Annotated in this window: 61 protein-coding genes, 1 pseudogene and 1 riboswitch (2 of these 63 cut by a window edge); of the genes and pseudogenes, 14 read left to right on the top strand and 48 right to left on the bottom strand. The window is 35.6% G+C overall.

Annotation, left to right across the window (positions count from 1 at the left end):
- The 12 genes from ABH959_RS00625 to ABH959_RS00570 form a co-directional block, all read right to left on the bottom strand.
- A protein-coding gene (locus ABH959_RS00625; protein ID WP_113937053.1) for a heptaprenyl diphosphate synthase component 1 crosses the window boundary here: on the bottom strand, positions 1-219 show its start. It extends 534 nt beyond the left edge of the window; the window shows 219 of its 753 coding nt (coding positions 1-219); it begins with the start codon at positions 217-219; its stop codon lies off the left edge, out of view.
- A 271-nt stretch (positions 220-490) separates the two neighbouring features.
- On the bottom strand, positions 491-1,060 hold the full coding sequence (gene folE / locus ABH959_RS00620) for a GTP cyclohydrolase I FolE (protein WP_113937052.1): 570 nt from the start codon (positions 1,058-1,060) through the stop codon (positions 491-493).
- Between the two features lie 121 nt (positions 1,061-1,181).
- Complete coding sequence (locus ABH959_RS00615; RefSeq protein ID WP_001043860.1) at positions 1,182-1,454, bottom strand: HU family DNA-binding protein; 273 nt, start codon at positions 1,452-1,454, stop codon at positions 1,182-1,184.
- A 298-nt stretch (positions 1,455-1,752) separates the two neighbouring features.
- Positions 1,753-3,231 carry a stage IV sporulation protein A gene (gene spoIVA, locus ABH959_RS00610; protein ID WP_000416521.1) on the bottom strand — a complete coding sequence of 493 codons (1,479 nt, stop codon included), beginning with the start codon at positions 3,229-3,231 and terminating at the stop codon, positions 1,753-1,755.
- A 242-nt stretch (positions 3,232-3,473) separates the two neighbouring features.
- On the bottom strand, positions 3,474-4,187 hold the full coding sequence (locus tag ABH959_RS00605; RefSeq protein WP_113937051.1) for a hypothetical protein: 714 nt from the start codon (positions 4,185-4,187) through the stop codon (positions 3,474-3,476).
- Positions 4,188-4,252: 65 nt separating this feature from the next.
- Positions 4,253-4,456 carry a DUF2768 domain-containing protein gene (locus tag ABH959_RS00600; protein ID WP_002011815.1) on the bottom strand — a complete coding sequence of 68 codons (204 nt, stop codon included), beginning with the start codon at positions 4,454-4,456 and terminating at the stop codon, positions 4,253-4,255.
- 227 nt (positions 4,457-4,683) lie between these two features.
- Complete coding sequence (locus ABH959_RS00595; RefSeq protein ID WP_000369753.1) at positions 4,684-4,935, bottom strand: stage VI sporulation protein F; 252 nt, start codon at positions 4,933-4,935, stop codon at positions 4,684-4,686.
- Positions 4,936-5,051: 116 nt separating this feature from the next.
- Positions 5,052-6,074 carry an NAD(P)H-dependent glycerol-3-phosphate dehydrogenase gene (locus ABH959_RS00590; protein ID WP_113937050.1) on the bottom strand — a complete coding sequence of 341 codons (1,023 nt, stop codon included), beginning with the start codon at positions 6,072-6,074 and terminating at the stop codon, positions 5,052-5,054.
- 18 nt (positions 6,075-6,092) lie between these two features.
- Complete coding sequence (der, locus tag ABH959_RS00585) at positions 6,093-7,403, bottom strand: ribosome biogenesis GTPase Der (RefSeq protein WP_002011811.1); 1,311 nt, start codon at positions 7,401-7,403, stop codon at positions 6,093-6,095.
- Positions 7,404-7,527: 124 nt separating this feature from the next.
- Positions 7,528-7,713 (bottom strand): capping complex subunit for YIEGIA, encoded by a 186-nt coding sequence (locus ABH959_RS00580; protein WP_002086624.1) that lies wholly within the window; start codon positions 7,711-7,713, stop codon positions 7,528-7,530.
- Complete coding sequence (locus tag ABH959_RS00575; protein ID WP_113937049.1) at positions 7,710-8,603, bottom strand: YIEGIA family protein; 894 nt, start codon at positions 8,601-8,603, stop codon at positions 7,710-7,712. The genes ABH959_RS00580 and ABH959_RS00575 overlap by 4 nt, the downstream gene beginning before the upstream one ends.
- On the bottom strand, positions 8,596-9,207 hold the full coding sequence (locus tag ABH959_RS00570) for a YphA family membrane protein (protein ID WP_002086626.1): 612 nt from the start codon (positions 9,205-9,207) through the stop codon (positions 8,596-8,598). The genes ABH959_RS00575 and ABH959_RS00570 overlap by 8 nt, the downstream gene beginning before the upstream one ends.
- 117 nt (positions 9,208-9,324) lie before the next feature.
- Here ABH959_RS00570 and ABH959_RS00565 point away from each other — a divergent pair, with 117 nt between their 5' ends.
- Positions 9,325-9,459, top strand: coding sequence for a YpzI family protein (locus ABH959_RS00565; RefSeq protein WP_113937048.1), 135 nt, complete (start codon positions 9,325-9,327; stop codon positions 9,457-9,459).
- A gap of 141 nt (positions 9,460-9,600) precedes the next feature.
- On the opposite strand, the gene ABH959_RS00560 is transcribed toward ABH959_RS00565, so the two are convergent.
- From ABH959_RS00560 to ABH959_RS00535, 6 genes are all read right to left on the bottom strand, one after another.
- On the bottom strand, positions 9,601-10,011 hold the full coding sequence (locus tag ABH959_RS00560) for a hypothetical protein (protein WP_113937047.1): 411 nt from the start codon (positions 10,009-10,011) through the stop codon (positions 9,601-9,603).
- A 48-nt stretch (positions 10,012-10,059) separates the two neighbouring features.
- The gene (locus ABH959_RS00555) at positions 10,060-10,389 is read right to left on the bottom strand and encodes a hypothetical protein (protein ID WP_113937046.1); all 330 of its coding nucleotides are present in this window, start codon (positions 10,387-10,389) and stop codon (positions 10,060-10,062) included.
- A gap of 249 nt (positions 10,390-10,638) precedes the next feature.
- Positions 10,639-11,688 (bottom strand): type 2 isopentenyl-diphosphate Delta-isomerase, encoded by a 1,050-nt coding sequence (fni, locus tag ABH959_RS00550; protein WP_113937045.1) that lies wholly within the window; start codon positions 11,686-11,688, stop codon positions 10,639-10,641.
- Positions 11,689-11,700: 12 nt separating this feature from the next.
- A complete protein-coding gene (gene rpsA, locus ABH959_RS00545; protein WP_002030757.1) occupies positions 11,701-12,849 on the bottom strand; it encodes a 30S ribosomal protein S1 in 1,149 nt (382 codons plus the stop codon).
- A gap of 328 nt (positions 12,850-13,177) precedes the next feature.
- Positions 13,178-13,855 (bottom strand): (d)CMP kinase, encoded by a 678-nt coding sequence (gene cmk, locus ABH959_RS00540; protein WP_002086629.1) that lies wholly within the window; start codon positions 13,853-13,855, stop codon positions 13,178-13,180.
- A 130-nt stretch (positions 13,856-13,985) separates the two neighbouring features.
- Entirely contained in the window at positions 13,986-14,159 is a 174-nt protein-coding gene (locus ABH959_RS00535) for a DUF5359 family protein (protein WP_002135263.1), read from the bottom strand.
- Between the two features lie 212 nt (positions 14,160-14,371).
- On the opposite strand from ABH959_RS00535, the gene ansA reads away from it, so the two are divergent.
- The gene (ansA, locus tag ABH959_RS00530) at positions 14,372-15,346 is read left to right on the top strand and encodes an asparaginase (protein WP_002030754.1); all 975 of its coding nucleotides are present in this window, start codon (positions 14,372-14,374) and stop codon (positions 15,344-15,346) included.
- Between the two features lie 34 nt (positions 15,347-15,380).
- On the opposite strand, the gene ABH959_RS00525 is transcribed toward ansA, so the two are convergent.
- From ABH959_RS00525 to ABH959_RS00470, 12 genes and pseudogenes are all read right to left on the bottom strand, one after another.
- Positions 15,381-16,361, bottom strand: coding sequence for a YpdA family putative bacillithiol disulfide reductase (locus ABH959_RS00525; RefSeq protein WP_113937043.1), 981 nt, complete (start codon positions 16,359-16,361; stop codon positions 15,381-15,383).
- Between the two features lie 109 nt (positions 16,362-16,470).
- Positions 16,471-17,001 (bottom strand): peptidoglycan recognition protein family protein, encoded by a 531-nt coding sequence (locus ABH959_RS00520; protein ID WP_002011791.1) that lies wholly within the window; start codon positions 16,999-17,001, stop codon positions 16,471-16,473.
- A gap of 79 nt (positions 17,002-17,080) precedes the next feature.
- Positions 17,081-17,317, bottom strand: a complete 237-nt coding sequence (locus ABH959_RS00515) for a DUF3961 domain-containing protein (protein WP_002011789.1) — start codon at positions 17,315-17,317, stop codon at positions 17,081-17,083.
- A 94-nt stretch (positions 17,318-17,411) separates the two neighbouring features.
- A pseudogene (locus ABH959_RS00510) lies at positions 17,412-17,607 on the bottom strand (hypothetical protein).
- A gap of 80 nt (positions 17,608-17,687) precedes the next feature.
- Positions 17,688-18,974 (bottom strand): NAD-specific glutamate dehydrogenase, encoded by a 1,287-nt coding sequence (gene gudB / locus ABH959_RS00505; protein ID WP_113937042.1) that lies wholly within the window; start codon positions 18,972-18,974, stop codon positions 17,688-17,690.
- A gap of 348 nt (positions 18,975-19,322) precedes the next feature.
- Complete coding sequence (locus ABH959_RS00500) at positions 19,323-19,931, bottom strand: genetic competence negative regulator (protein ID WP_002011786.1); 609 nt, start codon at positions 19,929-19,931, stop codon at positions 19,323-19,325.
- A 77-nt stretch (positions 19,932-20,008) separates the two neighbouring features.
- On the bottom strand, positions 20,009-20,884 hold the full coding sequence (locus ABH959_RS00495) for a MerR family transcriptional regulator (RefSeq protein WP_113937041.1): 876 nt from the start codon (positions 20,882-20,884) through the stop codon (positions 20,009-20,011).
- Entirely contained in the window at positions 20,884-21,660 is a 777-nt protein-coding gene (locus ABH959_RS00490) for a metallophosphoesterase (protein ID WP_404492159.1), read from the bottom strand. Before ABH959_RS00490 ends, ABH959_RS00495 begins: the two co-directional genes overlap by 1 nt.
- 71 nt (positions 21,661-21,731) lie before the next feature.
- Entirely contained in the window at positions 21,732-22,211 is a 480-nt protein-coding gene (locus tag ABH959_RS00485) for a LysM peptidoglycan-binding domain-containing protein (protein WP_002030746.1), read from the bottom strand.
- Positions 22,212-22,233: 22 nt separating this feature from the next.
- Positions 22,234-22,797, bottom strand: coding sequence for a CPBP family intramembrane glutamic endopeptidase (locus tag ABH959_RS00480; protein ID WP_002064506.1), 564 nt, complete (start codon positions 22,795-22,797; stop codon positions 22,234-22,236).
- Positions 22,797-24,326 carry a RecQ family ATP-dependent DNA helicase gene (locus tag ABH959_RS00475; protein WP_219301818.1) on the bottom strand — a complete coding sequence of 510 codons (1,530 nt, stop codon included), beginning with the start codon at positions 24,324-24,326 and terminating at the stop codon, positions 22,797-22,799. The genes ABH959_RS00480 and ABH959_RS00475 overlap by 1 nt, the downstream gene beginning before the upstream one ends.
- Complete coding sequence (locus ABH959_RS00470) at positions 24,316-25,377, bottom strand: YpbB family protein (protein WP_002086645.1); 1,062 nt, start codon at positions 25,375-25,377, stop codon at positions 24,316-24,318. The genes ABH959_RS00475 and ABH959_RS00470 overlap by 11 nt, the downstream gene beginning before the upstream one ends.
- 297 nt (positions 25,378-25,674) lie before the next feature.
- Here ABH959_RS00470 and ABH959_RS00465 point away from each other — a divergent pair, with 297 nt between their 5' ends.
- A complete protein-coding gene (locus ABH959_RS00465) occupies positions 25,675-25,923 on the top strand; it encodes a ferredoxin (protein WP_001151994.1) in 249 nt (82 codons plus the stop codon).
- 117 nt (positions 25,924-26,040) lie between these two features.
- Here ABH959_RS00465 and ABH959_RS00460 read toward each other — a convergent pair whose 3' ends face one another.
- Positions 26,041-26,619, bottom strand: coding sequence for an ECF transporter S component (locus ABH959_RS00460; RefSeq protein WP_002011769.1), 579 nt, complete (start codon positions 26,617-26,619; stop codon positions 26,041-26,043).
- A 162-nt stretch (positions 26,620-26,781) separates the two neighbouring features.
- Positions 26,782-26,921, bottom strand: a riboswitch (FMN riboswitch).
- 248 nt (positions 26,922-27,169) lie between these two features.
- Here ABH959_RS00460 and ABH959_RS00455 point away from each other — a divergent pair.
- On the top strand, positions 27,170-27,856 hold the full coding sequence (locus ABH959_RS00455) for a hypothetical protein (RefSeq protein WP_002011767.1): 687 nt from the start codon (positions 27,170-27,172) through the stop codon (positions 27,854-27,856).
- A 184-nt stretch (positions 27,857-28,040) separates the two neighbouring features.
- Here the strand turns inward: ABH959_RS00455 and ABH959_RS00450 are convergent, their stop codons facing one another.
- The 14 genes from ABH959_RS00450 to ABH959_RS00385 form a co-directional block, all read right to left on the bottom strand.
- The gene (locus ABH959_RS00450; protein ID WP_113937037.1) at positions 28,041-28,655 is read right to left on the bottom strand and encodes a peptidoglycan DD-metalloendopeptidase family protein; all 615 of its coding nucleotides are present in this window, start codon (positions 28,653-28,655) and stop codon (positions 28,041-28,043) included.
- An 85-nt stretch (positions 28,656-28,740) separates the two neighbouring features.
- Complete coding sequence (locus tag ABH959_RS00445) at positions 28,741-29,322, bottom strand: cob(I)yrinic acid a,c-diamide adenosyltransferase (RefSeq protein WP_016092975.1); 582 nt, start codon at positions 29,320-29,322, stop codon at positions 28,741-28,743.
- Positions 29,323-29,463: 141 nt separating this feature from the next.
- A complete protein-coding gene (gene resE / locus ABH959_RS00440; protein WP_142675681.1) occupies positions 29,464-31,239 on the bottom strand; it encodes a sensor histidine kinase ResE in 1,776 nt (591 codons plus the stop codon).
- Positions 31,239-31,955: a DNA-binding response regulator ResD gene (gene resD, locus ABH959_RS00435; RefSeq protein ID WP_002064500.1), complete on the bottom strand. Its 717-nt coding sequence runs from the start codon at positions 31,953-31,955 to the stop codon at positions 31,239-31,241. The genes resE and resD overlap by 1 nt, the downstream gene beginning before the upstream one ends.
- Before the next feature lie 301 nt (positions 31,956-32,256).
- Positions 32,257-33,414 carry a cytochrome c biogenesis protein ResC gene (resC, locus tag ABH959_RS00430; protein WP_002135243.1) on the bottom strand — a complete coding sequence of 386 codons (1,158 nt, stop codon included), beginning with the start codon at positions 33,412-33,414 and terminating at the stop codon, positions 32,257-32,259.
- A gap of 18 nt (positions 33,415-33,432) precedes the next feature.
- Positions 33,433-35,049: a cytochrome c biogenesis protein ResB gene (resB, locus tag ABH959_RS00425; protein ID WP_113937036.1), complete on the bottom strand. Its 1,617-nt coding sequence runs from the start codon at positions 35,047-35,049 to the stop codon at positions 33,433-33,435.
- Between the two features lie 124 nt (positions 35,050-35,173).
- On the bottom strand, positions 35,174-35,695 hold the full coding sequence (gene resA / locus ABH959_RS00420; protein WP_002064495.1) for a thiol-disulfide oxidoreductase ResA: 522 nt from the start codon (positions 35,693-35,695) through the stop codon (positions 35,174-35,176).
- 94 nt (positions 35,696-35,789) lie between these two features.
- Positions 35,790-36,518, bottom strand: coding sequence for a 23S rRNA pseudouridine(2605) synthase RluB (gene rluB / locus ABH959_RS00415; RefSeq protein WP_002064494.1), 729 nt, complete (start codon positions 36,516-36,518; stop codon positions 35,790-35,792).
- Positions 36,519-36,807: 289 nt separating this feature from the next.
- Positions 36,808-37,338, bottom strand: a complete 531-nt coding sequence (gene spmB / locus ABH959_RS00410; RefSeq protein WP_002086660.1) for a spore maturation protein SpmB — start codon at positions 37,336-37,338, stop codon at positions 36,808-36,810.
- Complete coding sequence (spmA, locus tag ABH959_RS00405) at positions 37,335-37,931, bottom strand: spore maturation protein SpmA (RefSeq protein WP_002086662.1); 597 nt, start codon at positions 37,929-37,931, stop codon at positions 37,335-37,337. The genes spmB and spmA overlap by 4 nt, the downstream gene beginning before the upstream one ends.
- Positions 37,924-39,048 carry a D-alanyl-D-alanine carboxypeptidase family protein gene (locus ABH959_RS00400; RefSeq protein ID WP_113937035.1) on the bottom strand — a complete coding sequence of 375 codons (1,125 nt, stop codon included), beginning with the start codon at positions 39,046-39,048 and terminating at the stop codon, positions 37,924-37,926. Before ABH959_RS00400 ends, spmA begins: the two co-directional genes overlap by 8 nt.
- A gap of 112 nt (positions 39,049-39,160) precedes the next feature.
- Positions 39,161-40,075, bottom strand: coding sequence for a superoxide dismutase (locus ABH959_RS00395; protein ID WP_002030730.1), 915 nt, complete (start codon positions 40,073-40,075; stop codon positions 39,161-39,163).
- Positions 40,076-40,181: 106 nt separating this feature from the next.
- On the bottom strand, positions 40,182-40,673 hold the full coding sequence (locus tag ABH959_RS00390) for a YpuI family protein (RefSeq protein WP_002086668.1): 492 nt from the start codon (positions 40,671-40,673) through the stop codon (positions 40,182-40,184).
- A 22-nt stretch (positions 40,674-40,695) separates the two neighbouring features.
- Positions 40,696-41,085: a hypothetical protein gene (locus ABH959_RS00385; RefSeq protein ID WP_002135238.1), complete on the bottom strand. Its 390-nt coding sequence runs from the start codon at positions 41,083-41,085 to the stop codon at positions 40,696-40,698.
- 186 nt (positions 41,086-41,271) lie between these two features.
- Here ABH959_RS00385 and mprF point away from each other — a divergent pair, with 186 nt between their 5' ends.
- A complete protein-coding gene (gene mprF / locus ABH959_RS00380) occupies positions 41,272-43,860 on the top strand; it encodes a bifunctional lysylphosphatidylglycerol flippase/synthetase MprF (protein ID WP_016092977.1) in 2,589 nt (862 codons plus the stop codon).
- Between the two features lie 4 nt (positions 43,861-43,864).
- On the opposite strand, the gene ABH959_RS00375 is transcribed toward mprF, so the two are convergent.
- Entirely contained in the window at positions 43,865-44,659 is a 795-nt protein-coding gene (locus tag ABH959_RS00375) for a hypothetical protein (protein ID WP_113937034.1), read from the bottom strand.
- 173 nt (positions 44,660-44,832) lie between these two features.
- Here ABH959_RS00375 and deoD point away from each other — a divergent pair, with 173 nt between their 5' ends.
- The 4 genes from deoD (at position 44,833) to ABH959_RS00355 (ending at position 48,506) form a co-directional block, all read left to right on the top strand.
- On the top strand, positions 44,833-45,540 hold the full coding sequence (gene deoD, locus ABH959_RS00370) for a purine-nucleoside phosphorylase (RefSeq protein WP_000110707.1): 708 nt from the start codon (positions 44,833-44,835) through the stop codon (positions 45,538-45,540).
- Positions 45,541-45,741: 201 nt separating this feature from the next.
- A complete protein-coding gene (locus ABH959_RS00365; protein ID WP_113937033.1) occupies positions 45,742-47,553 on the top strand; it encodes a sensor histidine kinase in 1,812 nt (603 codons plus the stop codon).
- 107 nt (positions 47,554-47,660) lie between these two features.
- The gene (locus ABH959_RS00360) at positions 47,661-48,191 is read left to right on the top strand and encodes a tyrosine-type recombinase/integrase (RefSeq protein ID WP_000806230.1); all 531 of its coding nucleotides are present in this window, start codon (positions 47,661-47,663) and stop codon (positions 48,189-48,191) included.
- A 120-nt stretch (positions 48,192-48,311) separates the two neighbouring features.
- Entirely contained in the window at positions 48,312-48,506 is a 195-nt protein-coding gene (locus ABH959_RS00355) for a DUF3924 family protein (protein ID WP_002011737.1), read from the top strand.
- A 368-nt stretch (positions 48,507-48,874) separates the two neighbouring features.
- On the opposite strand, the gene ABH959_RS00350 is transcribed toward ABH959_RS00355, so the two are convergent.
- Positions 48,875-49,720 (bottom strand): DUF72 domain-containing protein, encoded by an 846-nt coding sequence (locus ABH959_RS00350; protein WP_404492158.1) that lies wholly within the window; start codon positions 49,718-49,720, stop codon positions 48,875-48,877.
- A 160-nt stretch (positions 49,721-49,880) separates the two neighbouring features.
- On the opposite strand from ABH959_RS00350, the gene ABH959_RS00345 reads away from it, so the two are divergent.
- The 3 genes from ABH959_RS00345 to ABH959_RS00335 all read left to right on the top strand — a co-directional run bounded on the left by ABH959_RS00345 (position 49,881) and on the right by ABH959_RS00335 (position 54,205).
- Entirely contained in the window at positions 49,881-51,146 is a 1,266-nt protein-coding gene (locus tag ABH959_RS00345) for an ATP-binding protein (protein ID WP_002126365.1), read from the top strand.
- A 257-nt stretch (positions 51,147-51,403) separates the two neighbouring features.
- Positions 51,404-53,548: a Gly-Xaa-Xaa repeat protein gene (locus ABH959_RS00340; RefSeq protein ID WP_404492157.1), complete on the top strand. Its 2,145-nt coding sequence runs from the start codon at positions 51,404-51,406 to the stop codon at positions 53,546-53,548.
- 219 nt (positions 53,549-53,767) lie between these two features.
- Complete coding sequence (locus ABH959_RS00335; RefSeq protein ID WP_113937030.1) at positions 53,768-54,205, top strand: hypothetical protein; 438 nt, start codon at positions 53,768-53,770, stop codon at positions 54,203-54,205.
- Positions 54,206-54,370: 165 nt separating this feature from the next.
- Here ABH959_RS00335 and ABH959_RS00330 read toward each other — a convergent pair whose 3' ends face one another.
- Positions 54,371-56,410 carry a transglycosylase domain-containing protein gene (locus tag ABH959_RS00330; protein WP_113937029.1) on the bottom strand — a complete coding sequence of 680 codons (2,040 nt, stop codon included), beginning with the start codon at positions 56,408-56,410 and terminating at the stop codon, positions 54,371-54,373.
- 311 nt (positions 56,411-56,721) lie between these two features.
- On the opposite strand from ABH959_RS00330, the gene ABH959_RS00325 reads away from it, so the two are divergent.
- The gene (locus tag ABH959_RS00325; RefSeq protein ID WP_000231445.1) at positions 56,722-57,342 is read left to right on the top strand and encodes a DUF47 domain-containing protein; all 621 of its coding nucleotides are present in this window, start codon (positions 56,722-56,724) and stop codon (positions 57,340-57,342) included.
- Positions 57,343-57,353: 11 nt separating this feature from the next.
- Positions 57,354-57,671 carry the 5' portion of an inorganic phosphate transporter gene (locus ABH959_RS00320; RefSeq protein WP_002030715.1) on the top strand. 681 nt of this gene lie beyond the right edge of the window, so the window shows 318 of its 999 coding nt (coding positions 1-318); its start codon is at positions 57,354-57,356; its stop codon lies off the right edge, out of view.

The following is a 57,671-nucleotide window of genomic DNA, read 5'->3' as shown; positions in this document are numbered from 1 at the left end:
TTCATGTGTATCAAGAGCAATTTGTACAAGCATAATCGTTACGACATAATGATCAATTTGTTCTTTATGTATATTTGCACTTTTTAATGCACCGTATAACAGCGCTATTTTTTCTTCATCAATAAATGGTTCTTCAATATAGTTTATAAAATAAGGATGGCGTAATTTCTCCATCAATTTCTCTTTAATACCCGCATACCCTCCGTAGATGTCACACACAAAAAATCACCCTTGTTTTCTAATTCATAAAATTTATTATAACACATACATTCTATTTTCTATAATCAAAACTTGGCTACTACTGCCAAACTGCCACCGAATAAAGCCTCAACTTTTATTCATACAAGTTATCTTCGTCTCTAACAACTACAAACATTCATTTACACAAAAGGCAGAAGTAATTTTCAACCTTTATATTCTTGCTCTTTAACATTAAAACTATATCATTTTTTTGTATATAAAAAAAAGAAAAGCAGTTTCCCGCTCTTCTTTAATTCGTCTTAATAAACGATAAAATTTCACTACGTGCTGCTGCATCATTTTCTAACACGCCGCGCACCGCAGTCGTTACTGTTTTCGCACCAGGCTTTTTCACACCACGCATCGTCATACACATATGCTCTGCTTCTACTATTACCATTACACCATGCGGCTCTAGTACTTCCATAATAGAGTTAGCTACTGTTGATGTAATTCGTTCCTGTAGTTGTGGACGACGCGCAATCGTGTCTACAGTACGAGCTAATTTACTTAGTCCTGTTACTTTTCCACCTTGCGGAATATATGCAACGTGAGCAACTCCATAAAACGGAACAAGATGATGCTCACACATCGAATAGAATGGTATATCTTTTACTAGCACAAGCTCTTCGTGGTCTTCTCCGAATACTTTGTGTAAATGCTCTTTCGGATCCTCATGCATTCCTGAGAATACTTCTGCGTACATTTTCGCAACACGTTTCGGTGTATCAAGTACTCCCTCGCGATTTGGGTCATCTCCGATTGCCTCTAAAATAAGACGTACTGCATGTTCAATTTGTTCTAAATTAACTTTTGCCATCCGCTAGCCCTCCCGAAAAACCTAAAAGTGATACGAACACATTCTAGCATATTTATGTTTTTAAAAGCAAAAAGAAGAGTTTCCAAAAAGGAAACTCTTCTTCCCTGTTAATATGTAAGGATTATTTAACCGCATCTTTTAACGCTTTACCAGGTTTGAATGCAGGTACTTTACTTGCAGCGATTTCAATCTCCTCACCTGTTTGTGGGTTACGACCTTTACGAGCCGCACGCTCACGAACTTCGAAGTTACCGAATCCGATTAGTTGTACTTTATCACCTTGTTTTAAAGCTTCTAAGATAGAATCAAAAACAGCGTCCACTGCTTTTGTTGCGTCCTTTTTAGAAAGGGAACTTGCTTCTGCAACAGCATTGATTAAATCTGTCTTGTTCATGCCATTCACCTCCTCCCAAAGATAAGACTGTATAATGATCATAAAATGAGTCTTACTTTCATTTGTAGGCAATTTTTACAAATTCTATACTACAAAGATGTAGATAAATCATTATCAACGCCTATATTATACGATTCTCCTTTATAATTCAATATTTTTAAGGAAATTGTTACTCTAAAAATGTGAAATTCTGATGAAACTTGACAATTTGCAACAAAATATTAGATAATGACTGTTTATTTTTCTATTACATACTGAAAAAGAAAAAAATCCCTCTGCAATTAGAGGGATTTTTTTCTTATAATATAATCGCAATTAATCCGCCAGATCCTTCGTTAATAATTCTTTCTAGCGTTTCTTTTAATTTATAACGAGCGTTTTCTGGCATTAGAGATAACTTCGCTTGAATTCCTTCTCTAACAATAGAGCTAAGAGAGCGCCCAAATATATCAGAATTCCAAATTGATAGCGGGTCATCTTCAAAATCTTGCATCAAGTAACGAACTAGTTCTTCACTTTGTTTTTCAGTACCGATAATTGGTTCAAATGTTGATTCTACATCCACTTTAATCATATGAATAGACGGCGCAACCGCTTTTAATTTAACACCGAACCTTGAGCCGTGACGAATAATTTCCGGTTCATCTAAGCTCATATCAGCTAATGCAGGCGCTGCTACTCCATATCCGGTTTGTTTTACCATCCGCAGGGCATCCGCCACTTGGTCATACTCTGTTTTCGCATGAGATAAATCGAGCATAAGCTTTAATAAATGATCTTTCCCTCGAATCTCTACTCCTACTACTTCTTTTAAAATTTGATCATACAATTCATCTGGCGCATATAAATCAATCTCTGCCACACCTTGCCCCATATCGATGCCAGCTAGACTTGCTCGATCAATAAATTCATATTGACTAAACTGCCAAACGACACGGTCCACATCACGAAGACGTTTTATATCCTTTACAGTCTCTTGAACCGCTTCCTGATAACTTTGGCGTAACCAATGCCCTTCATTTAGCACCATTACCCAGCTCGGAAGGTTTACATTCACTTCTAAAACCGGGAACTCGAATAACGCTTCTCGCAGTACGTTATACACATCTGTTTCTCTTAAACTCTCTACACTCATCGCAATTACTGGGATATCATATTCTTCTGATAAACTTTGACGTAGCTGCTCCGTATCTGGATGGTATGGCTGTACAGTATTGATAATCATAATGAAAGGCTTTCCTACTTCTTTTAACTCATTTACAACGCGTTCTTCTGCCTCTATATAATCTCTTCTTGGAATTTCACCAATTGTTCCATCTGTTGTAATAACGACACCAATTGTTGAATGCTCTTGAATTACTTTACGTGTTCCTATTTCTGCAGCTTCATGGAATGGAATAGGCTCTTCATACCAAGGAGTATTAATCATGCGCGGACCATTCTCATCTTCATAGCCTTTTGCTCCTGGAACCGTATATCCAACACAATCTACTAATCGAATATTCACTTCAAGACCTTCATCTACTTCGATAGAAACCGCTTGGTTTGGAACAAACTTCGGTTCCGTCGTCATTATTGTACGACCAGCAGCACTTTGAGGCAGTTCATCCTGCGCTCTTTGACGGTCTGACTCATTTTCAATATTGGGAATAACAACAAGTTCCATAAACTTTTTAATAAATGTTGATTTCCCTGTTCGAACAGCTCCTACAACTCCAAAATAAATATCACCGCCTGTGCGTTCCGCAATATCTTTAAAAATATCTACCTTTTCCAAGTGATTCCCTCCCTCAATATTTTTGGGAATAATTCCACGTTTATAGTCAACTAATACCTTCTCTAACGTTGCCTATAATATCTGATATAATATAATGGTATTCTAGAAGTTCGGACAATATATCATATAATTTTGTCCAATTTCATATGACTATTTAAAAATACCTTTTGTTTGCATCACAAGTTGTATAACATAAAAAACCTTTCTTCTAGAACTTATTCACTAAAAGAAAGGTTCATGACTTATGATTTTAAAAAAATTGGTTCTCCATTTTTTACTGTATACGGCAAAGAGTATGCAGGAACAAACGGGGAATCCTTCGATAGTATACTCCGGATATCTTCACCTTCTTTAAATTGTCCTTCATTTTTTTTCAACGCTTCATATAAGTCGATTCTATAATCAACAAACAATTCTCCTTTTTCATTAATTACAAGAGGGAGACCCTTTCCTGAGTACGGACTTGTCACTTGTGGTACATCTTTATATCCTAGTTTTTTGAAGTCTAATTCATAAACACCATCTGTGATCACTTTTTTAAAAGGTGGATATTGATGTTCATCACGATACATCCTTAGCTTCAATGCCACTTCTTGAATTTGTTCCGCCATTCTCACATCAATTAACTTTACTGTCGGATTTTTTTCAACATCTATTAATACATATTGATATACTCCACCACTTTCATACGCATTCCCTGGTGCCTCTTGTATGTACCTTGGAGCAATTTTTTGAAAATCAATTGGATACTTCTGATAAATCGGCGTACTCATATCACGCGTCTTAATTGGTAATAAACCATCCGTTTGCTCCTTATATGTATTAATGGCTTTTTGTACAACTTGCAACTGGTCTTCATAAGGAATAGCACTTTGTTTCATATTTTCTCTTGGATACATACACCCTGTTAAAATGCTCATGCAACAAAATATTAAAATAATATAGATTTTTTTCACTGACAATCACCTTTTCATGCTAGTATGGACTGTTGCTTTTGTAACATTTACCGACTACACATCCTTTATTGCTCAATAGGGCCACTAAATACAACAAGGAAGATAACAATTCCCGATACAATCATGAGGGTGTACGCTACTAAAGCTGTAATCCCTTTCAAAAATTTATTCTTCATTTTATGCCTACTCAATAAAATAAAACTTACTGCAAGAAACATAAATCCAATTGCCCCTAAAGCAAACCACATTTTCATAAGCCCTTCCGACATATATACACCCCTTTACTTTCAATCTATTTTTATACTATTTTAACAAATTAAAATCTTTAAACAAATAAAAATCATCATTTTTCCGTGAATTGATGATTTTTATTTAAAATAATAAAACCGAAGCACGAAATGATGCGCTTCGGTTGACCAAATATGCCCTTAACAGCTCTATTCCCATTCTTTCATAACTATCATATGCATTCTCTAAACTCTTTGTTTCTCATAATTTATTTTTTAAACATTTTACTTAACGAACCAAAATCCGCCGGCATATTATTGTTAATAATCGCTTTTACAATTTGATCCTCTTGCTCTTTCGGCACTTCGCGTCCTGCCATTAGAGCAACTTGATGAATCAATTGGCGAAGCACTGTCTCATCACGTAAGTTCGCATTTTGAACAGACGACGCTAATTTAAAAATATCTTCTTTGTTCACTTTCGCTTCTTTTTCAATGTTATTAAAAATGTTGTTATCCATTCTTTTCACCCTCTCCTCAAGTTACTCTTCATCCTATGCAGAGATGAAAAATTGGTGAAAAGACCCATAAAAAATAAAAAACGGTAGAAGTACGAAATGTACTTCTACCGCTTTCTTTATAACAAATCAGGTATCGCTTCAACTTCATGTTTTCGAACACGTCCCATCAATGAGCCTACTGCATCTTTCACATTATTCTCATTGAACAGCACGTCATATAAAGCAGCTGTAATCGGCATTTCAACTTCCATTTTCTCTGCCAATTCATGAGCAGCTTTCGTTGTTCTTACACCTTCTACAACCATACCCATACTTTCTAGCACTTCTTCTAAAGAGTGCCCTTTTCCAAGCATATTTCCAGCGCGCCAATTTCGGCTATGCACACTTGTACAAGTTACAATTAAGTCTCCCATACCAGTTAGACCAGCAAACGTTAACGGATTTCCGCCCATTTTTCTTCCTAAACGAGCAATCTCTGTTAAACCACGTGTCATTAATGCCGCTTTCGCATTATCACCTAATCCAAGCCCGTCAGATATCCCCGCAGCTAGTGCAATAATATTTTTTAAAGCACCACCAAGTTCAACTCCAACGATATCTGGGTTTGTATATACACGGAAATAGCTATTCATAAACAAATCTTGTACTCCCTCAGCCGCTTCCATACGCTTTGCTGCAGACGTAACAGTTGTCGCTTGACGCAATCCAACTTCTTCAGCGTGACTCGGCCCAGATAGTACAACAACATCCTTAATCAAGCTCTCTGGAATTTCTTCCTCAATCACTTCCGAAATACGTTTTGACGTACCTGGTTCGATTCCTTTACTTGCATGAATCCAAGTAATTGGCTCTGTAACAATTTCTTTCATCTCTTGCAATACGTCTCTGTACGCTTTCGTCGGTACTACTAGCAGTACTGTATTTACATCTACTAATGCTTCTTCTAAAGAAGAGTAGGCTACGATTGTGCTTGGCAATGTAATCCCTGGAAGATATCTACTGTTCTCACGCTTCGTATTAATTTCATTCATGAGTTCAGGACGGTTTCCCCAAATACGTACATCATGCCCATTGTCAGCTAATACCATCGCTAACGCTGTTCCCCAGCTACCTGCTCCTATTACTGTGATTTTTGTCATAAAATCACATCCTCTCCATTAGTCTCTTGCTCTAGCGATAATGTGAATCGGCGTTCCTACAAAACCGAACGCTTCACGTAAACGGTTCTTTAAGAAGCGCTCATATGAAAAGTGCATTAATTCTGTATCGTTTACAAATATAACAAATGTTGGTGGTTTTACCGCAACCTGTGTCGCATAGAATATTTTCAGACGGCTACCATTATGAGTCGGCGTTGGATTCATCGCTACCGCATCCATAATTACATCATTTAATACATTCGTTTGTACGCGGATGCTATGGCTTTCATTTACTTCATTAATAACTGGTAATAATGTTTGTGTACGTTTTTTCGTTTTCGCAGATAAGAATACAATCGGCGCATACTCTAAAAATTGGAAATGAGCGCGAATGTTTTCTTCAAATGCTTTCATTGTTTTTTCATCTTTTTTCACTGCATCCCATTTGTTTACGACGATAATAACAGCACGTCCTGAATCATGAGCATATCCAGCGATTTTTTTATCCTGTTCAATAATTCCTTCTTCTCCGTCTAAAACGACTAAAACAACGTCAGAACGTTCAATCGCTCTAAGTGCACGAAGTACACTATATTTTTCTGTACTTTCGTATACTTTCCCTTTTTTACGCATACCAGCTGTATCGATGATTACATAATCTTGATCATCTTTACTATATGGTGTATCAACAGCATCACGTGTCGTTCCCGCTATATTACTTACAATTACACGTTCTTGACCAAGAAGTGCATTTACAAGTGATGATTTCCCTACATTTGGACGTCCAATTAAAGAGAAACGGATTGTTTCATCGTCATACGCTTCTTCTTCAATCTTTGGAAAATGATTTGCAGCTTCATCTAACAAATCACCAAGTCCTAAACCGTGTGTACCTGAAATCGGGAATGGCTCGCCAAATCCTAATGCATAAAAATCATAAATATCACTACGCATGTCCGGATTATCAACCTTATTTACTGCAAGTACAATTGGTTTTTTAGAACGGTATAAAATTTTAGCAACTTCTTCATCTGCTGCAGTTACACCATCGCGACCATTCGTCATAAAAATGATAACATCTGCTTCATCAATCGCTACTTCCGCCTGTTGACGAATTTGTGTCAAGAACGGCTCGTCTCCAATATCAATTCCACCTGTATCAATGATGTTAAACTCATGATTTAACCATTCTCCCGCACTATAAATACGGTCTCGCGTTATACCTGGTATATCTTCTACGATTGAAACTCTTTCTCCAACAATTCTATTGAAAATAGTAGATTTCCCCACGTTCGGGCGGCCTACTATTGCTATTACTGGTTTCGGCATATACTTTCATCCTTTCAACTTGCTTCTGTTTATTATGTAAAAAACCCTTCTTTGTGCAAGAAGGGATTTGCATTCCAGAATATTTCTCAACGTATCAAAACACCTCACATTATACCACACGTTACTAATGTTTCACAATAATATATACATTATCTTGTAAGCGATGTGCAATACCATCTAAAATAGCCTCTAAATTATTTGCAACAAATTCCAGTTCCTCTGTCGACTCGCAAATAAATAAAGGAGCACCACCTGCAAATTTCTCTGGCGTTGTTGTAATGACTGCGAGAATAACACTTTCTAACATCATCTCTTATCTCCCCTTCCTTTCGGAGCTTCTGATGACATATGAACAGCACTCTCTAATGTTGGTACATTTCCGATTACCCCTATCGCTTTTTCTGCATCTTGATCTTGCGGCAGAACAAAAATCCCAACTCTCCCATCCTCTAAATCACGCTTCGCTAACGGTACAAGTGCCGGCGTTCCAGAATCTCTATATATTCCTAAAGCAACCGAAACATCATGTAAAATAGCTTGCCGTTGTCCTAAGTTTGAGATTGTAACCATCGCATCTATCGATTTCGGTTTTAAAATAAATCCCATTCCATATTTCATAATTTCTTCTTGCCTTGCTGGCAATCCAATATTCATAATGTAAATATTATCAATATAAAGTCCCGCTCCTTCAAAACGAAGTGGAACGTGCTCTATTTCTACAAGGTCATGAAGTCTTTTACCTGACATTAATTTTTTCGCAATGAAAAAACTTACTACACCAGTAATTACCCCAGCAATCCATGAATCGAATCCTATATACGCAAACGTTGTTACAAACGACGTTAACATCGCCAAGTAGTTACGACTTTCAAATACTAATGCAATTCCTTCAATATATGTATTACCACGTGGTACGAGCTCATATCCATCTAATTGTTGAAGCGTATTTCTTTCCATATTGCGCACATCACGAAATTGCGTCGCTGCTAACGTAAGAAATGTAATTGCAGAGAAATCTTTTTTCAAAACAGACGGAATCGCAATTGCTCCTAAGGCAGCCGCAATTAATCCCATCGCGATATGAATAATTTTCCCGTGAAGCCTCGTCGGATATTGCCTCGTATCGGTACGAAGCATTAACAACCTAGTTATTGTACCTGCAATTACGCCACATAAAATAGCTGGTGTATATTCAGTCATGTATTACCCTCGCCTTTCTTTTACGTGTTTTCCTCTTAAATTGTTCCATATATACCGATGCCTTTGTAATCCAAAGTAAAATCGCCATAAATAAAGTAGAAACAGCAGCAACATCTAAAAAAGCTAAACTGCCGTATTCATAAGGAAAATGTAATTTACGAAAAATAAGCGTCACCAATAATTCTCCTTGTAACATCCCTATATACAAGGAGCATAATCGTAATATGCGATCCCCGTGCAATAAAACCGATGCATACACAAGTGCACCACTTAACAGCAACAACCTATCAACCACAATCCAAATTGGATCATATACTTCTAACAAATGAAAGCTTGTATATAACATTGCAATAATAAGTGCCGAAAGTAAGGTATATAATTTTTTCCAAATAGAATATAACGCGATACCTACAAAAGAAATAATACAAAGCAAAAGGGCATTTACCGATATCGTGAAAGAAGCAATCGTCACATTTAACGGAGAACAAATAATAAAAATTAATATACAAGCACTTATCTTCCAACGAATAGATTCCTTTTTCATAAAAAAGGTCACGACAATCCACCCTATCCAAGCAACAAAATAAAAAGTACTCCCATCCATCATTTCACCTCCTATGATTTCCATTATGGGAACTTTTTATGAAAGTTAATCCTCCTTTTCTTTGTGCATAGTTTTTCTCATAACAGCAAAACTTTTAATAAGGAGGTGTAACTCACAATGGGTAAAGATCGCCAAGAACGAAAGCTAAGAGAATCACGCCGCGTTGAATCTGATCGCGACCGATCGCTTCAATATCCCGGTGCAACAAGTCTTGATACACCGGAGCAAGCTCGAAAGCAAAATCAGCATTAAATAAAGTGAAACTTCAGTGGGGGTATCCATCCCCACTGATTATTAGCCCACACCAATCGAGCTGCCCTCAAATAGGCAATACAAAAAGACGGTTTCGATATTGTACGAAACCGTCTTTTTACACAATTATTTTATTTATTTCTACTCGTAATATAATTCTTTTGTTTTCGCATTATAAACCCTATCACTCAACGAGGCATCAATCGTAACTACACCTGCTGGTTTTTTAGAATATGTAATAACATAATACGTATGTAGAGAAGGATCTTTACTCTTTACCTCTACACGTACATAATCCGTCTCTCCTATCTCATTTGACTTTCGCTCAACCTCTTTTTTCACACCTACAATATCTTCTTTTTCTCCTTTAATTTCCCTACTCACAATGGTATTTCCTTGATCAGAAAGTAATACTACTTCAGCATTACTTAAACTCACTTCATTTGATATATTAAAATAATAAATTGCATACGAATCTTCCGATGGATTTTTGTCTTCTCCTAATTGTCTTGGCCAAATTAGTGCTTCTATTCCACTTCCTGCATTCACCATTGGATTCCTATACAATTTATTCCCGGCTGCGATTGCAATATTCGCCGTTTAAATTGCTAATTGTGCTGTTGTTGAACTAGAATCTCCTTCTCTTACATTTGAAGTTAATGAAATTTCAACCTTTTTATTATATCCAGAAACCGCTGTATCTTCTCTTATATTTCGTGCATGGATGTTAACATCTTCACTATTATATGTAATGCGTCCTATTGTATTTTTACTATTTGAAAATACATTATCTCCTTTTTTATTAACACCCTCATCCCCTAAATTATCGTAAATTTTTTCTTGTTTCTTTTGACTCTTAAATAGCAATCTCTTATCTTGTTTTATCGCTAACCAGCTATATAGAGAGGAATACTTTCTTACTTTTGCCATGTTTCTCTCCACAAACATGGCAAAAGTAAGATTCCTCCAATAATTCAGCAGCACATTTTCTACATTTCTTCATTTTTATAACCCTTTTTTCAATTTTAGCTTTCCTGCACGATATTTATATATACTTTTATTTTAATATAAATTCTCTCTTTTTTCCATTTATAGAATTATATAGAATGATAATTTCTCGCCCTCCCTCTTCATTTTACGAAAATAAAACGCAAAAAAATCAACCGGATGGTTGATTTTTTATCGCCTACTATAATGTGCAGTTTCAATCCCTCGCTGCGCTAACCAATGGTACGTTTCACCTTTTACAACAAGAGGTACAGATTGTAACTCTTCTATCGTCTTCACGCCAAGAGCTGTCATAATAAATTTTAAATCTGTATGTAAAAGATCAATTTCATCCACTAAATTCTCAACACCATCTTGCATTAAAATACGTAAAAAGTATCCAGCAAACGCAGTTGTATTCGCCCCTAATGCGATTGCCTTCGCCACGTCAAGTGCTGTTTGTATACCCCCAGATGCAATAAAAGAGAGGTTATTATTTGTAGAGGTTGCTTCAATAATCGAGGTAGCTGTTTGTATGCCCCAGTTATTAAAATAAGAAAGCATTCGCTGTCTTCTTTCATTTTCAACAGCAGCAAAATTCGTACCACCTTGTCCGCCAATATCAATTGCTGTTATACCTATATTCGCTAACTGTTGTACTGTTTCCTTACTCATTCCAAAACCGACTTCTTTTACGATGACAGGTACTTTACTTTTTAAAACTATTTTCTCAATCCGCTGAAGTACACCAGTAAAATCACGGTCTCCTTCTGGCATCGTTAACTCCTGTATGACATTTAAATGAATTTGCAGTGCATTCGCTTCAATCATATCAACGGCACGCTCTGCCTGTTCGACAGTTGCCTCACTTCCTAAGTTTGCGAAAAAAATCCCATTCGGATTTACTTTCCTAACAACTTTATACGAAGCCGATTCACTTTCATCTTTTAAAGCTGCCATTTGCGAGCCTACAGCCATAGCAAGGTTATGATGTTTCGCTACATATGCTAATTGCTCATTAATATGTAATGTTTGCTCTCCTCCACCACCAGTCATCGCATTGATAAAAATCGGCGAACTTAGTGAAAGTTCGCCGATTTTTGTTTCACATGTTATAGTGTCATAACTTGAATTTGGCAAGCTTTGATGCACAAAATCAATATCATGAAAGCCATGCGTACGAGACTGACCAGTAGAAAGAGCATATTCAATATGATCTAATTTACGTTTTGCCCTTACCACTTGTACCCCTCTTTATTTCTTTAATTTTTTCAGTTGTTCACCAATAATATCACTTAACTGGAAAGTAGCCGAATCAGCATTTGGCTCATATTGGCTATAATCTTCTGTTACATTATTTTCTTCAAGCGTTTCTTTTATGCTTAAAGAAATACGTTTTTCTGCTACATGGACTTCAAGTACTTTCACTTTTACTTCTTGTCCCATTTCCAATACTTCATTTGGATTTTTCACATGACGATTTGCAATTTGAGATACATGTACAAGCCCTTCAACACCAGGTAAAATTTCAACAAACGCACCGAATGTAACAAGGCGTTTTACTACTCCCTCACGAATATCTCCAGCTTTTATTTCACCAGCAACATTTTCCCAAGGTCCTGGCTGAGCTGCTTTAATTGATAAAGAAATACGTTGCGTATCAGCATCAACAGATAACACTTTTACCTTTACCTTTTGACCTTGCTCTAATACCTCAGAAGGTTGCTCTACACGTTCGTGTGAAATTTGTGAAATGTGAACTAAACCGTCCACACCACCAACGTTAACGAAAGCACCAAAATCCGTTAATCGTTGTACTGTTCCTTCAACAATATCCCCTTCTTTTAACGAAGAGATTGCTTCTTTTTTCTTAGAATCTAGTTCTAGTTCTACTACCGCTTTATGTGAAAGAATAACACGATTTTTTTCACGGTCTAATTCAACAATTTTCACCGCTAATGTTTTTCCTTTATAGTCAGCAAAGTCTTCTACATAATGTACCTCTACAAGTGAAGCTGGGATAAATCCACGAACACCAAGGTCCACAACTAACCCACCATTCACGATATCTTTTACAGTAACATCAAATACATGACCAGAATTAAATTTTTCTTGTAATTCTACCCACGCTTTTTCTGCGTCAACAGCTCTCTTAGATAAAACAAGATCATCATCTTCTAATTTAATAATTTTCAATTCAAGTGTTTGATCTAATTCTACAACATCGCTTGCTTTTTCAATATGAACGTTAGCTAATTCACTAATCGGAATTACGCCATCTGTTTTGTATCCAACATTTACAAGAACTTGTTTCTCTTCAACTTTCGTTACAGAACCTGTAACAACGTCACCAACTTGTAATTCTTTTGAATTCATAACTTCTTCATTCATTTTCTCTACCATGGAAATACCTCCCTACAGAATTGACAAAGCATTTGTATGTATATACGAAATGAAAACAAATGTTTTCATTTGCATGTTTAAGAATTTATCATCACATATTCTGTTTCAATACAGTTCACAAGAAGCTATATTAAATCTATATAAATAGTATACAGCAAAATCATCTTGAAGAAAGTATGATTTGAAATATAATAGCGAATATATTCTGACAGTTTTTTTCCTCTGTAACTAACTTCTTACAAATTAGCCCATTTGTCAAGAAAAGAGACTTATAATTAACTTATCCTTTACATTTCAAAAAAAAAAGAAAGAGGATAGTCCTCTTTCTTTATTTCGCAAATACTCCTGAAACAATACCCATAATTTTTTGGACAACTTCTTCAATTGATAAAGAAGTTGTATCTAATTCCAATGCATCATCAGCTTTTTTCAAAGGAGAAACTTCGCGTTCTGAATCTAATTTATCACGCCTAGCAATTTCTTCTTTTAACTGCTCTAAATTAGAATCGAAACCTTTATTCATATTTTCTAAATGTCTTCTTTCCGCTCTTTCTTCTACAGAAGCAAGCATAAAGATTTTCACTTCAGCATCTGGTAGTACATGTGTACCAATATCACGGCCATCCATTACTACGCCGCCTTTTTTAGCTAATCCTTGTTGACGACGTACCATTTCTTCACGAACAAGACGATGCTTTGCTACAATAGATACGCGATTCGTCACATCTGGCGTACGAATCACCTCAGAAACATCTTGTCCATTTAAAAATACAAGTTGTGTATTTTCCCCTTGCTGAAATTCAATATTTACATTTTTTACGACTTCCATTAACTTTTCTTCATTTTCAATATCCACTTTTTGTTCAAGGGCTGCATATGTAATAGTACGGTACATTGCGCCTGTATCAATGTAAACATATGAAAGTTTTTTTGCAACAACTTTTGCAACTGTACTTTTCCCAGCAGCCGCTGGACCATCTATAGCAATCGAAATTCGTTTATCCATTGTAACACCTCATTTTTCACTTATAAAACAAAACGAAAAGCAGGTATTCTCCCCCTGCTTCTTCTCATTTGCCTCACGTCATTAAATCCTCAATAATTGTAGCATAATCCATCATAGAAGAAAATGAAAACTACTTATTCACCTGTAAGATTTCCGCCTTATTTTTCGTGACGACACCTTCGTAATAAACAATTTTCGATAAATATTTCACTGAAGATTTATGTATAAAAAGCAGTTGGACGACAGAAAGAAAAATAAATTGAATCAGTAATATACGAATTATAATTTTCTCCACTTTTTTCAAAAAACTCACTCCTTCCCTCTCTACACTTACACATCTACTCTCATAAATTTCCATAAACAAAACCTAACCTAATAACCACTTACCGGAGCACACTTAAAGTAATTTATTTTATTGTCATTTTCTAAGCATACTTTTATACATTTTCATTGTCGAATTTACTCAAAACATGTTATGTTCTAAATGTATTTTTCAACTTGAAAGGGGTATAAGCATTGAAAAGAATCCTAGTTTTACACACAGGTGGAACAATTGCAATGGAGGAAGATAAAGAAACTGGGGTCGTACAACCAGGTAAAAAGAATCCTCTTTTAAAATTTATTCCTGATTTAGAAGGCGATGTTGATTTAATTGTCGAAGATGTGTTCCATCTTCCATCTCCTCACATGACTCCTAGCGAAATGCTACAATTGCAAGTCATCATTGACGAAAGAGTAAAACAAGACGATATTCACGGCGTAGTCATCACGCATGGTACCGATACATTAGAAGAGACAGCTTATTTTCTTGATTTAACAGTTCAAGCAACTATCCCAATCGTTGTGACAGGGGCAATGCGTTCTAGTAATGAATTAGGTGCCGATGGTCTATATAATTTCTTATCAGCTGTAAAAGTTGCTAGTAGTAATGAAGCTGCTGAAAAAGGCGTTCTAGTCGTATTAAATGACGAAATACATTGTGCTACAAATGTAACAAAAACGCACACAAGTAATGTCGCGACCTTCCAAAGTCCACAGTACGGACCAATTGGCATGGTAACAAAACGTGGTGTTGTTTTCCATCATGCTTTAGTGCATCACGAAACATGCACAGTACGACAGATTTCTAAAAACGTTGTCGTTCTAAAAGCATACGCAGGTATGGATGATACATTATTATCAGCAATCGAAACACTACCAGTAGACGGAATTGTTATTGAAGCACTTGGACAAGGTAATTTACCTCCAAGAACACTTCCTAGTCTAGGGCGATTAATAGAAAAAGGCATTCCGATTGTATTAGTTTCACGCTGCTTTAACGGTATCGTTCAAGACGTATACTCTTATGAAGGTGGCGGAAAACAATTAAAAGATATGGGCATTGTTTTCACCTACGGTTTAAACGCTCAAAAGGCGCGAATTAAATTACTAGTCGCACTAGAAAACACAAACTCTCACGAAACAATCCAACATATGTTTATGCACGATTAAAAAAGAAGCTGTCGAAGATTTCGACAGCTTCTTTTTATTCTTCTCTTGATGCAATGGTTTGCGCAATCGCATCTCCATGGAATCTACCGTTCTCGATAAATATTTCATTTGCGTTATTCCCCGCAGCAATTACACCTGCAATAAAAATATTTTCAGCGTTTGTTTCCATACTACCCTCTATATAAATCGGGCGCCCTGTTTCTTCATCAATCCGAACTCCCATTTTTGTTAAGAAGCTGTGGTCTGGATGGTAACCCGTCATAGCAAATACAAAATCGTTTTGAATTGTATTTGCCTCACCATCTACTGTATACGTCAACGTATGCTCAGTAATTTCTTTTACATGCGCATGGAAATGCATTTGAATTGTCCCATTTCGTACTAACGCCTCAAATTCCGGCAAAATCCACGGCTTAATACTTGGCGAGTATTCCCCACCACGGTATAGAACTGTTACACGTACACCCGATTTAACAAGCTCTAACGCTGCATCTATACTTGAATTTTTACCACCTATTACAACGACATCTCGATCAAAATAAGGGTGTCCTTCTTTGAAATAATGAGCTACTTTCTCAAGTTTCTCACCAGGTACATTCATATAATTCGGATTATCATAATATCCAGTTGCGACAACAATGTATTTCGCAACATATATTTCTTTGTTTCCGTCACGCTTCGTCGTTTCAACTTTAAAAACATCACCATCTTTTTGAACTTGTTCCACTCGTTCAAATGCATTTACACGTATAGATTTACGCTTTACTACTTCACGATAATACGCAAGCGCCTGATTACGAAATGGCTTACGATTTTCTGTAATAAAAGCAACTTCACCAATTTCTAATTTTTCACTAGAGGAGAAAAATGTTTGATGAGTTGGATAATTATAAATTGCATTTACAATGTTTCCTTTTTCGATTACTAACGGATTTAACCCCACTTTTTGCAACGAAATCGCCGCTGCTAATCCGCATGGACCGCCTCCGATAATAATAACTGTTTCTTTTTGCATACTTAGTTCACTCCTAGTCTTCTACCTCTGCTCTATTTATATAAACAAGAAAAAACCTACTTACAGCAGTAGGCATCTATCTTTATTGTATTCATTTTTCATATATTTGTCATCTAAACGAAACATACATCCGATAGACATCTGCTAAAAACTGCTGAAATTTAATTCCTTGTTGCCCTAATACATTCTCAGGATCGATTTTCCGAGTAGGATCCAACGTTTTGTGTGACACAATAGCCTTTTTAGGATTTAAACCGAAATTTTGACATAAATAAGCGTGATACCACGTAAAACGAGTATACGCCTCCCAAAAGTTTACGTCGCCACCATAGCAAAGTTCAACCCCAATTGCAGCCTTATTCGCATCATAACCGAATAACTCATTATCCGTTGGCACATTGTATCGAACATGGTACGCAACTTCATTTATAGGGACAATTTCTAATATTGTTTTATCATCAATAAATGTATGCGCTGAAGCTTTCGGTTGTATTTCATTAAAGTAATCCCGATTTCCTATCGCATTGCTACCAGGGTTCCCCGTGTCATGACTTACAATAAATCTTACTTTTGAAAGAGGAATTCCTGGTCGTGAATTTCCATACCCAATATAGTTACGCTCTATAGGGAACATCGCCATTACTACCAACTCCCGCCCTAAAAAATTACCTTACTTCCTTATATATGTATTCGGTGGCAATGTCCTTATGGCATATTTCTTATGCGAAGAGAACATCGAAAATATTTGATGTGAATACCATAAATAATACAATACTTACAGCCACTCCATAAAAACCGTAAAACCAAATACAATCTTCTTTCGTATCTAAACCGAAAAATTTATTTACCGATTGTAATAATGTGCCACGCTTGCTTTGTTTGTTTCGTAATACTTCCACTCGTTCTACAACATCGGCTGGCATCATAAATCTTTGGTCTACTGTCATTTTCATCATTTATCTCTCCTTAAAATCATTTCCGTTTTGCTTATCTAAGGAAAGTATAGCACGTTTGTTCGTGTAGAACAAGCGTTCTTTTTTATTTTTTATTCTATTTTTCACCAAACCAAGTAATAATTGTGAATATAAACGCGATAATTGTTCCAACTACAACTGCACCAAATATTAAAAACAATAATCCTTCGCCGAACACCCTAACGACACTTGTTTTTCGGGCTCTCTTAGCTCTTGCAAGTTCACCCTCTAACACCTAATTGGTCTACTCGTTCCATTATTTCATTCCCCATATACAACACCTCATTTAATACTTCAACAAAAAAACGCGATTCCCTCGAAAGGAAATCACGTTTTCTCAAAACATTATATATTATACCCAACCTCTGAAGCGACTAGCCTCAGCCATTTTACGAACACCAATCATGTATGCAGCTAAGCGCATGTTCACTTTACGAACTTGTGATGTTTCATAAATTGAATCGAATGATTTTACCATTACTTTTTCTAAACGTTGTTCTACTTCTTCCTCAGTCCAGTAGTAACCTTGGTTATTTTGTACCCACTCAAAGTAAGATACCGTAACGCCACCAGCACTTGCTAATACGTCTGGAACAAGTAAGATACCACGATCTGTTAAGATTTTTGTTGCTTCTAATGTAGTTGGACCATTTGCAGCTTCAACCACAATTTTCGCTTTAATCTTATCAGCATTTTCTCCTGTAATTTGGTTCTCAATTGCAGCAGGAACTAAAATGTCGCAATCAAGTTCTAACAGTTCTGTATTTGAAATTGTATTATTAAATAGTTTTGTTACAGTACCGAAGCTATCGCGACGATCTAGTAAGTAGTCAATATCTAATCCATTCGGATCATGTAGTGCACCGTAAGCATCTGAAATTGCAATTACTTTCGCGCCTGCATCATGCATAAATTTAGCTAAGAAGCTACCCGCATTACCAAATCCTTGAACAACAACGCGTGCACCTTTAATATCAATGTCACGTTTTTTCGCAGCTTCACGAATACAAATTGTTACACCTTTTGCAGTCGCTGTTTCACGTCCGTGTGATCCACCTAATACAAGTGGTTTACCTGTAATAAATCCTGGTGAATTAAATTCATCGATACGGCTATACTCATCCATCATCCATGCCATAATTTGTGAGTTTGTAAATACATCTGGAGCCGGAATATCTTTTGTCGGACCAACAATTTGGCTAATTGCTCGTACATAACCGCGGCTTAATCTTTCTAATTCACGGAAAGACATCTCACGTGGGTCACAAATGATTCCACCTTTACCTCCACCATATGGTAAATCAACAATACCACATTTTAAACTCATCCAAATAGAAAGTGCTTTCACTTCATTTTCTGTTACGTTTGGATGGAAGCGAATTCCACCTTTCGTTGGACCAACAGCATCATTATGTTGTGCACGATATCCTGTAAATATTTTAACAGTCCCGTCATCCATACGAACTGGAATTTTCACTGTCATCATACGAATTGGTTCTTTCAATAATTCATATACTTCGTTTGGATAACCCAATTTTTCTAATGCTTCATTAATTACAATTTGTGTTGAATTTAACAATTCAAAATGTTGTTCCCCTTGTTGTTGTGTTTTCGTTTGAGTTCCCTTTTCGGCTACCATAGTAAGTAAACCCCCTGTAATTTCACTTGTTTAGTAAACCTTCATTGCCTAGTATACACCGTTAAATTTGGAATGCAATAGAAAACGCTAACAAATATATACAAACTATTTTGTATTGCAAGCGTTTTCACTATTATTATAGTCCTTTTATTGCTTTTAGAAAAGTAAAATACTTAAATATTTAAATATTTTTTATTTTCATCAAAATACATTCGATAAAACAATTATTTCATCAAGAAATACTGATTACATTTTAACATACAGATCGGCTAGTCTTGTTACCTACACTTCGTTTTATAGATTTTAGATTTTCAGCTGAATAAAAATAAAACCTCAAGCTACGTTACATTAGCTGAGGTTTTGTTTTTTCACAAAGTAATTGTATATTTGTTCAATTGCTTGAGAATCCATTAATTCTTTACCATATTCCATTACGCGGTAAATTGTTGCTGTTGACGGATTACCGTACTCCGCTAAAATAGCTATAAAATCCGCCTTCAATAATTGAAATTGCTCTTCTTCTTCTATCCAAAGATAAAAACGATCATCCCACGTATACAACTTCCCATCAGTTACACCAAGGTTATATAAGCGATTTGACAAATTGATTACATCATCTAATGTAGCAAACTCGTAAAGTATATGTTCACTTTCATCAAGAGTCACTTGCATTTCAATAAACTCGTCACGGAACTCATCTTCTGTGTCCACTTCGTGATTTTCTTTTGTTACAATTACAACCATACCTTGAGCTTGTAGAGAAAATACTTCAACAGCAATCGGTCCATCCGCTTCAAACCCTAATTCTGTATTTGCTTCTTGCATCATATCACGGAATAGTTGCTGTACTTTCGGTGCATTTCTCCACAAATCTTCTTTCGTTAATCCTCGTTCAGATAAATCATCAAATGTTAGGAAAATTTTAATCTTATTATAATTTAAACGTTCCAGTCTCATCTCATACCCTCCCTACGTAACCATTGCATCTAATTTTTATTATATGAAATAGAAAATAGATGGTTCTTTTCGAACGACTATTCCGACATCTTTAACCATCCATCCCATTCTTCTTTCGTGTTACCAATTAGGATATTTTGAAGATTTAATTGATCTCCAATATCTTTTCTTCCTATAAAACCACCAGAGATGTTTTCATTTTTTTCTTGTAACAAGTCAATAAATTCTACTGCCTCTTCAAGTTCTCGTTCATCATCAAAAGATATAAACAAATATTTAGGTTGTAATTGTTCAATAGCTAGTAAAATACCTTCTTCATCTAAACTTGTCCCCATATACATTGTTTGATATCCTTTTAGTCGTAAATACGTCGCGAAAATAAATCCTTTTAATATATTATTTTCTAAGACGAAAACTTTGTTAACGGAAGAATACACCGACGCATTATGATAGATCATTCCTAAACGTGTTTGTAAGAATGATACAACATATTTGAATTGCGACATTGTAATCTCATTATTACTTTTTAAAGTTAACAACTTGTTTGCCACTTGAAGAATGATGCTTGCAACAACCTTTTCCGTTGAATATATACTAAAAACCTCGTTTAATAATGCAGAAATTGTAATTTCATCAAATTCTAACAAAGCTTGTAGTATATCGTCCACTAAAACAACTTCTGTATCAGTAATTTTTTCTTTTTGAACGTTGTTCTGCAACCGATTCCCTTCTAATAACTGAACTGCTTGTCCAATCATCATCCCCTCAGAAACTTTGTTCATTAACCATTTCAAAATATGAATATGCTCTTCTGTATATAAACGATGCCCCGCACGATTTCTCTTTGGGGCAATAATATGATAGCGTCTTTCCCATGCGCGAAGTGTACTCGGTTGAATTCCGAGTATATTTGAGACAGCTTTTATATTATATTTTCCATTTGAATTCGGCATTATTTCCCTCCGCATAACGTAATGATATGTGTTTGGGAAGGTGCCCGAAAACGAAGAGGGAACAATGTTGTTCCATACCCATTACTAACAAAGAGAGTCGTATTAGAATGCTTATATACGCCACCCTTTAAATACTTTTCAGATGGAAGCAACCGAATCTGGCCTCCATGTGTATGTCCACTTAATACGAGCGAAATTTGTTCATTACCAGACATTTTCTTTATTATATCTGGGTTGTGACTAATTAAAATGCGAAAACCTTCTTCTTTACAATCAGACAACGCTAAATCTAAACGATCTCGTTCTAATCCAACATCATCGATACCGAGTAAGCAAATTTTCTCTCCTAATTCAGACTCAAATACAACTCTTGTATTATCTAATACCTTCACATTATTTTCTATTAATAAAGCATCTAATTCGTGATATTCAATTTCATAGTCATTATTTCCCCATACAAAATATACAGGGGCTATTTCTCTTAACTTTTGAATATTTAAAGAGATTCGCGATAAAGGTACTCCTTTTTCAGCTAAATCACCGCCAATAATTACGATATCTGCTTTTCCTTTCACTCGTTCAATTAGCGAGCTAGAAATGATCCTTCTATGAATATCCGAAATAAAAAAAACTTTAACTTTTTGAAAACTTTCCGGAAATTCTTCGAATACTAAAGTATGTTCCAACACTGTATTACGCATCGCTTCTTTATACATTCCAAGAAGACATACAAAACCAATGCATATGAGAGTACATAATAATATAATCCATGACATATATTTTTTACTCTCCCTCCTCGTAAAGTATAGTCCTTAATTTTATGTGGAGCTATATATCACTCATTTAGCTAGCTCTCATACTTCGTGGACTTATCTTTTATAGGAATTTTCAATTCTTGTCCTACCTTCACTTCGTCTTCTTGTAAATCATTATACTTTTTTATTATTTCTATCCCATCTTCATCTGAGAAATATTGCTTCGCTATACTTTCTAAAGTTTCTCCATCTTTCACAACATGAGTTGCTACTTTCTCAGACTGCTTCTTTGATTCAGTCTTAGCGGAATCAAAGAAAATTACTTCAAACGCACTTTTCTCAGCATTATTACTATCACTTTTTACCTGTATATATTTATCCGTATACCATAGGATACTAATAGGTAACAATATGAACAAAAATGTTAACACTCGGACGAAAATGTGATTCATTTTAAACTTTGGTTTGTTCTCTTTATTTCTATGAATTTCACTACGCGGCGGTAAACTTTCATCTTCTTCCACTTGCTCAACTTCTAACTCCTCTTCAAAATCAGGAATTCGTTTTCTCATGTTGTTCACCACCACCTTCCATTTATTTTCTTAATTGGAGCCCCATTATAAAATCAACAAGAAAGTGTGCAAAGATTGTTATAAACAAATTTCCTGTCCACTCGAATACATAACCAAAAACAAAACTAATAAAGCAGACGAAACAAAACAAAAAAGGCTTCGTTATATACCGAATATGTAACACAGCAAAAATTAAACTCGCTATTACAATTCCGAAATGAGTCTGCACTACACCTCTAAATAAAAACTCTTCCGCAAAACCAATAATAAACGTGATAACGAGTAAATGCATGACAGAAATCCCTTGAAACATTCTATCGTTAATGCCACCATCATCAAACCAAGATTCTGGAAACACTCGCATTGCAACATAATCTAATAACACAATACAAATCGCTAACAAGCTACCTATTAAAAGTATAGAAACCGGTTCCCATTTCCATAAACTATAAACTTCTCTTTTATCTTGAAATAATATATATGCTAGTAAACAACCGATACCAATAATGATTAGTTGTGTTATGTAGAGATTCAGTCTTATTTCTCTCGGACTCATATCTTCAACATTATGCCTTTGAATGTTCATCATTCCTCCATCTTTCCTAGGCCGAAAAGCTTTTGTAACTCTGTTTCCCAATTATAGTCGAAAACTAACTGTTGCGCTCGTCTTTTTTTATAATCCGTTTTTGTAATACCACAGTAATCACAACAGTTTTCTATCTCTTTTTCTTTTCTATAACCGAATTGTTGTAATAAATATTCACGTCTACATCCTTGAACTTGTATCCATGACTTCATATTTTCTAGCTCACTATATTTATTACGTATTCTCACTTCCACTTCCGCTATTAATCTGTGCATTATTTCATCTGACAAGCTCTCTAGCATGAGATTTCGCTGTTGTATGATTCCAAGATGTTCGAGATGATAACGTGTAAAGCGCCAATACTGTTCATTAAATCTTGCTGCATTATAACAAATTTCTTCTACATCTTCTAATGGTAATACTTTCGTTTGAAACATTCTTTCTTGTAGTAACGAAAATAAAAATTGTATTTGCGATTTACTTGGTAATTCATCTTCAATGATTGAAATTGGCAAATCGTGATCCAATGGACTACATAATAAAATGGCTATACTCAATTCTCCATCTCTTCCCGCTCTTCCAATTTCTTGTAAATAGGAAGCTACATTTGTCGGATATTGAAAATGAATAATATATCTTGTATTCGCCTTATTTACCCCCATCCCAAAAGCACTTGTACATATTACAATTTGCAACTGGTCATTCATAAACTGCTGTTGAATTAACATACGCTCTTCATGTTCCATACCACCATGATAAAAAGCTACACCTGTAATTCCTTTTCCTCTTAAATACTCGGTTAAACGCTCTGTCCAGGCCCTACTTGAACAATAAACAATACCAGGCCCTTGCAAATACATTACATGCTCAAAAAGCGCCTCTTTTTTTTCTTCTATTGTTTCCACAAATTGCACTTCCATCGCAATATTTGGACGATCAATTGAGTACACATGCTCAGCAATATTTTTTAGATTTAAACTTTCCGCTATATCTCGCAGTACATCCTTTGTCGCAGTTGCTGTTAATGCTAGTACCGTCGGAGATCCGATACTCTCAATTACTTTATCTAATTTTTTATAATCTGGCCGAAAATCATAGCCCCATTGTGAAATACAATGCGCTTCATCTACGACAAATAATGAAATATGAATTTTTTTCAATTCTCTTATTAGAAGTTCCGACTGCAACATCTCTGGTGATACGAAAACAAATTTATAAAAAGATAGCTTTTTCATTGCTTCTCTTTTTTCAATTAACGTCCGAAAACTATTCAATGCAATAACTCGATTTTTCACGACATACTTTAATTGCGTAACTTGGTCTTCCATTAAAGATAATAATGGTGATACAACAAGCACCGTACCCTCTTGCAGAAGCCCCGGAAGTTGATAACACATTGACTTTCCCCTTCCAGTCGGAAGCATTGCTACAACATCTTTTCCTTCCAATAAGTCCGTAATAACTCCTTTTTGCCCCGGACGAAATTCAGAATATCCAAACCACTTATATAAATATTCCTCAAGCTTCATTTATACCCTCCATCCGTGCCAATACAAGACGTACTTCAAAATAAGAGATTTCCTCTCCAACCGCTTGCTTCAACACACGCAATTTACGTGTTTGTAATGCTTCAATTACTTTTGTTACTTTTTCCATTTTTTCTTTTTCCATAAACATTTCAATAGAAAATTCTTTTTCTCGTAAAGCAATTTCTACAAAATGGTCTTCTATCGTGGCAACCTTCAAATTCCGAATTGTTGCTATTTCTTCTAAAGAGCGTCCTTGTCTCCAAAGATTATATGTTTTTTTCGTTGATAAACTAAATAAATCAGCTTTCTCATTTGGATACGATATAATTTCAGCTAATAATGGAAACTCGTTTTCTTTATTGCGAACTTCTTGAATAAGGAAATGAATTGTACCCCAAAATAAAAAATACACTCGAAATATATCTTGTTTCGTAATTTCCGCTAATTGTTGTAAAGTACACCCAATACGTTTATACCCAGTTAACCGATATATTACGATTGTCGCCTCTACTGGATTATTTTTTTGTAAAAGAGTATGCATTTCCTTCCATAATCTTTTAGCCAATTCACTTCTCATATACGGTATTCCAGTGAGAAAACGTTTCACCCACATCATTATTTCTGTATCCTGTTGAATTGGAATAAATTTCGTATTCGCCTGTTGTAAATTCGAAATGGTTTGAACGATCAATGATAATCTCTTCCAAAACGTTTCACCTATTTCCCCATAGTGTAAACCATTTAAATATGTCGGAAAGGCAAAGTCACCTTCCCATTTGTTTAATTGCACGTTACCAGCAGTCGTTAACACATATGTATTATCATGTATACCTTGAACTAAATCCGTTTGTAACAACTTTGCAACTTCTTGATCATAATCAGCTCTATTTAATGACTTATAAATCCCAAACAAAAAAGAAATTTGAAACATATTCCCATCTTGTAATGTTTGCGACGATCTCTTTCCTTTTAGTAAATAATAAATTGAAGAAACGGTTCTTTCACCATTCAATTGTTTTAAACAATATAATAAAGTATATTGTAGCTGCATTACCGCTTCCACCTCTCAGTCTAACTTCATTCTTTTTTCAATATGATTGCACATTAACTGCTATTCATTCAACTTATCATATTCACACTACATGCTTTTATATATTCTATTGTATCAAACGAAATAACATTTAAGTATTTTGAAAATCTTATGAAATAATTCAAAAATAAGTTGACACTCTAATTGATAAGCATTATCATTATAATTTTATGTTGAAAAGTTTTAAAAACCGTTTTACAATAAGATTATAATTTTTTGGCGAACTTTTCACATACATATTATCAGGAGGGAAAAAATATGGCAAAATATACAATCGTTGACAAAGATACTTGTATTGCATGCGGTGCTTGTGGTGCTGCTGCACCAGACATTTATGACTATGATGATGAAGGCATTGCATTTGTAACATTAGACGATAACCAAGGTATCGTTGAAATTCCAGATGTATTAATTGAAGATATGATGGATGCATTCGAAGGTTGTCCAACTGACTCAATTAAAGTTGCTGACGAATCATTTGATGGCGACTCTTTAAAATTCGAATAGTCTTTTATTAACTTCAAAAAATCCCCCTCATAAGTATGAGGGGGATTTTTTGCACTCTTTTTCATTCTCACTAACAAAAAAACCATTAGCAGTTACGCTGCCAATGGTTTAATATTTTTAAGCATTTTTCATTTTTGCAAATACCCATACTTTCAAGCGTGAAAATAATGCTACAAATACAATTGTTACAACAATTCCTTTAATTACATTAAACGGTAATATCGCCGTTACAATAGTTTGTCGCATAATATCACTAGACATAGCTGGTGAATTTAAAAACCAAGTGTACGCTGGTAAAATAATAAAGTAGTTTAACACACTCATAATAACTGTCATAGTAATTGTACCTAACATTAATCCTGTCGTTAAACTTTTTACTGTGCGATACTTTCGGAATAAGAATGCTGCTGGACCAATAAATAAACATCCCGCTATAAAGTTTGCTACTTCTCCTACTGGTACTCCCGTTAAACTTCCTTGAATTCCGTAATGCAAAATATTTTTTATCGCTTCTACAATTACACCTGCAATTGGACTAAAAATTATTGCCGCAATTAAAGCTGGCACATCACTAAAATCAATTTTTAAAAATGGCGGAAGCCCTGGGAATGGAAAATCCAACATCATTAGTAAATACGCAATACTACTTAGCATCGCTACACTCACCATCTGCACTACACTGTTTTTTTGTTTCATCTTTCTCTCTCCTTTTCCATCGATCTTCTCATGGAAAGTGGAAAGGTTCTGCTATGCCTATTTTTCATAGAACGAAAAAACCCTTTGTGATTTACACAAAGGGAGAATTTTAAGGCACATCAAACAGACGTTCAAATACTTATCTTTTTTGAACGCTTGAACCTCCATCTTCTCCCATCCAGACTGTACTGTCGGCTTTGGAATCACACCAAATCCTGCCTTAACGGCTCGCGGGCTTAGAACGAAATTATTAACTGTTCATCACCGCCGGTCGGGATTTTCACCCTGCCCCGAAGATAGACCGATATTCTATTTTCCACTTCATTATACAACAACATGATCGTATTGTGAACAAAAAAAGTGTAACTTACTAAAAATAAGTTATTAATTTTATATCATTAAAGAAACGATCACTATATTTTACAATACAACCCATATTTTTTATAATTCGGTATTTCTCCTATGAATCCCCCTAGTCATATGTCGTCAAAAGTGATAAGATGTTGAATTGTTAAGATAAGAACATTTTCTGAGTTATGGAGGAAATGTCATGAAGAAAGATAAAAGACACTCTATTCGAGAAGCAATGAAAAAGAACTTAAGAAAAGAATACTTTTATTTGAAAAAAGAATTACTTTTCTACTGTCCAATTGATCTAGGCACATTCTCAAGAGAGACATACTACGCTACTTTTGACCAAGATGGCATAAGTATTTATCAGTATGATAAAAAAACAGAAAGTAAATTAAAATTGTGTGAGCGTCATCCATGGAAGAGTTGGAATAAGGTAAAAGTTGATCACTATTTAACAACTTCTCAATTTATTTTCCAAGGTGAGCGAAACTGGATTTTATCCCTTTTCCAAAAAGGAAAAGAAGCTCAAAAAATAATTGAAGAACATACATCTTTACAAACGGAAGTTGTTTCCCGTCCGTTTTCCAAGAAACTTCCTGGTTTCCGTTCTGATACACCATTGAATAAATACATCGGTAGCATTTGTTACACTGCACTTATTGCATTTTTATTAAAATGGATGATTCCATTTCAAGCACCACAAATCGCCCTGTATTCTCTTTCAATTGGCTTTATGCTTCTTGGTTTACTTTGTCTTACAATTGGTCTAATCGAACCAACTATCGTACTATTTCGGACAAAAGAAAAAACAAGAACAAAAGTCTTTTACTTATATAGCTACTTAGCTATTACTGGATTTATATGTGTCTTTATTTTTTGGTAAAAGAAGCCGTCCCAAAAGATCTTTTGGGACGGTTTTTCGTTAAGGATAGGTTGCTCTTACTGTCGCATTTTATTGTTATATCGACATTTCTTGTCGAAATGTCGATATAATTTCATTTACTATCGCAATCTTAAATAAGAAGAAAATAAATTTATTCAAAAGTTATGCTTTTGGGACGTTGCCTTTACTTGACGTATAGTTGTTGGTTCGGATAGATTTGCTCTTGTCGCAATCCATTCCTCACTTTAATTTCCTCAACTGTCATACCAAATTTCCGGGCAATACCCACTAAAGTATCACCTTTTTGTACAATATATAGTGATGATGACACAACTTGATTTTTTTGTTCATTTAAAACAAGCAACGGATTCATCGCATTCCTTTTCTCCATCGTCCATCTCCCTTGATGCACTTCTAAATGTAAATGCGCTCCTCGCGATTCTCCTGTATTCCCTACCTCTCCAATTAGCTCTCCTTTTGAAATGTTATCACCTTGAACTACATATCTCTTATTTAAATGCGCATAAACAGCCTCATATTCTCCATGTTTAATAAACACAACATTTCCATAACTACTTGAAAAATAAGACTTTGTCACCTTACCATTTTGAATAGCTGCAACAGGCGTTCCAATTGGCGCAGCTATATCAATACCATAGTGTTTCCCATGTCTTGTCCCAAAATAATCACTTATCTGCCCATCAACAGGCCATATCCACTGATTCCCTTCAGCGTAAACATGTAATTGAGATAAAAATAATACACTCAATATCACCACGCCACATTTTAACGCTTTCATATACATCCTCCGTTTTCTAATAACCGTCATACCTTCTCTATTGTGGGATATTACAGAAAAAAGTATACAAAAAAAAGAAAGTGTATTACTCCACTTCCTTCTCTTCTTTATTACGAAAAACAAGTGCACTGCGGTTATATTCCACATCTTTCACTTGTAAACGCGCATTTATTACTCTAGCAAGCGCAAATAAATAATCAGATAACCTATTTACATACTTTAGAACAATTTCATTGGTTTCTCCTTCTTTTTGCAATGACACTATACAACGTTCTGCTCTTCTTATAACTGTACGTGCAATGTGTAGTGCAGCCGATATCTCGCTACCGCCTGGTAAAATAAAACGCTCTAAAGGCGGCGCTTCTTCTGTATACGAATCAATTCGACTCTCTAAATACTCGACCATCTCTATCGTTACTTTATAAGGGATCTTCTTCTCTACTATTGCTAAATCCCCTCCACAATCAAATAGTTCATGTTGAATATTTTCAAGTTCGTTATAAATGTTACGAAAACATTCCTCTTGTAATTTAGACATGGCATATCCGATATGAGAATTCGCCTCATCAATTGTTCCATAAGCTTCTACACGTATATGATCTTTATCCACTCGGCCACCTATGACACTCGTTTCCCCTTTATCACCTGTTTTTGTATAAAGTTTCATTTCATTATGACACCTCTCTTTTTATTTTCATTCTGATTATTAAAGAAAAAAACTCTACCATTCTTTATTTAATTGCACTTACAAAAAAATAAAAAACAGTAAAGCTTTTATTCATGATCAACTTTTTAAAAACATATATATCTAAATTATACGATTTGGTAAATATACAGAGAATGTAGTTCCTTCTCCAACGACACTTGATACAAAAATCTTCCCTTCATGACCTTGAACAATATTTTTAGCAATCGCAAGCCCGAGTCCAGTTCCAATTTTTTTCCCGCGAGTTCTCGCTTTATCAGCTTTATAGAATCGATCGAACAAGAACGGAATATCTTCTTCTGGAATACCAACACCTGAATCTTGCACTTCGAAAGTAAGGCCACTATTTTTCGTATTAATTACAAGTGTAACATGTCCACCTGCATTTGTATGACGGATTGCATTATCAATTAAATTCGTCAGTACCTGTTCCATACGGTCTGCATCAAACGGATATTGTGCAATTGGACTTTGGAAATCCACTGTTAATTGGACTTCTTTATCCTTTGCAATCCCCTGGAATTTACGGCCAATTTTTTCGACAAATGGATGAATATCTACTTCACCTATATGTAACTCTACATGTCCACTTTCCATACGGGCTAAATCTAATAACTCATTTACAAGTTTACCTAAACGAACAGATTCATCATAAATAATTTGAACAAACTCATTAATTTCTTCTTTCGTTTGCACAATATCATCTAAAATTGCTTCACTATATCCTTGAAGCATTACCATCGGTGTACGAAGTTCATGTGATACATTCGCAATAAAGTCTTGACGCATTTTCTCAAGACGACGCTCCTCCGTCATATCTCGCAATACTGCTACAGCTCCACGAATTTTTGTTTGATTGTAAAGCGGTGTCATAAGAACTACGTAGTTACCTTTTTGCAAATTAATTTCAACAACTTGTTGTTGCTCACTTTCTACAACGAGATGGAATAGTTCAACAAGTTCAGAAGGCAGTTTTTTAATTAACTCTACTTCTTTTTCTTCTTGCCAAACTTGTAAGAAGTGTTCTGCCGGTGGGTTGATAACAACGACTTCACCTTCTTGATTTAACGTAATAACACCATCTGCCATACTACTCAAAATGCTAGCTAACTGCTCTTTTTCTTGCTGCAGGGCATTCATATTAAACTTCAACTGTTTCCCCATTTGATTTAAAGCAGTTGCAAGCTCACCAATTTCGTCCTGCGACACCATAGGGGCTTTCGTATCAAATTTCCCGCGCGCTACCTCAAATGCAACCTCACGCATTTTACGAAGCGGTGCCGTAATTCGAGTAGATAAGAAAAATGCAAAGAAAGTTGTTAAAATAATCGCAATCCCGGCTGATAAGAAAATAAAATCAGTCGTTCTCTCCATACCTTGTATTGGAACTTGCAATGATTCATATACAAACACTGCACTTTGATTTTTTGACTGTACTGGTTTCCCGACGATCATAATATCATTTTCAGTATTTTTATTCTTCCTACTATTAGAAGCTTTTCTAATGTTATTTTTAATTTCTTTTTTGTCTTTAAATACAGCCGCTAATTCTTTATCATTTTTCAAATCATCTATTGTAAGAGTAACTAATCCTTCTTGTTTCGGCGAAGAAGAAATTTCCTTACCATCTTCTACAATGATAATCCTTGAAAGTGGATCAGAAAATTTGTAAGCAATATCCTCAATCGTTTTTACATCGGCACCTTCTTCAATTAATTCCGTGACACTTGTTGCAACTTTCTGAAGCCTAGCTTGACTCATATCAACATAATACGTTCTAAAAAACTGTGAAAGTAAAATAGCAACAAATCCAAGAACAAACGAAACGAGAAGTAATATGGTCATCCATAACTTCCCTACTACACTTCTCCAAAGCATCAGTCGTTCACAACCTCAAACTTGTAACCAACGCCCCAAACGGTAACAATCATCTTCGCTGCATCTGGTGATTGTTTACTTAACTTTTCACGTAAACGCTTTACATGCGTATCAACTGTACGTAAATCTCCGAAGAACTCATATTGCCATACTTCTTTTAACAATTGCTCACGGTCAAAAACTTTATCCGGGGCTTTCGCTAAGAATAATAGTAATTCATATTCTTTCGGTGTTAAGTTTACTTCATTACCATCCGCTGTAACGCGGTGCGCATCATTATCAATTGTTAAATGCGGGAACACAGTAACATCTTTCGTCGTTGTATCTTGTGTAAAGAATGTCGTTGGTACAGCGCGGCGTAATACCGCTTTCACACGAAGTACTACTTCACGCGGGCTAAACGGCTTTACAATATAATCATCAGTTCCAACTTCAAACCCTTGTACCCTATTTATTTCCTCACCTTTTGCTGTCAGCATAATAATTGGCGTCGCTTTCTTCTCACGAATCCCTTTACACACTTCGATACCATCTTTACCAGGCATCATAATATCCAATAGGATTAAATCATAATCATTTTGTAACGCCATTTCTAAAGCTGTATCACCATTATCCGCTTCTTCAATTGTGTATTGCTCTCTTTCTAAATACATCTTTAATAAACGACGAATACGATCCTCATCGTCTACAATTAAAATTCTTGATTCATTTTCCATTTCTACCCGCTGCGTACTTTTACCACAACGGTTTACACCTACCCTTCTACAATATAATGTTGCACCTATCCTCGTTTAATTAAGCATTTCTTAACGTTCCACTTCCCATATTATGCTTCACAAGAATAATAAAGTTTGTTCATTTTTTTTCCAAAACTATGTATTTTTTTTGAACAGTATATTTGGTCCTCGACATCATTTTACAGAATCAACCGCTACTTTGTCATGTTTTTCTCAAAAAAGAAGAAAATTTGACAAAAATAAAATAGGAAAGTGACATACACTCTCCTATTTTATTTCTCTATGCATATGAATGTAAACCCGCGATAATTAAGTTTACTACAATAAAGTTAAACATAATGATTGCAAAACCAATTACTGCAAGCCAGGCGGATTTTTCTCCATGCCATCCTTTAGATAAGCGTAAATGTAATACCGCAGCATAAAAGAGCCAAGTAATAAGTGCCCAAACTTCTTTTGGATCCCAACCCCAAAAGCGCGTCCAAGCGATTTGAGCCCAAATCATTGCAAAGATTAATGCTCCTAATGTAAACACTGGGAATCCTATAGCAATAGAACGATACCCAATTTCATCTAATAAATCACTATTCGTATTCTTTACTAACGGCTGAAGTGCCGCTGACACTCGCTTACGTAAAACAAGTCTTAATACAATATAAAGTAGTGTTCCGACTAACACTGACCAAATAACAGTATTTAATTTTTTCGCATTTACAATCGCGGGGACTTCAACCGCCGGTTCTAATTTATTTTCTGTCATTAACTTCCCTTCATGCGGTCCAACTAAAGCAGGGAGATTATACTTCATCTCAACTTGTTGTTCATTTTTATCAACCCATTGAAACTTCGCTTCGTATTTCATACTAGAAAATACCGTTGTGATTCCAATAAATCCAACTGTACAAACAAGTGTGAAAACTACTGTCTCTAACCAAAATGTACGCTTACTTCTTGTTGATTGATCTACATTTTTCAATAAATACATTACGCCTGTAATAAAACTAATTGCTAATATTGCTTGTCCCGCTGCCGCTGTCGTTACATGAATATGTAGCCAATTACTCTTTAAAGATGGGATAAGCGGCGAAATTTCTCTCGGGAACATACTTGCATAAGCGATTAATAAAAGAGCTACCGGTAAAGCAAATAAACCAATAATACTTACACGATATACAAAGTACATAATGATAAAAGCTCCCACAAGCATCATGCCAAAAAATGTACCAAATTCAAAAAAGTTACTAACCGGTGCATGTCCTGATGCGATCCATCTTGTAACAAAATATACTATTTGTGCAATAAATCCTAAAATTGTTATAGTTATACCTATATTTGCCCACTTGTTACCTTTTTCTTTAATTGCTCCTCCAAAAAATAAAGTTGCAATTAAATATAAGATAAACGCCGCGAACAGAAAATTACTACTTATTTGTACCATATCGTTTCCCCACCTTAACTAATTTTTTTCATTCATTTTATCGTGTGGTTGTGGAATCGCTGTTCCTTCTAGTACTCTTTCAATATCTTTCTTTAAGCCGAACCAATTTTTATTCGTATGGCCTGCAACCCACCATTCATCATTAACACGTTGTATCCAAATACGGCGATGGTTCCAATACATACCTTGAATCACACCAACCATAAATATAAATCCTCCAATACCGAGAATCCAAAGCGTCAAATCTTTTCTTACTGTAAGAGCTGTTGCATTTTGCATTTCCACACCTGCAAATGACATTTTATATTTATTATTCCCGTCAGGCTCTATGTTTTGCTGAATACCGACGAAACTAACTTCACCATCTGGTGTTTCCGGGGTAAACATTTTAAAGACGAATGCAGGATTATTCGGTAATTTTGTTTTCGTATTCGGCCTTCCATTCTCATCAAAATAAAAATCCGGAAAATAGCTTAATAGTTCTAGAGAATACCCATTTCCTAAATCATATTTTTCTGTAGGATTCGCTAAATCTACTTTAATCGGTCCCAACTTTTGATTATTTTCTTTGTTTTGCAAATGGAAAGACATGCTTTTAAATTCACTTTCTTTGTAATCCACTTGATAAACAGCAAATTGATCAAATTTCAGTGGCTCATTCACTCGAATTTCAGCTTCTTTTACCTTTTCTAATTTTGGTTTTTGACCCGCTATATTTTCTCCTGCCGCTTTATATAATACAGCATTTGTTTGGAAGTTTTTCGCAATCATTTTATCACCAACACGATCAATTGCTTCATCAAAAACTTCTTTATCCTTACTCTTATCATAAACTTCCTTGATAAACTTTTCGTTTTTCAAATAGTATTGACCATCTGTTCCTGGTATTTCTTTCGTTTCACCGTCACGTAACCAAAGTGCTTCATCTACATACATACTCGGTAAAAAACGTAGCATTGCACCGAATAGAAAGATAATAAGACCAATATGGTTTACATATGGACCCCAACGTGAAAAACGTCCCTTTTCCGCTAAAACGTTCCCGTCTTCCACTTTCACATTATAATTACGTTTCTTTAAATTAATTTGAACTCGTTCTAAGTCACCTTCATGCGGCGTACCAGTCCCGTGCACTCTCTGTCTTTTCAAAAAACTTGGGTGTCTTTTCACCCCTTGTTTTTTTAAAGCTTTATAAAGAGGAATGACACGGTCTAAACTACATATAACAAGTGAAATACCAATGGAAGCAATTAAAATCATGTACCACCATGATCCATATAAATTATTAAATCCTAATTGATAGTATAATTGTCCTAAAAATCCATACTCGGTCTTATAATATTCAGCTGGTTCGATTCCTGGAGTTATGTACATTTCTTGGGGAAAGATAGTTCCTATTGCCGATGAAGCTAAAGTTATTACGATTAACCATACACCTACTTTTACAGAAGAGAAAAAACTCCAAATTTTATCGACTATCGTTTTTGTATGTGTGAGAGATCTCCGAGCACTCCCCTCATATCTCATATCCAATAATTTTATATTTTCATTACTTTCAAATGGTTTCCCACATGCTTCACAAAAAATGGTTCCTATCGGATTAACATGTCCACATTCACACTTAATTTCTTTCAAAGCTCTCACCGCCCTTTTATCTATATGTACTATTGTATATTCCAGCTTAGAGTTACCGCAATACTCAGAATTTTTAAAGCGAAGGCGCTATACGTAAGCACCTCTTATGTAAAGGCTTTCTTAATTATGGAGTGATTTTCTTTAAGTACTCTTCCAATTGTTCCTTCGTTTGCTCACCTATAATTTGCTCTACTACTTTGCCTTCTTTATCAATTAAAAAGGTTGTTGGTAATGGTCCCACTCCATATGTACCTATGATCTTTTGCCCTTTATCAATTGCAACTGGGAATTTCAAATCATATTGTTTCACAAAGTTCTTCACTGCGATATCCGTTTCATCTGCATCTAAGGCAATAATTTCAACGCCTTTTTCTTTATATTTCGGATATAACTCATTCATATAAGGCATTTCTTTTTCACAAGGTTTACACCAAGTTCCCCAAAAATTTAAAAATACACCTTTTCCCTTTAAATCTTTTAATTCAATATTCTTTCCTTCTAAATCAGTTACAACAAAGTTAGGTGCTTCTTTTCCAATTTGCATTTTCTCTTTATCAGTAAAAAATCCTTGATATAGCGTAAACCCTACCGCACCGCTTAAAATGAGCAAAATGATAACACGAAATAATAAGCGATTTTTTTTCATGTTGTCTCCCCTCTCTTCGACGAGTGATAAATATATGTATTTTTTAATAAATCACCAGCGGAGCATTCCACTGGTGAAAGTTTCACAATATAGATTAGCGAGGCTTTGTAGAAGCCAATGCACGTAATTGTTTCACCTCATGTGGTGTTAATTCTCTTGCATCACCAGGACGCAAGCTACCCACTTCTAAAAAGGCATAACGTTCACGTTTTAATTTCATTACTTTACAATCTAACGCTTCAAACATGCGGCGTACTTGACGGTTACGTCCTTCATGAATCGTTAATTGTACAATCGCCATCTCTTTACGCTTGTCCCAAGAAATAATTTTCACTTGTGCTGGTGCTGTTTTCCCATCTTCTAATGCAACACCTCGTTCTAACATGCGAATTTTATCACCTGTTAATGGCCCTTTAATTTTCGCAACATACGTTTTTTCAACCTTATATCTCGGATGCATTAATACATTTGCAAATTCACCATCATTTGTCATCAATAATACGCCAGACGTATCATAATCTAAGCGTCCGATTGGGAATAAACGTTGTCTAATTTCAGGGAAAAAGTCTGTTACAACATTTCTTCCTTTATCATCTGATACACTTGAAATTACACCAGTTGGTTTATATAGTAAAAAATAAACAGGTTCTTCTTTTTCAAGAGGGATGTTATTTACTTCCACTTTATCTTGAGGAGTTACTTTTGTTCCTAACTCCTTCACTATTTTCCCATTAACTTTCACTTTCCCTTGCTGAATTAATTCCTCAGCCTTTCTTCTCGATGCAATACCTGCTTGCGCAATCACTTTTTGTAATCGTTCCATTTCTTTTTTTCACCTCAAATTTATCTTACCTTACATTAGAAAGACTTGGCAACCGCCTAAGCTTTATGCCATTTACTTCGCCTACCTTTAACAACATAGCAATGATAATAAACGTATAAAGGCTATATCACGTTTTCACCCTTTATTATTATTTACACTTTTTCATGTTGTCCACGATAAAAGTTCACCATTTTGTCAAAAATACCGCATAAAAAAACCACTATTAAACTACACGTTAATAGTGGTCGTATACGTATTATAAGCGAAATAGCGCAAAAAATGAATAGCATTACCGAAACAATAGGGAAACAAACACAATCGAACAAATAATTCCGATTAAATCTGCAAAAAGTCCTACCTTTAATGCATCTCCCATTTTTCTAATACCGACAGCCCCAAAGTATACTGTTAATATATAAAAAGTCGTATCTGTGCTACCTTGCATCGTTGAAGCTAACCTACCAATAAACGAGTCTGGCCCATATGTAGCGATTAAGTCGGTCGTAATACTTAAACCAGCAGATCCCGAAATCGGACGTATAAGTGCAAGTGGAACGATTTCGGCTGGTACATGAATAAAGTCTAACATCGGCTTCATTACCGATATCATTGCATCTAAAGCACCTGATGCCCGAAAAATAGAAATAGATACAAGCATTCCAACCATAAACGGCAAAATGGAAACCGCAATTTGAATCCCTTCTTTTCCGCCCTCAACGAACGATTCGTACGTTGGAACTTTCTTTATCGTGCCATACAAAAGGATAAAACCAATTACACAAGGAATTACCCATAATGAAATTGTATTTACAATACTCATTTTTTCCGCCCCTTTCTACTCCTTCTCCGGTAAAAATAGCGGTCAATCCAAATCGCTCCAATCATCGATAACACTTGTGCTATAAATGTTACGCCAACGATTTCAGTAGGGTTTGCTGATTCATAAGTCATTCGAATCGAAATGACAGTAGTCGGAATTAATGTAATCGCTGAAGTATTTAATGCTAGAAACGTCACCATAGAACGACTTGCTGAATCCTTTCCACCATTTAACTCTTTCAGTTGTTCCATTGCTTTAATACCTAAAGGTGTTGCTGCATTACCTAACCCAAAAAAGTTCGCCATCATATTTGATAAAATGAATCCCATTGACGGGTGATCCTTCGGTATTTCTGGAAATAATCTTTTTACTATCGGCATAAAAAGTGATACTAACTTCTTTAACAATCCAGCTTCCTCAGCAATTTTCATTAAACCGAGCCAAAATACTAAAACACTAATAAGTCCAATACAAATCGTTACAGCATCTTTTGACCCTTCAAACACTGCTTTGGTCACTTCTTCCATCGTTCCATTTATCATGGCATACACAATCCCTATAACTGCCATCGCTGCCCATACGAGATTAACCATCTATCCCAACACCTATCATGTAAGAGAAGATTTCTTTTACGTTATTCCAATACATTCCCGTTGTAGCTACTAACTTTCGTTTACTGTAAAACAAATTTCGTTCTCCAACTTTCTCGTTCCCTACATAAATTTCTGTCTTCCCAATCTTTACTCCATCCGTAAGTTTTGCACTTTTATCGAGCTCAACTTTCAATAACACGCTCTTTCTTTCCTCTTCAGTTAAAGGTACAGAAAAACTATTTTTCGTATAAACATGATTGGCATATTTCTTTTCATTTATTTCAGCGAGTGCGCCTTGTCCTAAAACTTTCGCTTGCTTATAGCGTTCAAAGCCTTTATCAAACAAATTCATATGATCATCCCAGTCACTAGAAGCACTCAAAGTTACGACAATTAAATCTAGTCCATCTTTTGAAGCTGTTGTGACAAGCGTCCGTCCTGCTTTCTTCGTAAAACCTGTCTTTCCCCCTGTTGCAAATTCATAATAAGATGTCACAAGCTTATGTTTATTTTTCCACGGATAATCCCAAGAATCTGATTTATACGTTTTTGTTCCAAAAATTTTCTTAAAGGTCTCGTTCCCCATTGCATATTTCGTTAATAATGCCATGTCATAAGCCGACGAATAATGCGATCCATCCCCATCCAAGCCATGCGGGTTTGAGAAATGCGTATCTTTCATTCCGATTTCTTTCGCCTTTTGATTCATTAAATATACAAATCCTTCTATACTCCCTCCCACATTTTCAGCAATTACTTGTGCTGCATCATTACCAGATCTAAGCATTAATCCGTAAACTAAATCTTCTAACTTAACTTTTTGTCCAGGTTTTAAATAAATTGCCGATCCTTCTACTCGTACCGCTTCATTACTAACCGATACTAATTCTTTCATTTTTCCTGATTCAGCAGCTAACAATGCTGTCATAATTTTTGTTATACTAGCAATTTTTTGTGGCTCATGTTCTAATTTCCCATATAGCACACGACCGGATTGTTGTTCCATTAAGACTGCGTTACGAGCACTGACACCACCGTTCATTTTTGCATATGCAGGAATTGGCATAACGCTTGCGTACATTATAATTAGCGTAATTATTATACAAATTCGTCTCATATTTCCCCCCACGTCCTTTTGGCACTTTTTGTACAAGTGTATGCTTGGCCTTTTAAAATATGAACGAAATTTCCCTTCCACCTCCACTAAAAAAGACGCATGAGATATGCGTCTAATACGGTGTCCATTCAATTTGCTTCGCACTTTCAAATCTCTTTTCTACATCTGGCCAATTTACAACATTCCACCAATTTTTAATATATTCATCTTTTCGATTTTGATATTGTAAATAATACGCATGTTCCCATACATCCAGTACAAGGAGTGGTATCGTATCCCACTGTGTAAACAATTGATGAAGCGTGCTTTGCAAAATTTCTAACCTTCCTGAACGGGGTACCCATACAAGAATTGCCCATCCTGAACCTTCCACTTTAGAAGCGGCTTCCGTGAAATGCTTTTGAAAACGTAAAAAACTTCCGAAATCTTGCTCAATTTGTTGTGAAAAAGCCCCTCTCGGACTTCCACCACCATCTTTTTTCATGTTATTCCAAAATATCGTGTGTAAGTAATGACCTGATCCATGAAAAGCCGCTTCTCTTTCCCAATGCTTAATTAAATCAAATTGATTTGTTTTTCTCGCTTCTTCCATCATCTTCTCTGCTTTATTTAATCCTTCCACGTAACTACGATGGTGTTTATCATGGTGTAACATCATAATTTCTCGTGAAATGTACGGTTCTAGCGCATTATATGGATAAGGTAATGGCGGAAGGGTATGCCCCCCAATCGGAACAGCTCGTTCGCTATCCCCTCTTTCACATAGTTCATATTCCTCTCCTTCTTGCATAAATACTTCCTGTAAATGGTGTTGAATATGTTCTACATCATCACTTATTTCATACATAAACTCGGCATCTGTGTCGTATTCATGCTCTTTCATACGCTCTAATAACGTTTGAATTTTATAAGCAAGCATATGGACATCATACACTTCCATTGCACGGCTATCTAATACTTGAAGAACACTTTCACACCAGCTTTCTACTTCATGAAAGTAATCTGTAAATACACCTTGCTGACTCATGTCACACCTCCTTGATGCTATCCACTTTAACTATATTCAATTAAAATCCCTTATATAACTGGACAAAAGGAAAAGAAGCTAAGTATCCTTAGCTTCTTTTCCTTAATTAATATTTGTGCAACATTTTTGTTTGGTAATCTGTCTCATAATATTCTAGTTCTTCACGCATCAATTGAAATTTCCCTTCTAAATCCTTCATCATTCGTTCTATAGATCCAGGGGGGATTTGCTGAAAAACAATAGAATTTTTCCCTGTATAAGCAGAACGACTATTTTCATACCAATGATCATTCTTTGGCGAAAAAAACTCTGCAATTACTTGATGGTAAATCTTATATAAAACTGTTTCAGCTGCGGTCTTTCGAAATGGTTGGCTATTCAACAAAACAAAACATGCATCAAGTCCTTCTTCACAAAAAACAAGAAGTCTTCTTATTGATGCTAATATCCCTTTATAGTATTGCTCGTTTCCTGTTGGTGTCTCCTCCAATAAAGAAGGTAACGTATGATAATTTACATAATTAGTTATCAAGGAAATTACATCTTCTAAAAATATAGAAACTTGTTCTGTTTGATTTTCAACCATCAAATTAGACATGGCTTCTCTCTCCTTTGCCGTTTTACGCTATTTCTACTCTTTTATTTTTATGTAATTCAGCTAATATTTCTTGTACTTTCACCACTGTTCCCTCATCAAAGTATCGTTGAAAGTCTGTTACTTCATTGAGATACAAGCGCTTCTGCGCGCGTAGCTCTTTATCTTTCAGTAAACAAGCGATCGCTACAATATCTCGTAAATATACGTCTTGTTCTTCTACTTTATAAACTGGATTTCCTTCAAAAGGGGTAATTTCTTGTAAAATTTCTTCAAAATATCGAACATATAAGACAGAAAAGGTTTTCTCTTGATTATTTAATATATATGTCACTTCAGATCTATTAAAAAAATCTTCTGATGTATTCGGTTTTGCTTTTTCTAACTCATATCCTGCATAACCTATTATAATCATCTACTTCCCCTCTCTTCCTTCTTTCATCTTATCTTAACTTAATTTTCTGATAAACGAAATATTCTTTTAAATATAACCTATATAAAAAATAGCTTCCCTATACAGGAATTTACCTTTTTATTTTTCTTGAAGTTTGTCATAATAATATTATTGTCTCAGTTTTCTTACACAAGGAGAGTTGTATTTATGTCGTTTTCATGGAAACGTTTCTTACAAATCGGGAAAATAATCTTCCCATTTGTTGTCTTAACAATTGTTTTCTTTCAAGCTAAAAAAGAATTAGCAGGCATTTCTTTTTTAGAAGCAATTGAAACAATTAAAAACATTCCAACTGGTGGGGTATTTTTAGCGATTACACTCGGTGCATTTGCCGTTTCAACAATGTTCTTTTATGACTTTGTTATGCTTCGTTACTTAAAAGCAGACATACCTGTACAAAAGATTTTCCGTATCTCATGGATTGCAAACACTTTAAATGGATTTATCGGTTTTGGTGGTCTTGTTGGTGCCGGTGTACGTACAATGCTATACCGTCCGCATATAAAAGATAATGGAAAACTTATTAAAAGTATTGCTTGGATGACAACCGCTTTTATTAACGGATTAGCCATTCTGTCATTCCTCGGCCTTATTGGAATATTAGACACTAGTTTTATTCTGCACGAAAAACCGTGGTTATGGCCTGTTCTTATCTTCTTTGCTCTTTTCGTTCCTATATATATTGGGTTTTCTAAAATTAAAAATAGAAAAACAAAACAGCTAGACGGACAAGAGGAAGAAGAAGAAGAAGAGAAAAATCCAACTGTTTTATATTCATTAGTTTCATTAGTCGAGTGGGTATCTGCCGGTATCGTTATGTACGTCATTTTAATATTGTTTGGAATTGATATCGAATTTCAAAAGTTTTTAGGTGTTTACGTAATCGCTGCTTTAGCTGGTGTCGTAAGTCTTGTTCCTGGTGGCCTTGGTTCATTTGACCTTGTTTTCTTAACTGGACTAGGACAATACGGCGTTGATACAGGCGTATTACTACCTGCTATGTTATTATACCGACTTGTCTATTACATCTTACCATTCTGCCTAGGTCTCATTTTTGCAGCCTTTGAAATGACAGGAGCGGCCATAAAAAAAATTGAAGATAAACCCTTTATTGCACCTGCGTTAGAAACAACTGGTGTAATTTGGACTTTACAACGTGATTTTTTAGGGAAATTAGGTTCATGGGCATCCGCCGCTTTAACAGTATTCGCTGGCTTAATGGTTATTCTATCAACAATTTTACCGACTAGTATAAATCGAGCTCACGCCTTACATATTTTAGCTCCAAAGCACCTTATTCAATTTTCTTTTAGCTTATCATTAACATTCGGTATTCTCCTCCTGATTCTTTCGCGAGGCATATATTATGGAACAAAGCGTTCTTACTATATGACGATTGTTTCTTTAATTGGAGCAGCAATCTTTAATACCCTAAAAGGAATTGACATTGAAGAAACCTTTATTTTATTAATCGTACTTGCTGTGTTGTATATGCTTCGTAAAAGATTTATACGCGAGAAAATGGAAGTCTCACTTTCTGATATCGTAAAAGTATTTATCTTCTTATTACTTACGCTATATTTATATAAAAACTTAGGTATTTTATTTGCGGGTGCAAAAGAAGCGTTCCAACCTGATTTTGTCGTTCGAAATATTACACAAGTTAAACGAAGTGCATTAGCAGCAGCCTTTTTCGTTCCTACTTTTTTACTTATCGGCTCACTAATTGCCAATCGTTATCGTAGTCAATTTCCCGGGCAACCAGCTAATGATAAAAGGTTAGAAAACTTCTTAGATGAACATGGCGGGAATGTACTTAGTCATTTAGGTTTTTTAGGAGATAAACAGTTCTTCTTCAGTAGTGACGGAAAAGCACTTCTTCTCTTTTCAATTACTGGAAAACGTCTTGTTGTACTAGGTGATCCAATTGGTGATCCATCCTCCTACCGCACTGTGTTGCAAGAATTTTTGACTGAAGCTGATCGATTTGGGTATATTTGCGTATTCTATCAAATTGAAAGCAAATGGATGAGCTTATACCACGATTTTGGCTACAACTTCTTTAAACTTGGTGAAGAGGCTGTCGTTGATTTAAATACGTTTACAATAACAGGAAAGAAACGTGCTGGTATGCGAGCCACTTTCAACCGTTTTGAACGAGAAGGTTATACATTCTCTATTCATGAGCCACCATTCTCAGACGAATTATACGAGGAATTAAAGAAAGTGTCTGATGCTTGGCTCGGCGGAAAAAAAGAGAAAGGATTTTCACTTGGGTACTTCGATCGTGAGTATATTAGTCGTGCCCCTATCGCTACATTATCTGATGCAGAAGGAAAAATCATTGCATTCACAACCTTTATGCCAGTATATCAAAGTGGCATATTATCTGTTGATTTAATGCGTTATTATCCAGATGCCCCTAGCGGAATTATGGATGCAATTTTTATCCACTTATTCCACTGGGCAAAAGAAAATGAATACCATTCCTTTAATATTGGTATGGCACCACTCTCAAATGTCGGTTTATCAACGCAATCGTTCTGGTCTGAACGAGTTGCTGCTGCAATATTTAATAACGTTCGTTACACATATAGCTTCAGCGGTTTACGACATTTCAAAGAAAAATATAAACCTGCATGGAGTGGAAAATATTTAGCATTTCGAAAGAATCATTCTTTACCAATTACAATGCTCTCTGTAACAAAATTAATAGGAAAACGAAAAAACAGCTAAGTACTTAGCTGTTTTTTCGTTTTTGCACTTGTATACTAAACTCCTTTTCATACTTCTTACCATTTATATAGAAATCCCCCCATATTTTATATGTTCCTTCTTCTGGAAATGTAATACGATATTGTAATTGCTCATCCGTATCAACAGGAATGGCATATAAAAAATGTCCCCTCGTTTCATCAACGATATATAGCGCGTTGACTTCGCCTCTCCCTGAATTTAATTTCAGCTTTTCTCCCTTTTTCGCTTGAAACTGAAATGTTAATGTCGTTGCCTCATTCGGATGTAATGCACCAAATAAAAGAGACACTTGATGCTCTCCTATATTTTTTGTAAGTACAGTATCGACAGGTAGTTTCTTTTTATTCTTGTCCTTGTTTGTCTCCTTTTTTTCTTCACCAAAATCTTTCTTAGCAAATGATTCCACTGACTTGTTTTCATCTTCATACAAAAATATCGTGTACTCTTCACCTTTTGCTACATCTGAAGATAGCTTATACGATCCATTTCCAGCAAATATAGGCTTCGTTTGTTGTATGTTTTTCAAATTCCCATCCACTATCACTGCTCGAATTTGATCGTTCACACCACGAACTTCATTATTCATTTTATTTAGCAATTGAAACGAAATATCGACTTTTTCATTTCCTTCTTTATTCTTCACATCCCATTTCACTTCTTGAACATCTCCGGTCGTTTCTACAGTTTCTTGATATTTTTTTATGTAAAATCCTCCTGCCACAATAAGTACTAGTGCAATAAGCCCAATGACAAGATTTTTCAAAATATCACCTACCATTTTTATTTTCTTTATCCATGCAAAACCTCTTAAATATATATTCTAGATTATGATTTATGAAATCCTCCTCTTTTGCACATATTACAAATAAAAAAGATTTTAATTGAAAGGAGTCGTAGTGTATAATGCAAATGATATTGATTTCTATCAATACATTATAAGGAGGATTTTTCATGAGTGTACATATTGAAGCAAAACAAGGCGAAATTGCTGAATCTATTCTATTACCTGGTGATCCATTACGTGCAAAATATATTGCTGAAACATTTTTAGAGGATGTTACTTGTTATAATAACGTGCGTGGCATGTTAGGTTTTACTGGAACTTACAAAGGAAAGCGTGTATCTGTTCAAGGTACAGGCATGGGTGTTCCTTCTATTTCTATTTATGTAAACGAATTAATTCAAAGCTACGGAGTGAAAAATTTAATTCGTGTTGGGACATGTGGTGCAATTCAAAAAGATGTTAAGGTACGTGACGTTATTATTGCGATGACGGCTTGTACAGATTCTAATATGAATCGCTTAACATTCCCGGGTTTTGATTTTGCTCCTGCTGCAAATTTTGATCTTTTAAAGAAAGCTTACGATGCTGGAACAGAAAAAGGATTACACGTTCGTGTTGGTAACGTATTAACAGCAGATGTATTTTATCGTGAGAGCATGGACATGGTTAAAAAACTTGGAGATTACGGTGTATTAGCAGTAGAGATGGAGACGACTGCTCTTTACACATTAGCAGCTAAATATGGTGTAAATGCATTATCTGTATTAACAGTAAGCGACCATATCTTCACGGGTGAAGAAACAACATCTGAAGAGCGTCAAACTACATTTAACGAAATGATTGAAATCGCTTTAGATGCAGCAATTCAGCAATAGTACACTAAAGAACTCGTCATACGTCTGGCGAGTTCTTTTTTATGCTAAAATACTTCTATAGTCACTGTACCGTCTCTTTATGTGACTTTCTATAAAAAACTACTTTAGAGAGAGACAGATTTATCCCCTCTACTTTTTTGTAACCTTTGTTATAATTAAGAAATCATTTATATTACAGTATTTTTCATACGAGGTGAAACAGTGAAGAACAGAAGCATCGTCTTTAAACTATTTTTATTAACATCAACTTTATTTACAATCATATTTCTCCTTTTTTTCCTTGGACAATCTCTATTTTTAGAGAGGTTTTATATTAATAAAAAAATAAAAACCGTTCAAACGGCTTTTGAAAAATTCGTAGATAATTATGAAAAAAGCGACAAAAGTTTTGAGGAAATCAGAAAGCTAAAACAAGAATTTCACGATAAAACGAATGCTGAAATGCAATTTTTAGATTCTAACGGCATTATTAAAAGTGAAAACAATTACTACATTGAGGTAATTAACCCTAATAACAATAAAACCTATTCCATCCCACTTAATAATCTTTTAACACCCGAAGAATATAATAAATTCGAAAATTTAGGCTTAAAAAAAGAGGGCATGATTCACGTAGAGGGATTTTTACAAGATAATATAATAACGCCACTAGAACTGACGACTAATTATAATCGATGGCGAAATGAAAATGGCAATTCGGATTTTCAATCAATTAGTGGTAACCCCTCTAAAAATCGACTCACAAATCGATATAAAACTACGTCTCAGATCAGTTTTACCGGTGTGATATCTAAATTACATATCCCTTCCAAATCTGAGGTTCGCCTTGCAAATGATTTTGAAACATTACAAGCTGTTGAATATTTTGCAAGTACTATTAGACAAGGTACTTCTAATTCAAATCAATTAAACACGTATATTTTAGATAGTGGGGAAAATATAAAAAACAGTGTCTTTGTAAAGCCTATTATGGAAAACGGAAAAATTAAGGATTACGCTTTTGTGATAGCATCTTTACAACCTGTTAATGAAGCGATGCTCGTTTTAAAAGATTATTATGTCTATGCCTTAATTATCGTGTTTCTCGTTATTATTTTGTTATCCTTCTACTACTCAAAAATCATTGTTAAACCATTAATTAAGATAAATCGTGTTACAAAAAAAATGGCAAACTTTGATTTTAGCGAGAAGTTACCTGTTACGGCAGACGATGAAATTGGCGGGTTATCAAGTGGTATTAATACACTCTCTGTAAATTTAAAAGATCGAATCGACCGATTAAATGTCGCCAATACAAAATTACAACAAGATATTGAACGCGAACGTCAATTGGAAAAAACGAGAAAAGAATTCATTTCTGGTGTATCTCATGAATTAAAAACACCACTTAGTGTTATTCGTAGCTTCGCTGAAGGTATTCAAGATGGCGTAAGTAAAGATACGACATATTATACAAATGTTATTTTGGAAGAGACAGATAATATGAACAGGCTCATTGTTGAAATGTTAGAATTAGCAAAACTAGAATCAGGTACGTACAAACTAGAAATGTCGACATTCTCGATCGGTGAATTAATTCAACAAGTCTATACAAAATTATTATTTAGCATGGAGGAAAAACATTTACAAGTGGACATCCATGCTGACTCTTCTCTATTTGTTAAAGCAAATCGTAGCCGTATTGAGCAAGTCGTTGTAAACTTACTTAGCAATGCAATTCGATATACTCCAGATGGTGAAAAAATACACGTCTCTGTTATAGAAACGGAAGATACAGTGAAAATCAAAATTGAAAACACAGGTAATCCTATTCCAGAAGAAAGCCTTGAAAAAATTTGGGATCGCTTCTACCGTTTAGACGCTTCTCGTAGCCGTCATACTGGGGGTACTGGCCTTGGGTTATCCATTGTGAAAAACATTTTAGATCTCCATCACGCTGAATACGGCGTGTATAATACCACTAATAGCGTTGTATTTTATTTTAATTTACAAAAAGTAAAAGAAGTCAAATAATTTGTCTTAATTTCACTAGGAGTTCACATGAAATTCACACTCTCCCTTTATAGTAAGAAACAAGTTAATCCTTTCCTTTACACATATAAAAGAGGAGAGTGCGTGAAATGAAACAAGCAGGACAACCTATTCAAAATGAAAAACAATTAGAAACTATCAAAAATATACTTTTACAATCTTCGAAACGTGATGGCTTATTATTCGTATTAGCTGTAAATTCTGGCTTAAAAGTAAGTGAAATCTTACAATTAAAAGTTAGTGATGTAATCGATGAAGACGAAAATGTTCGCCATTCCATTTTATTTTACAATGAAAAAGTAAAGAAACATAAATGGTTTGCTGTAAATGAAGACTTACAGCACGCAATCGAAGACTACATGAAAGAACGTAAAACTTGGAAACGTAATGAACCATTATTAAAGTCTCAAAAAGGAACAAAGTCTATTACGAGACAACATGCATGGTACATTTTAAACAAAGCTGCAAAAGAAGTTGGATTAGAAGGGATTAGCTCACATACACTTCGAAAAACTTGGGGCTATTGTGCATACAAATCAGGTGTTGATATTGCATTTTTACAACACTTCTTTGATCACAGTACTCCATCCAAAACTTTAAAGTATATCGGTATTGCTTAATAACTCTTATACATAAAAAGGTTACCATTTGTAAATTTGGTAACCTTTTTTATGTTTCATATTCTCTTTTCTTGTCTCTCCTATACTGTAGTGGTACTCTAATAGTAAGGGGGAGAAATTATGAACACATTAACAATTGAATTACCGAAAGAAACGGCTGAAAAACTTGATTTATTAAAGAAATCTTATGAAAAGAAAACAGGTGCTACAATTTCTGAAAGCACTCTCGTTCAAACACTTATCTCAAAGGAATTTATCCAAGCGATAACTCCTTTTGATTTACAACAAATCATCAATGGAAAAGAACAGCAGTAATTGCTGTTCTTTTTTTATTACTATTTAAAATATAAAGTGAAACTTTAATCAGTGGGGGTTTTGTTCATCCCCCACTGATTATTAGCCTTCACCAATCGGGCGCTTACGGGCAGCAGGGCTCCCACCTAACTTCTTTGCTCCAGCCGAATTTTGAGGTAGGGGTTTTACTGCCGCAAATAGCGGGATAAAAAGTTTTTTACTTATTTTCCGAAAAACCATTGACAATGATAATGATAACCATTATCATTTATTATGAAGCCAACAATTGATGAATCAACCAAACGCTCAGTAACATTGTTACCCCTCTTTTTCATATAGAAAGGCACTGTACATTCCCCCTGTTTGTACAGTGCCTTTCTTGTTTATCATCATTCAAACAAATTTAATTGCTCAGGCTTCGGCTCACCATATGTAATGTTCATCATTTTCATAAGCTGTTTCGCATTATCCACTGCATCTCCGCCCGAATTATTATTAAACAATACAAATATATCCTTCGTCTTCTTTTTCAATCGCTCTAATCGTTCTACCCATTCCGCCAATTCTTTACTATTATAACGATATAAACAGCGAACCGCTCTCCAATTTTCTCCTTTATCCAGCCAACCATGAACATTTCGGCCATGAAAACGTATTAACGTCATGTCCGAGTTTGTTGCCTCTAATATAAGCGGTACTGATCCTATTCCAGCCTGAGGCTCATCGCAAATTGTATGAATCCAGTTTTCTTTTTCTAAAAACTGTAACGTCTTATCTCTCATTTCTGGATAAAACCATGTTTGATTTCGAAATTCTATTGCACATGGTAAATCTTCCATTTTTTCTTTCGTGTATCGAAGTAAATCTACATTTTTCACTTTACAATCAAACCATGGTGGATATTGAAATAAAATCATTTTTAATTTATTTGCTTCTATTAAAGGAAGAATGGATTGTTTATACACATCAAACATCTCATCGAACGTAGAAAAAGGGATTTCCCCTTTCATATGTCCTGTCATTCCTTGATAGGCTTTTACTATAAAAGAAAAATCTTTCGGCGTTTCCATCGCCCATTTTGTATAATTCCGCGCAGGTTGTATCGCATAAAATGAACTATCTACTTCCACAATGGGAAAATGTTCACTATAAGTTCGCAATTTATTTCTATTTTCATAGGGATTTATATATAAAGAATCATGATCTCCCCACCCTGTCACTCCAATGAAAAGCAAATATATCCCTCCCTTTTTAACTTCACCTTCTATCCATTCTACTCACTTCCCGGACATTTCAGCTAATCAATTTCATTAAGTAGCCCCTTCTTTAAGAGTATCCGTATAAAAATATGATATACTAAATGGAAGAATTTTTAAATTGAGGGGTTATTTATTTATGCTTCCAAACGATGATATTGTATCTCATGAAAAACGAATAGAAGAACTAGAAAATAAAGTGCGGTTATATGAAGAGCTTGTGAATCAATTACCACATCATTTCACATACAAAAATCCACATATTGGTTTACAAATAAAGAAAACGAGAACGACTCATTCCATTCAAAACATACAAAAAGAGAATAAAAAGGCTGATTTTCAACTTACTTGCGATTCATTATTTTTATTTGAACAACTTGAAACATACTTTGTTCATATTTTTGATGCTTTTTCACATCATGTCACCTTTGTTGATAGTAAAGGAAATATAACTTTATGTAATCAAGCTGCAGCAGATGATTTTGGTGTAGTACGAAATGATATAATTGGAAAGCCAATTCAACAATTACTAAACTTGCCAGAAGAACAAATTAAAGCGATTGAAACATTAAGAACAGGAACAGAAATATATAATGAAGAAGTGTTAGACAAAAACTATGGTATTTTAAACAATCGAATTATTCGGGATTATAACGGAGAGATTTTTAGAGTTATTAGTGTCTTCCATTATTTAAACACAGAACGTGATGCAGAAAAATTTTCATTAGCAGGACGAATCGCAGCTGGGATTGCTCATGAAGTACGAAATCCCCTTACAACGGTACGTGGATACTTGCAATTTCTACAAGATAACGTTTCTCCATCCAATAAAGAATTGTTTAAAAGTCTACTCATTCCTGAACTAGATCGTGCAAATAGTATTATCACAAAATTTTTAGCCATTTCAAAAACGCGTGAATTTACTAGAGAACCTTTTCCCATCAATACGTTTTTACGCGAATATATTCAACAACTACTTGCTAGTGAAGTTTTTTTACACAACATTTCTATTGACTATGAATTTTCTACGGAATTAGATGGTGTACTTGTCAATATCGATCGTCATGAACTTGTGCAAGTTTTTTTAAATTTATTTCAAAATGCTATCGATGCTCGAGGCGAAAGACCTCTTTCCATTCAAATCTCTAGTTATCGCCTAGATAACTTTGTTCGGATTACTTTCACAGATAACGGAACTGGGGTTCCTCCAGCTATTCAAGAATATATCTTTGATCCATTCTTCTCAACAAAAGATTCAGGAACAGGACTGGGCTTGTCAGTAACGAAGAAAATTATTCAAAATCATAACGGTACATTAAAAATGTCTAGTAATCAAAACGGTACAACTTTCACTATTTCTATTCCAATTTTACCTAAAGCGAACTATGAACGAATTAATCATTAAAAAGGTTGGGCTGTTCCACGAACTGCACGCAAATTGTTAGATATAATCTAACAATTTGCGTGCAGTTTTTTATTCTAACCTGTTCTTTTTTAACTCATATAAATCTTTCTCTATCTCTTAATTGTTCTTTGTTTTCACAAGATAGGTAAACTGCTTATTTTTTTAGAAATAGTAGTTTGTCCCTCACGAATTCAGTCTAGTTTTCATTTTATTATATAGTAACGACTATTTATTCTATAAAAGAAAGGAATGAACAAATGTCCAACAAAAATAAAGGGAAAGTGTTTTATGGTAATGATTGTTGCGAAGTAAGAGCTTGCAGTTATATTAACATCTCTAAGGCAGAACTAAAAGAGTATGCTAGACTTCTTCAAGCTCTTGGTCAAAGTATTCAAGCTGTATTTCAAAACCCTTCTCAAGATAACATCGATAAACTAATTGCTCTCCTGAATAATCTTCAAAAATTCCTCAGTTGCTTAAATTTATCACCTGCACAAGAAAAGATTGGTAGTTCTATTATTGCTAACTTATTAACTATCCTAAAGTCCTCACCTTTCTCATGCGGAGCATTGTACGTTGAACTACAAAGTTTGCTTAATTATTTATTGTATATTGCTAAGTTATTCAAAATCGATTGCTGTACTATCGATAAACTAGTTAAGCTCATTACAGAAATTCAAGCTATCCTAGTTCAATATGGATCAGGTTGCCTTGGTGGAGGAACAATAGGACCTACTGGACCTACTGGACCTCAAGGACCGGCTGGCGCTCGGGGTGCTACTGGACCTCAAGGACCTCAAGGACCTCAAGGTATTCAAGGGACTCAGGGACCGGCTGGTGCTCAAGGTGCTACTGGACTTCAAGGACCTCAAGGTATTCAAGGTCCGGTTGGTGCTCAAGGTCCGGCTGGTGCTACTGGTGCCCAAGGTGCTCAAGGTACTCAAGGTCCGGCTGGTGCTACTGGTGCTCAAGGTGCTCAAGGCGCTCAAGGTCCGGCTGGTGCTACTGGCGCTCAAGGTGCTCAAGGCGCTCAAGGTCCGGCTGGTGCTACTGGTTCCCAAGGTGCTCAAGGCGCTCAAGGTACTCAAGGTCCGGCTGGTGCTACTGGTTCCCAAGGTGCTCAAGGCGCTCAAGGTCCGGCTGGTGCTACTGGTTCCCAAGGTGCTCAAGGCGCTCAAGGTCCGGCTGGTGCTACTGGTGCTCAAGGTGCTCAAGGTGCTCAAGGTGCTCAAGGCGCTCAAGGTCCGGCTGGTGCTACTGGCGCTCAAGGTGCTCAAGGCGCTCAAGGTCCGGCTGGTGCTACTGGTTCCCAAGGTGCTCAAGGCGCTCAAGGTACTCAAGGTCCGGCTGGTGCTACTGGTGCTCAAGGCGCTCAAGGTCCGGCTGGTGCTACTGGTTCCCAAGGTGCTCAAGGCGCTCAAGGTCCGGCTGGTGCTACTGGCGCTCAAGGTGCTCAAGGCGCTCAAGGTCCGGCTGGTGCTACTGGCGCTCAAGGTGCTCAAGGTACTCAAGGTCCGGCTGGTGCTACTGGTGCTCAAGGTGCTCAAGGTGCTCAAGGCGCTCAAGGTCCGGCTGGTGCTACTGGTGCCCAAGGTGCTCAAGGCGCTCAAGGCCCGGCTGGTGCTACTGGTGCTCAAGGTGCTCAAGGTACTCAAGGTCCGGCTGGTGCTACTGGTGCCCAAGGTGCTCAAGGCGCTCAAGGCCCGGCTGGTGCTACTGGCGCTCAAGGTGCTCAAGGCGCTCAAGGTCCGGCTGGTGCTACTGGCGCTCAAGGTGCTCAAGGTCCGGCTGGTGCTACTGGCGCTCAAGGTGCTCAAGGTACTCAAGGTCCGGCTGGTGCTACTGGCGCTCAAGGTGCTCAAGGTCCAGCTGGTGCTACTGGCGCTCAAGGTGCTCAAGGTGCTCAAGGTCCGGCTGGTGCTACTGGTGCTCAAGGTGCTCAAGGCGCTCAAGGTCCGGCTGGTGCTACTGGTGCTCAAGGTGCTACTGGACCGTCGGGCACACCAATCCCTGTAACTATAGCAGCAATAGGAAATTCTAATCCACAAACTATATCACCTGGAACGAATATCCAATTCAATCAAGTTTTCGAACTAAATAATCTCATTTTTAATGACACTTCAGATACTTTAACTATTTTAGAAACAGGAGTATACGATATTAGTTTCTCAGCATCTACAACCTTCCCGGGTTCTTCACCATTTGGATTCGGTATTTCATTCAACGGTCAACCACCTACTCGTAATTTTTCAACTAACGTTATCGGTAGTGCGGTTTCTTTCTCCACAATTGTTACTTTAACAGCTGGTACAACCATCTCTGTACAACCTACAGTAAATACTATTTCCATCCCTAACACTGGTGACACAACAGCTACACTATCAGTCTTCCGAATTTACTAATTTTAGTTTTCATTTTATTTTTGAACGACCAAGAATGTTTGATTTATAGTAATTTGTATTATTTTGATTGTATGTTAAATCTTTCTTTTAATAAAAAGGAGCACTTATTTTGGAGGATAAGTGCTCCTTCTTTACGTTTCTTTACTTCAAATTTACTCTAGCTTAATCCTCTTTTTGTATGATGAATAGTGAAGACAAAGACATGAAAGAGGGATGACAATGCGAATTATATCACTGACACGTTTTTGGTTTGTTCTTATGGTATGCATAATTTTATGTATAGGGTTTCTTTTAACTCTAAACTATTCAAATGTTTCAAAAGCAGAAAGAAAAACCATTCCATACGAACTTCTGTATACAAAACAAAACAACATCCCGTATTCCTCTTCCACACAAAATGAAAAAAAAGTTATAAAAGGAATGCTTATTACAGAAGCTTCTAGTTATGAAAACCTACTTCAAATCGCTGAAACGATTAAAGATCAATATAAAAATAAAGACGTTGATGAAATAACACTCTCTATCCATAATGAAAATACTGGAAGTTTCGAAGAGGAATTGCCATATGAACCTATTAGTAAAGGAATAATAACCGTCACGTATGATTCTCAATCCTTCGGTAGGACCAATGTTACGCTAAATAAACTGAAGCTTTAATCCGTGGCGCTTTTCCCATCCCCACGGATTATTAAGTTAAACCCATCAAATTTTTATAGGCAGCTCGATTCTCACCTAACTTCTTTTCTGTTGCCGCATTTTGAACCGAGATAAAACCGCTCATTTCTCATAAAAAAGAGGCGAACTCGCTATTCGCCTCTTTTTTTACCAAAATGGAATCCACTCTTTCACTTTATCTATCCATTCATTTTGCTGTTCTTTTCTTTGTTGTTCCTCTTCTTTTCGTTTTTTCTCTTCTTCTTTCCTTCGTTTTTCTTCCTCAATCATTTTTAATTGTTTTGTATAATCCGCCTCAGGTATTAGTGATAACTGAAATGCCTTTTGAGTTGGATTTCCATTCGCTTTCTTCATAATATCCCGGAACATTGTCGTTGTAATTTGGCTGCCTCCTGGCACATAATGCTCACTATCCGTTTTATCATACCCTACCCAAATCGCACCTACTAAATCCGGTGTGTATCCAACAAACCACGAATCCTTCGCACCAGTGCTTGGTCCATTTACAAGCTGGGTAGTCCCTGTCTTGCCTGCGGTATCGATATTATTAACTTTCGCTTTTTCCCCTGTTCCCCTTTCAATAACACCTTTTAATAAGTATGTCATCTTTTGGGCAACTTTCTCGTTCGTCACACGAGTTTCTTTCTTATACCATTTTCCAATTGTTTCCCCTTCAGCATTTTGGATTTCTCTAATGGCATGAGCTTCTACTTGGACACCATCATTTGCAAGTGCGCTATACGCTTGAGCCATTACAAATGGTGAAGTCCCTACATGCATACCTCCTAAAGCAATCGGATACGTATGGTCTTCAGGCTCTAATGGAATACCAAACCGCTCTAAAGATTTCAATCCTTTATCTAATCCAATTTTCTCTAATAGCCAAACTGCTGAAACATTATATGACTTTGCCACCGCTTCATACATCGTCACATTACCATGGAACGTATGATCACTATTTTGTGGTGCATATTCTTTAATATTAAACGGTTCATCTTTTAAGACATCGTATACTTCATATCCTTGTTCTAACGCTGGTACATACACTGCAAGAGGCTTTAACGTTGAACCTGGCTGTCTTTTTAATTGTGTTGCATGATTAAACTGCAAAAATTGATAAGGACCTCTGCCTCCAACTAAAGCCGGAACACCGCCAGTTTTTGGATTCATAAGGACCACTCCAGTTTGCATAAGCTGATCTGAGCCACTATCTTTAAAATAACTATCATTATTCACAACATCTTCAACCGCTTGTTGTTTTTTCGAGTCAAGTTCCGTATAAATACGATAGCCACCTGCTAAAATTTCATTTTGTGTTAATTCATACTTGTCCATCGCTTCTCTAACAATATAATCTACGTATTGAGAATATTTCCCCTTATATTTATCGTCAACACCACGTCGTAATACAAGACCTGATTCTTTCTCCTGATTATATTGTTCTTCAGAAATATATCCTTGCTCCTTCATTAAACCTAATACGACATTACGTCTTTCAATTGATTTATTAAAGTTTTTATACGGCGAATACGCAGATGGCGCTTTAATTAATCCTGCAATCGTTGCGGCTTCTGAAATCGTTAAGTCTTTTACTTCTTTATCAAAATAAGATTTAGCTGCTCTTTTTATCCCCCAAGCACCTTCACCAAAATAAATTTGATTCATATACATTTCAACAATTTCATCTTTCGTATAAGTACGTTCTATTTTTTTCGTTAGAAAGTATTCCTTTATTTTACGCGAGAATGTACGGTCTTGCGTTAAAAATACATTTTTCGCAAGTTGCTGTGTAATTGTACTACCACCTGCCACAACTTCACCGGCTGTAATGTTCTTAAATACAGCACTTATAATTCCACTATAGTAAATACCATGATGACTAAAAAATTCCTTATCTTCTACTGCAACAATTGCTTGAACCATAATATCAGGAATATCTTTCCTTTTGACCCCTTCTGTTTTAGAAGAAGCTAATTTAGTCGCAACTTCATTATTTGCATCATAAATTAAAGTCGGTTGTGGAACAGCTTGTTTTAATTCAGATATATCTTGAATGGAAATTATTATATTTACAACAATAAATAGAGTAGCAAGTAAACTTCCCAGTACAATTAATGAATTGCGTAGTTTCTTCCTCTTATTGAACCACTCAAGCGTTTTTTTAAAGTGAGTGTTCTTCAATTTCATTGGTTCACTTCCTTCATTTGTTTACACTCTTCTTTTTAAAAGGAAGAATATACCTCCTTTTAAATTTATTATAATAACGTAGTCGTTCCTATAGTGTAAAGCTTTTCTTTCACATTCATACTTTTTGCAAGAAAAGGACATTCTACAAGTAAGATATTCATCGTTGAGTATTAATATTATTAATACAACAATGAGAGTTATGTTAAGTTTTTGTAAACTTTTCGATAAAATGTTTTAAAAAACGACAGTTTTTTGTTAGAATTGATTAGCCAATATATTTTACATATATTACTTTTGTGGGGGTAACAATAATGGTCTTTAAATCAAAAAAAGATAAATTTTCTGAAATGCTTATGAACGTTTCCGAAAATTTAAAAGAAGGCGCGCAGTTTTTCGTGGAGTATAAAATTAAAAATGCTAGCGATTTAAAAGAGTTTTCTATGCGCATGAAAGAGTATGAGTCAAAAGGTGACTCATTCATTCACGAAATCATTATGGAGCTAAACAAAGCGTTTATTACTCCTATTGAACGTGAAGACATCCTACAACTTGCAATGAGTATGGATGATGTATTAGACGGATTAGATCACAGTGCTGGTCTATTCGAAATGTATTCTATTACAGAAGCTGATGAATACATGATTAAATTCGTTGAAGCAATTAATCAATGTGCGATTGAGATTGCAAATTCTGTTGAACTACTTTCTAAAAAGAAATTAGTCGATATTCGTACAAATGCGATCAAGATTAAGGATTACGAGTCACAATGTGATGATATTCGCCGTCATGCGATTAAGCACTTATTCTCTCGTGAGAAAGATCCGATTAAGATTATTCAATTTAAAGAGATTTACGAAGAGCTTGAAGAAGTAGCTGATAGCTGTCAAAGCGTTGCAAACGTATTAGAAACAATCATTATGAAGAACGCGTAAGGAGTTTGATCATGGATACACTCTTGATACTGACCGTTTTAGTAGTCATTTGCGCTTTAGCTTTTGACTTTATCAATGGATTTCACGATACAGCAAACGCTATTGCAACGGCTGTTTCAACGAAAGCTCTAAAGCCTAGACATGCAATTGTTATGGCAGCTATTATGAACTTTTTAGGTGCGATGACATTTACAGGTGTAGCAAAAACGATTACAAAAGATATTGTTGACCCGTTTGCTTTGCAAAATGGTTCTCTTGTAATTTTAGCTGCTTTGCTTGCGGCAATAGTCTGGAATTTGATCACTTGGTACTATGGCATTCCAAGTAGT

Origin of the sequence: Bacillus sp. RC51 (assembly GCF_044908115.1) — a bacterium.
Classification (GTDB): Bacteria; Bacillota; Bacilli; order Bacillales; family Bacillaceae_G; genus Bacillus_A; species Bacillus_A mycoides.
The sequence above is the reverse complement of the archived record's forward strand: the minus strand, read 5'-3'. Positions and strand labels throughout refer to the sequence as shown.

What these genes read in the sequence shown, in the direction of transcription:
- ABH959_RS00615 (WP_001043860.1), bottom strand. Translation starts at nt 1,454, where the DNA reads ATGAACAAGACAGATTTAATCAATGCTGTTGCAGAAGCAAGTTCCCTT.
- ABH959_RS00560 (WP_113937047.1), bottom strand. Translation starts at nt 10,011, where the DNA reads ATGGTGAATGCAGGAAGTGGAATAGAAGCACTAATTTGGCCAAGACAA.
- ABH959_RS00355 (WP_002011737.1), top strand. Translation starts at nt 48,312, where the DNA reads ATGAACACATTAACAATTGAATTACCGAAAGAAACGGCTGAAAAACTT.
- ABH959_RS00520 (WP_002011791.1), bottom strand. Translation starts at nt 17,001, where the DNA reads ATGGCGATGTTCCCTATAGAGCGTAACTATATTGGGTATGGAAATTCA.
- ABH959_RS00470 (WP_002086645.1), bottom strand. Translation starts at nt 25,377, where the DNA reads ATGCAGCTACAATATACTTTATTATATTGTTTAAAACAATTGAATGGT.
- ABH959_RS00385 (WP_002135238.1), bottom strand. Translation starts at nt 41,085, where the DNA reads ATGATTATAATAGGTTATGCAGGATATGAGTTAGAAAAAGCAAAACCG.
- mprF (WP_016092977.1), top strand. Translation starts at nt 41,272, where the DNA reads ATGTCGTTTTCATGGAAACGTTTCTTACAAATCGGGAAAATAATCTTC.
- ABH959_RS00495 (WP_113937041.1), bottom strand. Translation starts at nt 20,884, where the DNA reads ATGCCGAATTCAAATGGAAAATATAATATAAAAGCTGTCTCAAATATA.
- ABH959_RS00515 (WP_002011789.1), bottom strand. Translation starts at nt 17,317, where the DNA reads ATGATGAAAATGACAGTAGACCAAAGATTTATGATGCCAGCCGATGTT.
- ABH959_RS00465 (WP_001151994.1), top strand. Translation starts at nt 25,675, where the DNA reads ATGGCAAAATATACAATCGTTGACAAAGATACTTGTATTGCATGCGGT.
- ABH959_RS00570 (WP_002086626.1), bottom strand. Translation starts at nt 9,207, where the DNA reads ATGGATGGGAGTACTTTTTATTTTGTTGCTTGGATAGGGTGGATTGTC.
- resC (WP_002135243.1), bottom strand. Translation starts at nt 33,414, where the DNA reads ATGGTACAAATAAGTAGTAATTTTCTGTTCGCGGCGTTTATCTTATAT.
- ABH959_RS00445 (WP_016092975.1), bottom strand. Translation starts at nt 29,322, where the DNA reads ATGAAACTTTATACAAAAACAGGTGATAAAGGGGAAACGAGTGTCATA.
- ABH959_RS00340 (WP_404492157.1), top strand. Translation starts at nt 51,404, where the DNA reads ATGTCCAACAAAAATAAAGGGAAAGTGTTTTATGGTAATGATTGTTGC.
- spmB (WP_002086660.1), bottom strand. Translation starts at nt 37,338, where the DNA reads ATGAGTATTGTAAATACAATTTCATTATGGGTAATTCCTTGTGTAATT.
- ABH959_RS00565 (WP_113937048.1), top strand. Translation starts at nt 9,325, where the DNA reads ATGGGTAAAGATCGCCAAGAACGAAAGCTAAGAGAATCACGCCGCGTT.
- spmA (WP_002086662.1), bottom strand. Translation starts at nt 37,931, where the DNA reads ATGGTTAATCTCGTATGGGCAGCGATGGCAGTTATAGGGATTGTGTAT.
- ABH959_RS00345 (WP_002126365.1), top strand. Translation starts at nt 49,881, where the DNA reads ATGCTTCCAAACGATGATATTGTATCTCATGAAAAACGAATAGAAGAA.
- ABH959_RS00330 (WP_113937029.1), bottom strand. Translation starts at nt 56,410, where the DNA reads ATGAAATTGAAGAACACTCACTTTAAAAAAACGCTTGAGTGGTTCAAT.
- ABH959_RS00325 (WP_000231445.1), top strand. Translation starts at nt 56,722, where the DNA reads ATGGTCTTTAAATCAAAAAAAGATAAATTTTCTGAAATGCTTATGAAC.
- ABH959_RS00500 (WP_002011786.1), bottom strand. Translation starts at nt 19,931, where the DNA reads ATGAGACTGGAACGTTTAAATTATAATAAGATTAAAATTTTCCTAACA.
- rpsA (WP_002030757.1), bottom strand. Translation starts at nt 12,849, where the DNA reads ATGGTAGAGAAAATGAATGAAGAAGTTATGAATTCAAAAGAATTACAA.
- resD (WP_002064500.1), bottom strand. Translation starts at nt 31,955, where the DNA reads ATGGAAAATGAATCAAGAATTTTAATTGTAGACGATGAGGATCGTATT.
- ABH959_RS00555 (WP_113937046.1), bottom strand. Translation starts at nt 10,389, where the DNA reads ATGGCAAAAGTAAGAAAGTATTCCTCTCTATATAGCTGGTTAGCGATA.
- gudB (WP_113937042.1), bottom strand. Translation starts at nt 18,974, where the DNA reads ATGGTAGCCGAAAAGGGAACTCAAACGAAAACACAACAACAAGGGGAA.
- ABH959_RS00475 (WP_219301818.1), bottom strand. Translation starts at nt 24,326, where the DNA reads ATGAAGCTTGAGGAATATTTATATAAGTGGTTTGGATATTCTGAATTT.
- ABH959_RS00575 (WP_113937049.1), bottom strand. Translation starts at nt 8,603, where the DNA reads ATGACTGAATATACACCAGCTATTTTATGTGGCGTAATTGCAGGTACA.
- folE (WP_113937052.1), bottom strand. Translation starts at nt 1,060, where the DNA reads ATGGCAAAAGTTAATTTAGAACAAATTGAACATGCAGTACGTCTTATT.
- ABH959_RS00480 (WP_002064506.1), bottom strand. Translation starts at nt 22,797, where the DNA reads ATGAACATTCAAAGGCATAATGTTGAAGATATGAGTCCGAGAGAAATA.
- ABH959_RS00360 (WP_000806230.1), top strand. Translation starts at nt 47,661, where the DNA reads ATGAAACAAGCAGGACAACCTATTCAAAATGAAAAACAATTAGAAACT.
- cmk (WP_002086629.1), bottom strand. Translation starts at nt 13,855, where the DNA reads ATGGATAAACGAATTTCGATTGCTATAGATGGTCCAGCGGCTGCTGGG.
- ABH959_RS00450 (WP_113937037.1), bottom strand. Translation starts at nt 28,655, where the DNA reads ATGAAAGCGTTAAAATGTGGCGTGGTGATATTGAGTGTATTATTTTTA.
- der (WP_002011811.1), bottom strand. Translation starts at nt 7,403, where the DNA reads ATGCCGAAACCAGTAATAGCAATAGTAGGCCGCCCGAACGTGGGGAAA.
- ABH959_RS00335 (WP_113937030.1), top strand. Translation starts at nt 53,768, where the DNA reads ATGCGAATTATATCACTGACACGTTTTTGGTTTGTTCTTATGGTATGC.
- ABH959_RS00390 (WP_002086668.1), bottom strand. Translation starts at nt 40,673, where the DNA reads ATGTCTAATTTGATGGTTGAAAATCAAACAGAACAAGTTTCTATATTT.
- ABH959_RS00455 (WP_002011767.1), top strand. Translation starts at nt 27,170, where the DNA reads ATGAAGAAAGATAAAAGACACTCTATTCGAGAAGCAATGAAAAAGAAC.
- ABH959_RS00490 (WP_404492159.1), bottom strand. Translation starts at nt 21,660, where the DNA reads ATGTCATGGATTATATTATTATGTACTCTCATATGCATTGGTTTTGTA.
- resE (WP_142675681.1), bottom strand. Translation starts at nt 31,239, where the DNA reads ATGCTTTGGAGAAGTGTAGTAGGGAAGTTATGGATGACCATATTACTT.
- ABH959_RS00525 (WP_113937043.1), bottom strand. Translation starts at nt 16,361, where the DNA reads ATGCAAAAAGAAACAGTTATTATTATCGGAGGCGGTCCATGCGGATTA.
- ABH959_RS00395 (WP_002030730.1), bottom strand. Translation starts at nt 40,075, where the DNA reads ATGAGTCAGCAAGGTGTATTTACAGATTACTTTCATGAAGTAGAAAGC.
- ABH959_RS00600 (WP_002011815.1), bottom strand. Translation starts at nt 4,456, where the DNA reads ATGTCGGAAGGGCTTATGAAAATGTGGTTTGCTTTAGGGGCAATTGGA.
- deoD (WP_000110707.1), top strand. Translation starts at nt 44,833, where the DNA reads ATGAGTGTACATATTGAAGCAAAACAAGGCGAAATTGCTGAATCTATT.
- ABH959_RS00485 (WP_002030746.1), bottom strand. Translation starts at nt 22,211, where the DNA reads ATGAGAAAACGAATTCCTGATTTTGAAGAGGAGTTAGAAGTTGAGCAA.
- ABH959_RS00595 (WP_000369753.1), bottom strand. Translation starts at nt 4,935, where the DNA reads ATGGATAACAACATTTTTAATAACATTGAAAAAGAAGCGAAAGTGAAC.
- ABH959_RS00460 (WP_002011769.1), bottom strand. Translation starts at nt 26,619, where the DNA reads ATGAAACAAAAAAACAGTGTAGTGCAGATGGTGAGTGTAGCGATGCTA.
- ABH959_RS00590 (WP_113937050.1), bottom strand. Translation starts at nt 6,074, where the DNA reads ATGACAAAAATCACAGTAATAGGAGCAGGTAGCTGGGGAACAGCGTTA.
- ABH959_RS00580 (WP_002086624.1), bottom strand. Translation starts at nt 7,713, where the DNA reads ATGATGTTAGAAAGTGTTATTCTCGCAGTCATTACAACAACGCCAGAG.
- ABH959_RS00400 (WP_113937035.1), bottom strand. Translation starts at nt 39,048, where the DNA reads ATGAGACGAATTTGTATAATAATTACGCTAATTATAATGTACGCAAGC.
- resA (WP_002064495.1), bottom strand. Translation starts at nt 35,695, where the DNA reads ATGAAAAAAAATCGCTTATTATTTCGTGTTATCATTTTGCTCATTTTA.
- rluB (WP_002064494.1), bottom strand. Translation starts at nt 36,518, where the DNA reads ATGGAACGATTACAAAAAGTGATTGCGCAAGCAGGTATTGCATCGAGA.
- ABH959_RS00375 (WP_113937034.1), bottom strand. Translation starts at nt 44,659, where the DNA reads ATGGTAGGTGATATTTTGAAAAATCTTGTCATTGGGCTTATTGCACTA.